This window comes from Acinetobacter sp. YH12039 (assembly GCF_013420015.1).
Taxonomy (GTDB): Bacteria; Pseudomonadota; Gammaproteobacteria; order Pseudomonadales; family Moraxellaceae; genus Acinetobacter; species Acinetobacter amyesii.
The window spans coordinates 1-57,671 of record NZ_VOZA01000018.1 but is presented as its reverse complement, the minus strand read 5'-3'; the positions used below and the strand labels follow the sequence as shown (position 1 = coordinate 57,671).

The following is a 57,671-nucleotide window of genomic DNA, read 5'->3' as shown; positions in this document are numbered from 1 at the left end:
TAAAATTTAGTATTTGTAAAAATAGGATTTAGGTTTTGCTGAAGTTCTTGATTAAAATATGTTTGAGCTTGCTGAATATTATTATTTGAATAAATTCCTGATAGTTGATTGAATCTTGATAAGTGGGTAAGCGAATTTGAGAATAATGTGATTACAGAACCGATATTGGACGGTTTAATTTGTTCAATCGTTGTTAAAAAATGATTGTAATCATCATGTTTGTTATATTTTTTGCTAACGATTAACCTATTTTTAAAAGTTATTAATTTTCTGAATTGTAGTGAGTTATAAAGTTGCTGACCTTGAGATGTTTTAAATAATTCACGTAAAAACCTACTTTTACCTGCGTTATTTTTACCAATAAAGAAATTAAGTCGTTTGATTTCTATAACTTCATCATAACCAGTTTCACTATCATTATCTGATGTGTAGTTTTCTAAATTTTCTGCCCAATAATATAATTTTTCTGTCATATAGCCCCCAAAATATAGAGCTAATTTAGCAATAAAACACTGCTTTTAAAAGATAATTTATAAATACATAAAGCAATTTAATCGTTATTGATTCAACGCTTATTTATCCAAATGCTCTCTCAAAATGCGTCGCAACTCTAAAATGGCATCTGGAGACTCATGGATGGAATGCCCACCATTGAACATTTTTTCAGACACAGCACCATCTAAATGAGAACTTGTATAGGGAACAATGCCATCCGACATTTTGCTCGGTTCAGTACTTTGCGTCTGATTTCCCATAATAGAATGATAAGGAATATCTTTATTTGGCATGATGTCAGCAGACAACAGCATAAAACGTGATTGTTGACTTAAATCTGCTGGCCCAGACTTAATCAGGCCCATCGTTGAATTTTTTGCATTCGGGATTTCAACATTGACATCATTTAAAAAACTTAAAGGCAATACCACGATTTTTTTCGCCAAATTGGTAAACCAGCGGTCTGCATAGTCAGTACCATGATGCGGTGCGGCAATGAAAATTGCACGACTAACTGGCTTCAAGGCTTTAAAGACAAAACGATCGCGGATAATTGGATGACGTTGTAACTGTGTATTTTGTTCATAGTTCATGAGTGGAATAGCTTGAGCGGAAATATCTGCATCACTAACCAATAAACGACTAATGATGCCGCCCATACTATGTCCGATAATGACAGCATCTTAAGCCGAAGGCGTATTGGGTTGAACAATTGCAAATGCCTGTTTGAGTAAAGCATTGATTTGAAAACGACTCTCAAATATTGGCATATTGGTTGAGTAAAACACTTGCCAAACTTGGTAATGATCACGTAGTTTTTGATCACCCATAATGTTATTGGTCAGGCCGATCCAAGTTTCAGGACTGCTGGCTAATCCGTGAACCATGACAATAATCTTTTTATTAGGTTGATACGGCTCTAACATAAACACATGTGGCATGCGCAAATGTTCTTCCTTATTCAATAGTGTCCAATAGCCAGATCGTCCTAATTTATTTTCGGCTAACCAAAGTCCATAAGGCACAGAATAATTGGCCGTTAGTGTGTAGGACTGGGATTCAATTTTTGCCTTTTTAAATTGATAGGGATTAAATAATTCAACCTTAAAGTGTGATTGCGGCGACAAAATTTCACTAATGCTGCTATTGGTCTTGGCAGGTTCGGCGATCGCACTGACAGATAAATACCGTGCCGTATGGATATTGGGGTTGGGTTTATTTGAATAATATTGTTCAGGATCTAATACAAAAGGCTGCGCAGCAGACAGATCCGTGGCTTTTTTGACTAAGACAAATTCAGAACCAATGCCTTCCTGACGGTTAATGGTTTTTAAGCCTGAAAAATTAAAATTATAGCTCGACAGTAATTTATCAATGTCCGCATTTTTGATTTCAGGATAATGCTCATAGTTAAAATGATAAAGCGATGAACCCAGCATTAAACTTTCAGGCATTTGCTGATAGTCAAAACGGGTAAATGATGAGGTGATTAAACGTGATAAAGCCACATTATAAAAGGTGCGGACTTGTCCCTGACGCAAATCAAATAAGCGTTCTTCTGGGGCTTGAGCGGATTTAAATAGATAGACATAGCTGTAGCGCAGACTGAAATCAAAGTCTGCAAGCTGTTGATCCATAAACATTTTTATTTTGCTTGAAGCTAATTTTCCGCTGTGTTGTTTTAAGCTTTTTTTGCATTGTGGATTTTGATCGGCGCTTAAAGCACGTGCCATGTACAGCTCACTTGCTGCTGCATAGACTTGAGCAATATCTAAAGTTTCATTATTACGCATTTTGTGAATACTGCTTTCAAGCGCATTTAAACAAGATTGGTCGCTTTCATTCACCATTAACAGGATTTGATGGCTAAATGTACTGAGCTTCTGATGGGTTAATATGCTATCTGTTTTATTATTTAGTGACGCACTGAGTTGATTTTCTTGTAATTTGACCAATTGGCATCCACTGAGCAAACTCAGGCTGATGATACACATAAAACGAGCGGGTAAATGCGTGAAAGGCATCATTGGAAAGGTCACAGGCATCTATTTTTTGTTATTTTAACCTTTATAAAATAGTAAAAATAGGGCAGGTGTTACAGCGCTCAATCCAAGAAAATTACTACGTATACATCCTTTCTATAAGCTAATGTACGAATGCTGTAATACAGAAAAGTTGATCTGAGGTTCAAACAATATCACGTATTAAATTTAATCTAATTGTGCTGCTGGTTTTTTAAGGTCATATTGAGCAATTTATGATGAATGAATCTAAGTTTATCCGATACCGGATTCGACAACGTAAATGGATAAGCATCATCTAAGCCCATGCTGCGGTTCAGTGCATTTAAATTAAAGGTCAAGGTCATCCAGTGTTGCAGCAATAGGTCAAAATCCTGAGCGCCAATCGGGTTCTCTTTCAGTTCTAAATTATTCAAATCTGACTTATTGGTTTTGACCACTAATCCTGCATAGTAGGCGGTTTCAAGAGTGTCCATCATGTGCAAATAATGCGCCCATGTTTCCGCCCAATCTTCCCAAGGATGCGTACTGGCATAGGAACTAACATAGTAATCCGCCCAATTTTGCGGAGCACCGTCATTATAATGACGTTTCAAAGCTTCACTATAATCTTGTCGTTCATCACCAAACAGTTCTCGAAATTCCTCAATCAGTTCAGGGTGTAAATGTTTGATCAAATCAAAATAATAATGACCGCTTTCATGTCTAAAATGACCTAGAAGTGTACGGTAGTTTTCACCCATTTTTATACGCGTTGTTTCGCGGTAAATCACATCTGCTTCACTGGCATTCAAGGTAATAACTCCATTGGCATGACCGGTCATAACAGGTGTATTTTCTGTTGGCATCAGAAAATCAAAACGAAGTCCAAAACGGTCATCTTGGCTGCGTTTAGGACGCGGCATGGTATTGAGCTGCTGCATTAAATACAAAAAACGCCGTTTAGCATGTTCCAATCGTGCCCAGTACACAATATGGTCTGGGTTATCTAAGTTGGGAATGGTGTGCGTGAGCAGGCAAGACTCACAATAAATTTCCTCACTGTCAGCAGGCACCATCCAGTTACATACCTGATGATGCTGATAATTATGACAAGGTTTAAAGCGCTTTCCCTTTATTTCAGGATTTAAGGCAAGCCATAACGTACTGCTGTGCTTTTCAAAACAGCCCATTTGCTTTTCAGAGGCAATATAACCTAGCGCAGTCTGACAATTGACACAGTGTGAATTGGCAAAAAAGATTTGGTTAGAACATACCGCGCAGCTGAAATACTTCATAGGCGTTGAGTGATAAATAGAATGATCAATCAGTATAAATGATGTTCAATGTTGATGAAATAAATTGAACTTAGAGTTTGTTGCTTGTCGGTCAATGCTCTTGCTTAAGAACAACGCCCTTAATAAATGGTCCTTCATCAAATGACACATCGCAGCAATAGTGCAAATAAGTCGCTATTAGTGCATTTATTGCACAAATGATGAACAGTAAAATCTAAAAGAAAGTTAAAAGTCCAAAAAATCGACCATTTTTCATGCTCCTCACTTGGCACAGTTTCTGCTTTTCTATCGATATTACGAAATAAATGTTTTGTATTACTTAAACAGGAGATGCATATGAACCGCCATCAATCTGCAACATTTCTGCATCAATTAAAGCATTTATTTATTGAACTACTGAGCGCCCGTGCGGGTTTCTATATTCAGCAAAAAAAATAAGGAAAAACAGTGCCTAAACAAAAGCTGGCGCGTATCAGTATTACAGTGCCTGAAAAAACAGTCGATGCTTTGGATCAAAAAATTGTCGATCAGCATTATGAAAGCCGTTCTCAGGCCATTGTCGACATGATCAATAAGCATCTGATTGCCGATCAGGAGCAGCGCAACGAAGTGATGGTTGGCACGTTTACCTTACTTTATGACGCAAGTAGTACGGCGCTACGTATTCAGCTTTTAGATTTACAGCAGCAGTTTTTAGAACAAGTGGTGAGCTCGCTGCATATTCAGCTTGATGACCACAAAATTTTAGAAGTCATGATTCTGCAAGGCGTTAGTTCAGAGCTAAAAGTCATCAGTCAGCATTTTTCAGCACTTAAAGGTGTGATTAAAGGACATTTGGAGTTGATGGACGCTGTAATGCCGCCAATTCCGCAAAATGCAAAGAATTAAGGAGTTTTAAAATGGGCCAATTATATCGATCGCAAGGTCAGTTTAAAGACCGAATCACAGACCAACAGCAAGCACATGCTAATGCAGGTAACCAAAGACCAAATCGTGCAAAGCACAATGCTCAATCTGTCAGCAATCCGAATACACCATCGTTTTTGTACACCAATACCAAATTTAACTGTAATGCCATTGGGGAAATCGCACTATGATCAAAAAAGCCTGCTTATCTGCATCCGTTTTGACCGCCATCTTACTAGGTGGTTGTGACAATACGGCCAAAACACCTGAACCAAATGCTCAGGCAGAAGGCACTGTCAATACAAAAGCCATCACAATTGGCTATAGCGACTGGCCTGGTTTTGTCGCATGGCAAGTTGCTATTGAAAAAGGCTGGTTGAAAGAAGCCGGTGTCAATGTAGATTTTAAATGGTTTGATTATTCAGCCTCACTATCTGCATTTGCAGCAAATCAGTTGGATGCTGTTTTGGTCACTAACGGCGATAACTTAGTTACGGGTTCTGGCGGTACGAAAGGCGTCATGATTATGGCGACGGACTATTCTGCGGGTAATGATGTCATCATTGCTAAAGATGGCATCAATAGTCTTGCCGATCTAAAAGGTAAAAGTGTCGCGACAGAAAAAGGCTTGGTTGATCATTTGCTTTTGGCTACAGCGTTGGATGATGCAAAAATTCAAGCCTCTGAAGTGAAGTTGGTCAACACCATGACCAATGAGCTACCACAAGTATTTGCGAGCCCAGATATTGCAGCGATTGCTGTGTGGCAGCCGGTCGCAAATCAAGCTTTGAAAGCGGTAGCAGGTTCTAAAATCATTTATACATCGAAAGATAAACCCGGTCTGATTTACGACACATTAACCGTCAACATGACGCATTTATCTGCCAACAAAGAAGAATGGAAAAAAATCATTCAAGTTTGGGATAAAACGGTTAAATACATCAATGACCCTGCAACGCATGCCGATGCAGTGAAAATCATGTCGACCCGTGTTGGCGTTGATCCTGCACAATATGAACAGTTTATTGGAGGGACACATTTACTGGATTTAGCTGCCAATAAACAAGTCTTTAAAAAAGGAACTGGTTTTGACTCGATTTATGGTTCTAGTTACCACGTGAATAAATTTAATGTTGGCAATGGCATTTATAAAACCGAAATGGATGTCGATGGATCAATCTATCCAACGTTGGTTGAAGAACTGAAATAAGTTGAAATATAGCTAAAAAAAGCCCTGAATGATGTAAAAATTTCAGGGCTTAACAACATCAAATTAATATCCATAAAAAAATAACGAAGGGCAGAACTCAAGCTTCTTCATCCATCGCATTGGAATAAAACTTCACACCCAATTTGATTCGGTCACGGCCTTGGCTCATACGCCAGCGGTTGGTATCGCGCAGTGAATACACACAGCCGCAGTATTCCTGCTGATAAAATTCTTCTTTTTTACTGATTTCCAGCATGCGTACAGCACCGCCATTTTTACGCCAGTTATAGTCCCAATAGGTTATTCCGTCATAATGTGAAGCCGAACGATGACCACAGTCATTAATCTGCTGCATATTTTTCCAGCGTGAAATACCCAGTGAACTGCTGATTAGGCTAAAGCCATGTTCTGCTGCATATAATGCCGTACGTTCAAAGCGCATATCAAAACACATGGTACAGCGGATACCTTTTTCAGGCTCATTTTCCATGCCTTTGGCGCGTTCAAACCAGTTGTCTGTGTCGTAATCACAGTCGATAAACGGAATATTGTGTTTTTCTGCAAAGCGGATATTTTCCTCTTTACGGATTTCATATTCTTTTACTGGATGAATATTGGGATTGTAAAAAAAGATCGAAAAATCAATACCAGATTCAATTAAAGTTTCCATGACTTCGCCAGAACAGGGCGCACAGCAAGAATGCAATAAAAGCTTGTCATGACCTGTTGGGAGCGTCAGTTTCTGACGGTCAAGTTTGTTAGACATAATCATAAGCTATAAGTATAAACTTTATATTTTAGCGATTCATGGACATATCAAAGCTCGAATATGCTGATTTTTTCTAAGTTGGAGCTGAGTCAGATTCAGTATAGCGACTTAAAATTGAAATCAATTTGAAGATGCATTTATTTTATTTAGTGTTCATCTGCTGATTCCATTCAATCTGAAAATCATGCGCCAATTGGTCTAATTGAGTTGCTTTAAGGTTTTTAATCAGCACTTCTTGCGCTTCAAAAAAGACATGATCAAGTGCCCGATTGACCACCAGTTCTACCAAGCAATCTGGCTGCATATTTTCATTGCCAATGGCGAAAATAGAAGGTTCACCGACAGCAAGGTAAATGTCATACAGCGAAATGTCATGCAGAGGTTTAATCAAACTCCAGCCGCCACCAGGGCCTTTCTCAGAATCAACAAATCCATGTTTTTTTAAGCCAGACATGGTTCTACGCACCACAACAGGATTTGTTTCCAGCATTTCGGCAATCTGATCTGAAGTGAAAGGCTTATTTTCACGTGCCATGTGCAGCAGGACATGCAGCATTCGTGAAAGTTTACTGTCTTTACGCATGAGGAAATAGATGATTAGGGTAATTAATAGATTGTAACATTAAAAGTTTCTTATAAGCATATTAAGTGATATAGTAACTTTTAAAGTTACATATAGGCATTATGAATATGAATATGAATATGAATATGAATTATGAAGTTGTGATTATTGGTGGTAGTTATGCAGGGCTTTCTGCAGCTTTACCTTTAGCACGTGCGCGCCGCCGTATTTTAATTATTGAGGCAGGGCAACGTCGTAATCGTTTTGCTGAACATTCACATAATTTTTTGACGCAAGATGGCCGATCACCAAGTGCTATTGCAGCAGAAGCTAAAGCACAATTAGAAAAGTATTCCACGATTTCATGGCTTGCTGAAACGGTTACAGATGTAAAAGCGCTTGATGGAAAATATTTAATTGTTGCAGGTAATCAGCACATTCAAGCTGAAAAAATGATTATTGCCACTGGCGTACGTGACGAATTGCCTAAAGTTGATGGTTTGGCCGAACGTTGGGGGAAATCTATTTATCACTGCCCATATTGTGATGGCTATGAACTGAATTTAGGTGAAATTGGTATGTTGGCTTCGGGTATGCATTCATTGCACATGGCGTTGATGTTGCCAGATTGGGGCAATACTACTTTATTTTTAAATGATGCAATTGCAGTAGATCAATTGGATAATGAGTTATTAGCGAAGCTTTCTAAACGTCAAATACAGATCGAAACGCGTAAAATTGACCATATTGAAGGTCATTGTGATGTTGTAATGGCAGATGGTGAACGAATTAAATTGAATGGCTTATTTGTTTCGACTGTTACTCGTCTGCAATCGAACTGGATTCATCATTTAGGTTTAGAGATAGACTGCAATGAATATGGCGAGGCCATTAAAACGTCAGCAGCAAAAGAAACAAATGTTAAAGGAATTTATGCTTGCGGTGATGTCACACGTTCAGGCGGTTCAGTTGCTTTATCCGTAGGTGATGGAGCAATGACAGGGATTGTCGTGCAGAAATCTTTTATTTTTTAAAGTATTGGCATAGCAATTTACAAATATAGGGCAAGTATCTAAATGATAAATTTGGGTACTTGGACCTAAATATAAGAAATGAAAATCCAGTTAATAATTTGATCTTTTCTCAGTTTAAGCTGAGTTTAATTCACTTAGAACGATAAATAATCATATTCTAAAAGCGGACATACTTATCGATGATTTTCATTTTATCCTAAAAAATCAGTAGAATATAGATATGAATACTTATTAAAAAATATCATAAAGCATTGTTTATATTTAATTTATTTTAAAATTATTTATATCCAGATTATTTTTAAAATGCTCTCATCGAGCCAAGTTGAAATATATTCATCCTATAAAATTACCAAAAATGAATTTCACTCACTTTGTATTGAGGTTAAATCATTTTTATTCATCTTAAGATTCACGTATAAATTACTCCATACAGAAATTTTGATTATTTTAATTTTAGGGTTGTGAATCTCCATGAGTAATAAATTTGCATGTTCAATCAAACGTATCCGCTTTGATGAAAACTATAAACCAGCTGACAATACACGTTTAACAACGAACTTTGCTAACTTGGCGCGCGGTGAGCACCGTGAAGAAAATCTACGTCGTACATTGGCAATGATCAATAACCGCTTCAATACTTTGGCCAGCTGTGATAACCCAAATGCGGATCGTTATTCACTTGAAATTGACATCATTTCCGCTGAACTCGATGTAGAGGGTAATGGTCAAACTTTCCCGTTTATTGAAACTTTAAAGAGCACCATCATCGACCATAAAACCAATGAACGCATTGAAGGCATGATCGGCAACAGTTTTTCATCGTATGTACGTGACTATGACTTCAGCGTAGTATTACCAGCACTCGGTTGCAAATTCAATGAAAAACCTGAAGATTTTGGCGATTTGCACGGCAAGCTTTATCAACACTTGATCAATTCAGAAGTATTCAAAGCTGAATTTAAAAAACAGCCTGTGATTTGCTTAAGTGTTTCAACGACAAAAACTTATTACCGTACTGCAAATGTACATCCGATCTTAGGTGTGGAATACACCAATGATGACCATTCACGTACCGATGACTATTTTGCAAAAATGGGCTTAAGTGTTCGTTACTTCAAACCTGAAAATGCGACTGCACCATTGGCATTCTATTCAGCAAATAACTTGCTTAGCGACTATACAGATTTCGAACTGATCAGCGCGATCAGCACCATGGAAAGCTTCCAAAAAATCTACCGTCCTGAAATTTACAATACCAATGCGACAGCAGGTTTAGTGTATCAACCAAGCTTAAGCTTTGGCGATTACTCATTAACCCGTATTGTGTACGACCGTGTTGAACGTGGCCAGTTGGCGGTTAAACAGGGCAAATGGACGGAAGAGAACTTTATCCAGCCATATAAAGACATTCTGAATGAGTGGGCGGCTAATTATAGTATTGAAAATGCAGACGCAGCTTAATTTTAAATCACGAGTGATTTAAAGCAGCTGTTTTAAAGAATATGTTTCATGCATCAGTTAATTTTTGATCAATATTTATTTCATAAAGAAATTTCCCTCTCCTTTTAAGGAGAGGGTTAGGGAGAGGATTTATATGAAAAGTGCCCTCATCCTCTTGCGGAGCATGCTCCTCATCCCATAGGGAGAAGGGACTTTCAATATGAATTTAATAATCAATTGATGACATTTTGTTTTTGCGAAATTTAGAATATAGAGATAGAAGATCGAATATGGCCATTTTACTCCCAACTTCAACTGCTGGCAGCTTACCTAAACCATCTTGGCTGGCTGAACCTGAAAAATTGTGGTCAGCATGGAAACTTGAAGGCGAAGAATTATTAGATGCAAAACGTGATGCGTTGAAATTATCTTTGCATGAACAAATCCATGCAGGCATTGATATTGTCAGTGATGGTGAACAAACCCGTCAGCATTTTGTGACCACATTTATTGAACATCTTGAAGGGGTAGATTTCGAAAAGCGTGAAACGATGCGTATTCGTAATCGTTATGATGCAAGTGTACCGTCTGTGGTGGGCGAAGTATCGCGTAAGAAAGCAGTGTTTGTTGATGATGCAAAATTCTTACGCAGCCAAACCAATCAGCCGATCAAATGGGCTTTGCCAGGCCCGATGACGATGATTGATACTTTGTATGATGGTCATTACAAGAGCCGTGAAAAATTGGCTTGGGAATTTGCTAAAATCCTGAATCAAGAAGCTTTAGAGCTTGAAGCGGCAGGCGTAGATATCATTCAATTTGATGAGCCTGCGTTTAACGTATTTTTTGATGAAGTCAATGACTGGGGTATTGCGACATTAGAGCGTGCGCTTGAAGGTTTGAAATGCGAAACAGCCGTTCATATTTGCTATGGTTATGGCATTAAAGCCAATACCGATTGGAAACAAAGCTTGGGTAATGAATGGCGCCAATACGAAGAATCATTCCCGAAACTGCAGCAATCTAAGCTCGATATCATCTCGCTTGAATGCCAAAACTCTCGTGTACCGATGGATTTAATCGAACTCATCCGCGGTAAAAAAGTGATGGTTGGCGCCATTGATGTAGCAACCAATCAGGTTGAAACAGCAGAAGAAGTAGCAAATACATTACGCAAAGCGCTTCAGTTTGTAGATGCCGACAAGCTATATCCTTCAACAAACTGCGGTATGGCGCCTTTACCTCGCCAAGTGGCGCAAGGCAAACTAAATGCGTTAAGCGCAGGCGCTGCCATTATTCGCCAAGAATTGACCGCATAAATTCGAGCTGACTCGGTTTCATGTAAGGGCAATAAGGAAATTAAATTTGCTATTGCCCAAACTGAGAAAGAGATAAGCCATATAGACCATTGAGATTGAAGAGATGATTGAAGCAACTGATTTTAGAAATGCAATGTCTTTATTGACGACTGCAGTCAACGTGATTACGACTGAGGGTGAAGCAGGCATGTATGGATTTACAGCATCAGCAGTATGCAGTGTGACAGATACACCGCCAACTTTGCTGGTTTGTATGAATCAATCCTCTCGTTCTCATGCGCATTTTCTTGAAAATAAAGTTCTGTCTGTCAATGTTTTGGGCGCACAGCATGAACACATTTCCAATGCATTTGCTTCAAGCAAATTAAACTCTGAAGAGCGTTTTAAATTGGGTTCTTGGACTGTATTAGAAACAGGTTCACCAATATTAAAAGATGCTTTAGTTAGTTTTGACTGTCAGATTGAACAGATTCAAGAAGTGGGTACGCACAGTGTGTTTATGTGCCGTGTGGTTGCAATCAAGCAAAGTCAGCAGGAGGAAAGTTTGGTGTATTTCAACCGTGCTTATCATGCTGTGGGTCAAGTGGAGTTGGCTTAAACCAGTCAACTTCTTCAATACATCTCTTTAAAAGTATCTATTTCGTGGAACTCATTACTTTCTTAATTATTGGCGCATTTGCTGGTTTTGCTGCAGGGCTGTTTGGCGTTGGCGGCGGTACCATCATTGTGCCATTGCTCTATATTGTTTTTAGCCAAATGGGCTATAGCCCCGATGTGATTATGCATTTGGCGCTCGGCACATCTTTGGCTACGATTGTTGTGACATCGATCAGCTCCTTGATGGCGCACAATAAAAATGGTGCTGTGATTTGGCCTGTATTTAAAAATTTAGCTCCGTCTATGGCGATTGGTTGTTTTGCAGGCGCGGGTATTGCAGGCTGGCTGTCAGGCTTACATCTGCAAATGATTGTCGGTGTGTTTTTACTTTGGGTGGCTTATACCATGTTTATGGGTGCAAAAAAGCCAGTCGATCCAAATAAAACACTACCATCTACAGCTAAACAAATTGCAGCAGGTTCGGGTATCGGCGTTGCATCGGCCATCTTCGGGATTGGCGGCGGCAGTATTACGGTACCGTATTTAACGGCAAATGGCGTGGTGATGCAAAAAGCGGTCGGGACGTCTGCGGCTTGCGGTTTACCCATTGCCATTGCTGGTGCATTAGGCTTTATGTTTTTTGGTATGCAACAGCAAGTTGAAATTCCAAATACCATTGGCTTTATTCATATCTATGCCTTTTTGGGCATTAGTGTGATGAGTTTCTTTACGGCTAAATATGGCGCGAAAACTGCGCATGCGCTTTCACCAGCAGTACTGAAAAAATGTTTTGCTGTGCTGTTATGTATTGTTGGATGCTTTTTTCTAGTGAAAGGCATTTTATAGAAGCCGACTGATCACAGTTAATTCATTCGAAACATATGCTCTAGTGTGCAACAGCAAGCTAGAGCATTTTTATCTATAGCAATTTAAGTCTTTAAAATTTCAGAGATATTATTTAAAAACTTCATTTTAAAACTGACATTTCAAAGCTCTGTGCTTTTAGAAAAAACATTAATAATCACAATACCCAATAAAATAAAGGCCAAACCAATCATGGCAGGCAGGTCTAAATTTTGTTTAAACACAATCCAGCCCACACAAGAAATCAGTACAATGCCTGCAGCAGACCACATGGCGTAGGCCAATCCCATTGGAATCGATTTAAAGGTCAAACCTAAAAAGAAGAGTGCAATGGCATAGCCCAATACGGTAAAAATAATCGGTACTAGTTCAGTAAAGCCATTGCTGGCTTTTAAGGCGGACGTGGCAATCACTTCAGCAATGATTGCGATGAGCAAATATATAAACGACATTGATTTCCTATAGACATTCTACGGCATGGTACAAGAGGTGCTGTTTTTCATTTTGCAACCAATCTGTACTTTCTGTCGTGGTATCAGTGCGACGCTGAAATGCATAATGTGGAACATAAATATCCACCTCGAACATCAGCTGTATTGCTTGACCATTAATAATGACGTTTTGCATTAAATGTGTTTCATCAATAACTTTGAAATGATCAAAGTTAAGTGGTTGATCTTGCTGAGATGAAGTCGTTGTATAGTGCTTATGCAGACCATCTACAGCGATGGATACTTCAAAGCTTTCAATCACCGTTTCATACATAGTAGGTGCAGATGATATATCGATGCTGGCAACAGTTTGCTGATCTGTAGGTAAACGACTCAGTGCAAAGGCCACATGCTTATCACAAATAATTAAACCGCCATCCATCTGCAATGGCTGATGGCTTTCTACATCTAAAGCTGACTTCAAGCGCAGGCCTAAAAATAACCCTTCATGCACTTGTTGACGCCAGTCTTCGACATACGCATTGCTTGGAGAGAATTCTAAAATACAGTTGCCAATCGCATGTAGTTTTGCAGGTTCTGGCCATTGCACATGATTTTGATAATTTGAGTGTGCTTTAACGTCCCAAGACAATAATTGTTGTTTAGCATCCCATAGGGTGTTACCAATCCAGCCTTGACGCTCATTCACTGGCGTATTTTCTTGGCTTTTTAAACGTAGATCGATGGTGAAACTACGTGACTGAAACCAATACACAATGGTCTTTTCATCCGTCAAACCATTTGAAAAACTAATGCTTTTACGGCGAAAAGCACCATATAAATAGTCTGGAATAGGACCTGAAACCTCTTGGCTGGCTGGAAGTTGTGCTAAAGCCTGAAATAGATTCATGCGCTTGCTCCTTGTGCTTCTGTATTTTCATCCATACCAAATGATGACAATGGCACAGCATTTCTAAGACTTAGCTCTCCTGAAGCGATACGTTTTTTGAGATAACTAAAGGTTTGCGCGGTTTGATTAAATAAATGTTCACCACCAATTAAGGGCTGATATTTAGGCGCTTCAGTTGAATGTACTGGCTCAATGATCGTGTCGTAATTGCAGGCGCAGAATAAGGGGAAAGAGTAGCGTTCTTCAGAGACTTTTTTAACACGGTGTTTGGTGGCCAAATATTTGCCATTCGACAAAATTTCCATCATGTCGCCAATATTCATCACCAAGGTATTTTCAATCAATGGAATATCCATCCATTCACCTTGTTTATTTAGTACCTGCAAACCTGGTGCAGTCGGTAAGAGCAGTGTAAAGCACTCATAATCTGTATGCGCGCCAATACCTTCGGCATCTTTCACTTCAGGGTTATACGGATAATGAATTAGACGCAGTTGGCTGGTCGGATGGGTAATTTTGCGCTCAAAAAAATGCTCATCTACATTCAAAGCTAAAGCAAAGGCCTGAAAAATCTGCTCACTAATACTGCGTAAATGGTGGTAATAATCACTGACTGTACTTTTAAATGTGGCATCATCTGGCCATAAAGTAGGGCCAATTAAAGGAAATGCCTTAGTTTCGCCGTGGTAATCATAATTGACGTCATAGGCTTCTTTTAAGTCATAGCTGTTGCCTGCAAATTGTTCTTCACCAATTGGCACATAGCCACTATGATTTTTCGACAGCCCAATATAGTGTTGCATTTTACTGGCGGTATCTTGTTGGAAATAGCGCTTTGCCACCTGAATCAATGATGTCGCAAAATCAAAATTGAACTGATCACCTTTTAAATATAGAAAACCAACATCTTTACAGGCTTGATCCAACGCGGTTGCCACCTCTAAGCGTTCTGACAGTACCGTGCTTTGCATTTTTGAAATATCTACAAGTGGCAAAACATAAGATTCATTCATCTTCAATTCCTATAAAGTTGGCCGTCCAACGCTGTAGTACATCATTTAGGCCGTCCTAAAGATGAAGAGGGATTAATCCAGTTATTTTTGCGTACTGACTTGAGTCATACGCGGAATTTTCGGTAGGTTTTCCATCGCTGGGTCGAGCTCGTCTTCCTGCGCATGTACCAAGAAATCCACCCGTTCGCGCAGTTGTTTAAATTCAGGACTCAGCATGAGTTCAGGATTACGAGGACGGGGTAAATCGACCTCAATAATTTCTTTAATTTCACCAGGATTGGCTTTGAGCGCCACAATACGATCCGCCAATAAAATGGCTTCATCCATGTCGTGGGTCACAAAAATGATGGTGATATCAATGTTTTGCCAAAGATCCATTAAATGTTTTTGCATTTTTTGACGGGTATGCGGGTCAAGCGCGCCAAACGGCTCATCCATCAATAATATTTTGGGTTCATTGACCAATGCGCGGGCAATAGCAACGCGCTGTTTCATTCCGCCAGACAGCTGATGCGGGTACTGATCTTGGTATTTTTCTAGACCAATAATATCAATCCATTCGCGGGCGCTGGATTCAGCCGAAGCATTGCTGGCACCTTTCATTAAAGGGCCAAACATTACATTTTCTTTGACCGTTTTCCATGGAAAAAGCGTGTAGCCTTGAAACACCATGCCACGCTCAGGGCTTGGGCCTTCAATGGCTTGTCCATCGACCAGCAATTCGCCGCTACTGTAAGGATCAAGCCCAGCCACAATTCGGCTAAAGGTCGATTTACCGCAACCCGATGGGCCAATCACGCAGATAAATTCACGTTTATGAATCTTTAAATCCAACTGATTTAAAATAGTGCGTTTAGTTTTGCCGTGCTTGAAACTTTGTGTAAGTTTTTTTGCTTCTAAAATGACAGGGCGTGCATAAATTGCATCGAAATAAGTGGTGGCATTAAACTCTGTGCTGTTCATTATTTTGCTCCTGCTTTCCATTTAAATAGACGTTGACCGAGTTTCATTAGCACCACATCGCACACCAAACCAATCACCCCAATGATGAGGATCGCGGCATAGACATTGTCAAAGTTTTGGTAACGCGCTTGTTGGGTGATAAACCAGGTAATCCCAGAGGTTGTGCCGATCAGTTCAGATACGATCAGATAGGTCCAAGCCCAGCCGAGTAATACACGCAAGTCGCGGTAAATATCAGGAAGCGCTGCTGGAATCACCACATGAAATAAGCTTTTCAATTTATTGGTGCCCAGCGTAAAACCTGCTTCGATCAGGCCACGGTCAACCATCCGTGTGGTATTGGCAATAATCAGAATTTGCTGAAACAGCGTACCAATCACGATAATGGCGATTTTAGGTGCATCATTAATACCTAAAATCGCAACGGCTAATGCACCAAAAGCAGGAGCGGGCAAGTAGCGGAAAAACTCAACAAAGGGTTCGGTCAGTTGTGATATTTTTTGAGAAAAACCGCAAAGAATACCCAGCGGAATACCGATGAGAGAGGCAATAAAAAATGCGCTGAACACAATTTTAATACTGTGCCATAAGCTTTGATGAAACCATGGGGCATCAGGCTGAGCTGGTGGAGTTATAAAAGCCGTAACTAATGCTTTTGCCACTTCATGCGGTGCAGGTAGATAGATTGGATTGACCAGTTTACCTTGCGGCGGTTCTGCGCCTGCATTGACCGCAGATTGCGCTTCAGCATAAAACACCGCTTTGTCTACACGGCTATCGACCTGAAAATAAGGCACACTGCCAGACTGAGTAATTTGCACCTGCGGATGCCATAAAAATGGCAAATAACTCACTGCACACCAAATGAGCACAGGGATTAAAAATGATCCTAAGCCAAGCAATAGCTTGCTTTTTGGACTGAGCTCTCTTGCGACATAACCCATACTGACCAAGCCCCAATATTACTTTTTTAATAAAACGTAATACTATTAAGCAATTTGAATGCCAAACACATGTATGGCGTGATTTATTGGACTTAAGCCAAGTTAGATAGGCTATAAACAGCAAAAAGCCTGCAAAAGAAGCAGGCAATATTAGTTTTTTTGATCGATACTGATGCCAAAATGTGCTTTTATGGCGCAACCAATTGCAAAAACAGTTTTTTCATTCCTTCACTCGCGCCTGCTTTAATCAATTGATACTGCTCAGGTACACGCTGATAATCTGCTTTCGGGTCGATATAAAATGCACGGCAATTGGCAGGGATTTTGTGAATCAATCCAGCCACAGGATAGACGGCCAGACTCGTGCCAATCACAATAAAAATATCTGCCGTTTGTACACTTAAACTGGCATCTTCATAGGCAGGAACTGCTTCGCCAAACCAGACTACATGTGGCCGTAAAGGATATCCTTCAGGGCATTTGTCGGTGTCTAAGTTTAAATCTGCACCTTCAATGGGAAACAATTCCTGCGTATATTGCGCCTGAGGGCCAGAGCTTTTTGCGTAACGAATATTGCCATGCAGATGCAGTACATTGTGACTGCCTGCACGTTCATGTAGATCATCAATATTTTGTGTGATGACTTGTACATCAAAAAAATCATCGAGTTCAGCAATCAATTTATGCGCTGCATTAGGATCTGCGGCTAAAATATGTTTACGGCGTTCATTATAAAAACGCTGTACTAAAGCTGGATCGCGTGCCCAAGCTTCAGGTGTGGCCACATCTTCAATACGATGCTGCTCCCAAAGACCATCACTGTCACGGAAGGTATTGATGCCGCTTTCTGCGCTCATGCCGGCACCTGAAAACACCACAATTTTTTGCATAGATATTTAGCCTTATATTTTAATTGATGAGTCCAATGCGTACGGTTGCATGTATTGAACGAATAATTCAGCGAATTTACTGTACTCAAAATATAGCGATTACTTCAACTTAGTTGATGCAATTCTTGTAGCACCCAATCGACAAATTTTTGTATTTGTGGTGAACTGTCTTGGCTCGAGTGGACTAAATAATATTTTCGGCTACCGTGCAATTTTTTATTTGATGCAATCACCAATTCTTTTTTTCTCAGTTCTGCTTCAATCAGCATTTGTGGAATGAGAGCCATACCCATGCCATGACTGGCTGCCACAGAAAGCATAGAAAATAGTTCATGTCGCTGACCATCAAATGGTTTGGAATGCTGAAGCTGATGGGCTTGAAACCATTCTTGCCAAATACTTGGACGGGTGGTTTGCTGTAATAAGGGCAATTGAAGTAACTCTTCATCGCTTAAATTAAAACTGTGATCATCGGTCATTTCCGCATCGGGAAAGTTGTTTTCAATCAATTTGGGGGAACAAACGGGAACCACTTCTTCATCCATTAAATAATGCGCTTGAATACCCGGCCAATGCTCAATTTGCTGTTGCGTTCCTGCAAAAATCGCCGCGTCAAAGACATTTTCATTAAACAAAAAAGGTTTGGTACTAGTTTCCAAATGCACGGTAATTTCAGGATGTTGCGCATTTAATTTATGTAATTTTGGCAACAGCCAACGTGTGGCAAAGGTTGGCACAACACCAAGCTTTAAAGTACCGCCCAATCCTTTGTGCGTCATGATATCTGAAGTGCTTTTTTCGATGCCTTGCAAAAATGGTTTAATACTTTTTGCATATTGCTTGCCAGCTTCTGTGAGGTCTACACCGTGACGTGTTCGGCTAAATAGCATGACCCCTAAATATTCTTCAAGCTGTTGAATTTGGCGCGACACGGCACTTTGCGTAATAAATAACTCTTGAGAAGCATGCGTATAACTTGCGTGTTTCGCAGCAGATTCAAAGCAGATTAAGCTTTGCAATGACGGAATATTGCGCCGCATAGATAAAGTCCTTTTTATCGATAGGTATCACAAAATGGCATATAAGAATGATTTTCATATACCACTATAGTCTATAAATAAAGCAATCCGCAGTTCAAATCAGTGGCTAAAGTGCTTAACACGCTGTGAGCCAAGCTTAGGTATGCGAAAGGCGCATATCTACATGCAAATTAATCGTTTGAATGAATCACTTTTCACACATAGCATCGAATAAAACAACGAAAACTTGAAAAAGCAGAGGATGCGATGAATCAAATGGTCAATGTAAAAAAAGCAAAAGTACAATTTAACTGGCAAGACCCGTTTCTTTTGGAACAGCAATTAACTGAAGAAGAACGCATGGTCCGTGATACTGCACATGCTTACTGCCAAGAGCGTTTACAGCCACGTGTACTCGAACAATTTCGACATGAAAAAACTGATGCATCAATTTTCCGAGAAATGGGTGAGCTTGGCTTACTTGGCCCAACGATTCCAGAGCAATACGGCGGCGCAGGTCTAAACTATGTTAGCTATGGATTAGTTGCACGTGAAATTGAATATGTAGATTCTGGCTACCGCTCTATGGCCAGCGTGCAAAGTTCTTTGGTGATGGTGCCAATTAATGAATTTGGCTCTGAAGAGCAAAAACAGAAATACCTGCCAAAGTTGGCAACAGGCGAGTACATTGGCTGTTTCGGCCTGACTGAGCCTGATCATGGCTCTGACCCGGGTAGCATGATTACTCGTGCAAAAAAAGTGGATGGTGGTTACCGTCTAACTGGCGCAAAAATGTGGATTACCAACAGCCCAATTGCCGATGTGTTTGTGGTTTGGGCGAAAGAAGTATCGCCTGAAGGTCATGTAGGAGACATTCGCGGATTTATTTTAGAAAAAGGCTGGGACGGTCTATCAGCGCCTGCGATTCACGGTAAAGTTGGCTTACGTGCATCAATTACCGGTGAAATTGTCATGGACAATGTCTTTGTTCCTGAAGAGAACGCTTTTCCAGAAGTACGTGGTTTAAAAGGCCCATTTACCTGTCTAAACAGTGCACGTTATGGTATCGCTTGGGGCGCAATGGGCGCAGCTGAGTTCTGCTGGCATACAGCGCACCAATACACCATGGACCGTAAACAGTTTGGCCGACCATTGGCAGCGAATCAGTTAATTCAAAAGAAATTGGCGGATATGCAAACTGAGATTGCCTTGGGGCTACAAGCTGCGCTTCGCTTTGGACGTATGAAAGATGAAGGTTTAGCTGCAGTAGAAGGCACATCACTCATTAAACGTAACAACTGTGGCAAGGCTTTAGATATTGCCCGTGTAGCGCGTGACATGATGGGCGGAAATGGTATTTCTGATGAGTTTGGTGTTGCCCGCCATTTGGTTAACCTCGAAGTCGTCAACACTTATGAAGGCACACATGATGTACATGCACTGATTCTAGGTCGTGCGCAAACAGGCATCGCGGCTTTTGGTAACTAATTGAATTATATATCGATAAGGTGCTCTGCATAGAGTGCCTTAGAGACTTTTTATGCAAAAATAAACTTAATCAATAAAGGATTCATCGTGAAACACTCTTGTAACTCTGTGCAATAGCCTGAGCAGTGATGAAATAAAAAGAATAAAAAAGGCAAATGTGCAGACATAGGAATGCCGATGACTCATTTGGGAAAATGAGGAACAAGGAAATGAATAACGAAATGCAAAACGGAGCAGGAACGCTCAAATTGCCTTCTAACGTGGGCACGATGCATCGGATTACCAGCAACACTTGGAAAATGGCCTTTATTTTTGCCTTTATTTCCTTGGTGATTGATGGTGTAGACATCATGTTGCTGTCATTCAGCCTGACCAGTTTAAAGGCTGAATTTGGTTTAAGTACATTTCAAGCTGGAATGCTCGGTAGTTCTTCTTTAGCAGGGATGGCGCTGGGTGGTATTTCGGGTGGATGGGCGTGCGATAAATTCGGCCGTGTGAAAACCATTGCTTGGTCGGTCGTATTTTTCTCGATCATGACCTGTATCTTAGGCTTTACCCAAAGCTATGAACAATTTTTAATTTTACGTTTTATTGGCGCTTTTGGACTGGGTTCTCTTTACATGGCGTGTAATACGCTCATGGCAGAATATGTGCCAACCAAATATCGAACAACGGTACTTGGGACTTTGCAAACCGGTCAAACCGTGGGTTATATCGTTGCAACGCTGCTGGCGGGTGCCATTATTCCAGATCACGGCTGGCGGATGCTATTTTATGTCACCATTATTCCTGCTGCTTTTGCCCTGATCTTTATGCGTTTTGTTCCTGAACCAAAATCTTGGCAGGAAGCAAAAATTGAGCAGCTAAAACGCCGTGAATTAAAACTTGAACCTGTACAGCAGCAAGCTGCAGTCAATCAAAATGCACCTTCTGAAAGTATTTATAAACGTATTTTTGGACACACTAATCATCGCAAAATGTTCTTCTTTTGGATGTCGACCGCTGCATTTCTACAATTCGGTTATTACGGTGTTAACAACTGGATGCCAACGTATCTAGAAACCGAACTCAGCATGAACTTTAAAGCCATGACAGGCTATATGGTAGGTGCATATACCGCCATGATTCTGGGCAAAATTTTAGCCGGCTATGCCGCTGACAAGTTCGGACGTCGTATAACCTTTGTGTTTGGTACGGTAGCCACGGCAGCATTTTTACCGATCATCATTTTCTATAACACACCAACCAACATTGCCTATTTACTCGTAACTTTCGGTTTCCTATACGGTATTCCATACGGTGTAAATGCAACTTATATGGCAGAAAGCTTCTCGACGGATGTACGCGGTACGGCTATTGGCGGTGCTTACAATATGGGACGTTTAGGCGCAGCCATTGCACCAGCAACCATTGGCATGATTGCTGCTGGCGGATCGTTCACCATGGCCTTTATTGTGATGGGTGCTGCTTACTTTATTGCAGGTGTTATTCCAGGCTTGTTCATTCGTGAACGTCAATATGACCCGCAGCAAGCATCACTTTCTTCAGATGCGGAAAAAGAAAAACTTGCAAGTTTAGATACACATGTCGCTGAAGCAGAGCAAAAAGCGTCTGCAAAAACTGCAACAGTTAAATAATTAAAAAGATCTGTGCCATAGCTCAATCCTATGGCACATCTGGAGTGAACTATGGGTGCATTAAAAGGAATTCGTGTATTGGACTTAAGCCGTGTTTTGGCAGGTCCTTGGTGCGGTCAAATATTGGCTGATTTAGGAGCAGAGGTAATCAAAATTGAGCGTCCTAAAGTCGGGGATGATACACGAATGTGGGGACCACCTTGGATGCCAAATCAGCAAGGTCAAGCGACGAAAGAATCAGGCTATTACCAATGTGCGAACCGTAATAAATATTCTGTAGCCATTGATATTGCTAGTGAAGAAGGACAAGTGCTAGTCCGTGAAATTGCCCAAACGGCAGATGTCGTGATTGAAAACTACAAAGCAGGTTCACTGGCCAAATATGGTTTGGACTATGCATCGCTCAGTGCGCTTAATCCAAATATCGTATATTGCTCAATTACAGGTTTTGGTCAGGATGGGCCACGCGCGGAAGAACCGGGCTATGACTTTATTATTCAAGGTATGTCAGGTTTGATGAGTATTACTGGTGAATCTGATGATGTAATCGGTGGAGGCGCACAAAAGGTGGGGGTCGCTGTGGTCGATATTCAGACCGGACTGTACTCAACGATTGCCATTCAGGCGGCATTGTTGGCGCGGCAGCATACAGGCCGTGGTCAATATATTGATATGTCCTTACTAGACGTACAGGTAGCGGCTCTGGCCAATCAAGGCATGAACTATTTGACCTCGGGTAAAGCACCCAAGCGTATGGGAAATAATCACCCGAATATTGTGCCGTATCAAACTTTTAAAGCCAAAGATAAGGAATTTATTATTGCCTGTGGTAATGACAAGCAATTTAAAGACTTGTGTATTGCGATTGGCTATAAAGAACTGCTAGATCAACCAAACTATTTACGTAATCAAGATCGGGTAAAGCACCGTGAAGAATTAATTCCATTATTGAGTGCCTATTTTCTCACTCAAGATGCTCAAGTTTGGGTCGATGCGATTCATGCGGTAAAAGTGCCTGTTGGTGTAATCAACTCTGTAGAAGACGCATTAAATGAACCACAAATTCAACATCGTCAAATGGTAGTGAATATTCCACATGCTTTAAATCATGATTTTAAAGTGATTGGATCACCGATGAAATTATCTGATACGCCTGTGGAATACCGTCATGCGCCGCCACAGTTAGGGCAGCACACGACAGAAATTTTGTCCCAATTTAGAACTGAAACTGAATTAAATGAATTGGCTGCACAAGGCATCATTGATCAACTCAATCATCCTGCAGCTTAAAATTTCATGGGATTATTCTTCAAACTATTCTTCAATATATGGGCTTAAACGCCTATGTGGAATGAGTGGAGTTAAAAGTTTAGACCGAAGGACTCCAATACTTCGGTCTTTTTCAATATCAATATTCATTTACGGAGTGCTTTTAATGTTAATTTTCTAGATAAAGTATAATTATTCATCAAAGCTTGGGCCTGCAATACGGTCTTTATTTTTTTGTATGAAAGAGATGTCCATACTTTTGCGCCTTGATATTTTTTCTTTAAGCTATAACTTTCAAATTCTGGATTATACACAAACCAATTTCCGCAATGCTGCACGCAATAAGCATTTATATGCCTATTTTTCAAGTCTACTAATTGCACAGAAAGATTTCGATACCATCTCCATTGACGAGAGTATAAGTCTTTATATCCTTAATACGCTGAGTTTTAACATCTGCATAAGAAATCGTAGAACTAAAGCCAATGATTAAACTAAAAAGTAATATTGATCCGTTTTTTATATAGATGAACCATTCTTCTAATTGTCCATTTATTTTAAGAACGGACATTAAATCAAAGCCTTCAAACGAAATAAAGCCCTGCACAATGGCAAGGCTCTATTTTAATAACATTACATTGAATTTGTTCAGCTGCATATTATTGCTGTATAAAATTCTGCAAAGCCTGATTAAATGCATCAGGCTGTTCAATGTTTGAAATATGCGATGCATTAATTTCAAATAATTGGCTATTTGCGATGCGTTCTTGCATGAATTGACCATCTACAACTGTAGTTACAGGGTCTTGTTGACCTGCAATAATCAATACCGGTATGCGAATAGACGAGATTTCATTGCGCAAATCCGCTTTAGCCAAAGCTTCACAACAACTTGCATAACCTTCTGGGCTGCCAGCTCCGAGGTCGTTACTCAAAGATTGTACAGTTGCTGTGTTACTTTGGATAAAGGGTTCTGTAAACCATCGTGATGCTGCCGTTTCTGCAATTGGTTCCAGACCTTGTTGACGGACTAATTGCGCACGTTCATTCCAAGCTGATTCTTGCCCAATTTTTGCAGCGGTATTGCATACAATGACATGGTTAAAGCGTTCAGGATGATGTTTTGCAAGCCATTGGCCTGTTAACCCACCCATCGATATTCCACAAAATGTGGCTTGTTGAATATTTAAATGATCCAATAAATGGATGACATCTGTACCCAATTGATCAATACTATATGGCCCTTGAGGAGCAGTAGATGCTCCATGACCACGTGTATCATAACAAATCACAAAATAATCCTGCTGCAGCGCCTCTATCTGAGGCTGCCACATGCTGAATTTTGTACCTAAAGAATTAGAAAAGACAATCGCAGGTCGTGTGTGGTCACCAAAAGTTGCGTAATTAATCGTTGCATCATTGGATATGAATGTAGGCATATTTTGAATCCTTAATTTTATAAATTCCCCTAAATCCCCCCTTTGATAAGGTGGACTTTTATTGAGGATTAAACACGTTCAATAATCAAAGCGATGCCTTGACCGACACCAATGCACATCGAACATAGGGCATATTGACCTGAAATTGCCTCAAGCTGATTTAATGCAGTCGTGACTAAACGTGCTCCAGAAGCACCTAAAGGATGCCCTAAAGCAATAGCGCCACCGTTTGGATTGACATGTTTAGCACCATCTTCTAAACCTAATTCACGAGTTACCGCTAAGGCTTGAGCCGCAAAAGCTTCATTCAGCTCGATCACATCCATTTGTTCAAGACTTAGACCTGTTTGTGCTAACAACTTTTTTATGGCAGGCGCAGGACCAAAACCCATGATTTTGGGCTCAACACCCACCACCGTTGCCGCAATAATTTTGGCACGTGGCTTTAACTTAAATTTATTGACAGCATCATTTGAAGCAATCAATAGTGCAGCTGCACCATCATTGATCCCTGAAGCATTGCCCGCAGTGACCGTCCCATCTGCTTTCACCACAGGTTTGAGTTTTGCTAAGCCTTCTGCTGTCGTCGATGCACGTGGATGCTCATCTGTATCGACTATTAGTGGGTCGCCTTTACGCTGTGGAATGACAACAGGGATGATTTCTTTCTCAAAAAAACCATTGGCTTGTGCAGCGGCTGTACGGCGCTGACTTTCTAAGGCAAAAGCATCTTGATCAGCACGGTTAATGTTGAATTGTTCTGCCACATTTTCAGCGGTTTGAGGCATAGTTTCCACGCCATACATTTGCTTGAGTATTGGATTGATAAAACGCCAACCCATGGTGGTGTCTTCAATCTTTTGGCTGCGTCCATAAGCACTTTCTGACTTACCCATTACAAAGGGCGCACGGGACATACTCTCTACACCGCCGGCAATAATTAAGTCTGCTTCATTTGCCTTAATTGCACGGGCTGCCATCGCAATCGCATCAAGCGATGAACCACAAAGTCGGTTTACAGTTGTAGCAGGAACTTGAAAAGGGACACCTGCAAGTAGCGACGACATTCGTGCAACATTACGGTTATCTTCACCGGCTTGGTTCGCGCAGCCATAAATCACGTCATCAACTGACTCCCAAGCAATACTTGGATTTCGCTGCATCAGTGCCTTGATAGGTAAGGCACCGAGGTCGTCGGTACGCACTGCTGCCAAACCGCCCGCATAGCGACCGAAAGGGGTGCGGATTGCATCAATAATATAGGCATTTTTCATTTTATAAATCCTAAAAACTCAGCTCCTCCCTTTTTAAAGGGAGGTTGGGAGGGATTTACAGGAAGTTAATTTTTGAATATTAATCCTCCCTAAATCCCTCCTTTAATCAAGGAGGGACTTTTTGCTTTATGCTGTCGTATCTATCAGCTTTGCACCGGTCATTGACTGTAATTCGTCAAAGCTCAGACCCTCAACTTTTTCAATCACTTTCATGCCTTCAACTGTTACATCAATGACGCACAAATCTGTGTAAATACGATCGACACATTGCAGGCCTGTCGCAGGGTATGACAATTCAGCAACAATTTTCGGTTCACCTTTTTTGGTCACATGGTCTGTAGTAATAAAGACTTTTTTCGCCCCAACAGCCAAATCCATTGCACCACCTACAGCAGGAATTGCATCTGGCGCACCAGTATGCCAATTTGCTAAGTCACCATTTCGGGCAACCTGAAAAGCGCCTAATACTGCAATATCTAAATGCCCGCCACGCATCATGGCAAAAGAGTCACCATGGTGAAAAAAGCAGCCGCCCGTTTGCATAGTGACAAACTCTTTTCCTGCATTAATTAACTCAGGGTCTTCTTCGCCTTTAGCTGGAGGAGGACCAAAAGCCAAAAGTCCATTTTCTGAATGTAGAAAAACATCTTTATCTGTTGGTAAATAATTTGAAATTTTAGTGGGCAAGCCAATGCCTAAATTGACATAAGCACCATCTGGAATATCTTGTGCAACACGTTCTGCAATTTGATCACGGGTTAATTTGGTATAGCTCATGGTTCTTTCCTCACGTGATTTATGCAGATTGCTCAAGCTGTGCAGGTTGAACAGCCACAACATGTTGTACAAAAATGCCAGGGGTAATAATGTGCTCTGGGTCTAATGCACCAAGTTCAACAACTTCAGAAACCTGAGCAATTGTCACATCTGCTGCCATAGCCATAATGGGGCCAAAGTTACGCGCTGATTTGTTGTAAACCAAGTTGCCCCAGCGGTCGCCCTGATGTGCTTTGATTAAAGCAAAATCAGCTTTAATTGGATTTTCGAGGACGAAATCTTTGCCTTCATAATTGAGTGTAGGTTTGCCTTCTGCCAACAACGTACCAAAACCTGTTGGTGTATAAATTGGACCCAAACCCATGCCTGCCGCCTGGATACGGCAAGCTAAATTACCTTGTGGTACAAGCTCAAGTTCTATTTTTCCTGCACGGTATAATTCATCGAACACCCAAGAGTCCGATTGGCGAGGGAAAGAACAGATCATTTTACGGACAGCACCAGCTTTGAGTAATTTAGCCAGTCCATAGTCACCATTACCTGCATTGTTATTGACGATGATTAGGTCTTTGATCCCAAGTTCTATCAGTCCATCAATCAGTTCAGCAGGCTGACCAGCCGTACCGAAGCCGCCGATCATAATGGTTGATCCATCCTTAATTTGAGACAGTGCTTCTGTTAAGGAAGCGGTACTTTTATCAATCATGCTACGATCCTTCATCAAGAACGATAAAACTATTTACCTGACTAACCACTTCAGCTATACAAGGCAGATAATCTTTTATTTCAAATGTTTACTAACTTAAAAAGCAGATAAATGGATTTCAATCATGTGTTACACAATTGGAATCCAATCACATCAGCTGTCATCACTACGAATAGAAGAGGGATGACGATTTAAAGCCATGACTTCAATATTCATATACGGGTAAAGGGGCAATCCTTGTAAAATGTTGTGTAGCTCTTCATTGCTTTCAACATCAAAAATACTGATATTTGAATATTGACCAGTAATGCGCCAGATATGACGCCATTTGCCTTGACGTTGTAGATCTTGTGAATAAGCCTTTTCTACAGCTTTAATTTCATTGGCTTTTTCGACTGGCATATCTAATGGAATATTGACATCCATGCGTACTTGGAAAAGCATTTCTCACTCCTAGCTAAATGTTATTTGCGACGTAAGTCATCAATTTTGTTTTCATCAATTTCAATCCCTAAACCCGCTGTGGTCGGAATCTTGAGTTCGAAATCTTGATATTGAAGTGGGGTTTTTAAAATTTCTTCAGTTAGCAGCAATGGACCAAAAAGCTCTGTGCCATAAGCTAAATTGTCAAATGTAGAAAATGCATGTGCCGATGCAATAGTGCCCACAGGGCCTTCAAGCATGGTTCCACCATATAAATCGATACCCGCAAGTTTGGCGATTTTAGAAACCTCACAGCCTTCGATTAAACCGCCAGACTGTGCAACTTTGACTGCAAAAACAGAGGCAGAATTGTGCCGCGCAAGTTGATATGCCGTTTGAGGCCCCATCAGTGATTCATCTGCCATAATCCCAATATCAAAACGACGAGTTAAACGGCGCATCGCGTCAATGTTATCGATTGCGCAAGGCTGCTCAATCAGGTCGACACCACCATCTTGTAACAATTGGATGCCTTTAATGGCATCTAATTCAGACCATGCACGGTTAACATCCACACGGATAGAAATGTCCGAACCTAACGCTTTTTTTATGGCTAAAACATGCTCAACGTCAGCTTCAACGGGACGTGAACCGATTTTAAGTTTGAAAATATTGTGTCGTTTTGCCGCAATCATTTTTTGTGCTTCGGCAATGTCTTTTTCCGTATTGCCAGATGCAAGTACCCAAAGAACAGGCAAGCTATCACGTAAGCGACCGCCCAATACTTCACTCAAAGGCTGATTTAAACGCTGCGCTAAAATATCGAGTAGCGCAGTTTGAATGGCACATTTAGCAAAGCGATTGCCGTTAATATTACGTTTAATGGCTTGCATGGTTTGAGCTACATTCAAACCAGTGAGGGTTTTCAGTAAAGGACTAAAATAAGTTTCAATATTGATTCGAATGCTTTCAGGGCTTTCTTCACCATAGCCTAGACCGCCAATCGTCGTCGCTTCCCCCCAACCGATATAACCATCTTCGGTGGTGATTTTAATCAAAACAAGGGTTTGCGTTTGCATGGTTGCAACAGCCATCTTGTGCGGACGGATTGTTGGGATTTCCACGAGCAGGGTTTCAATCGACTTATACATCTTGCGTATTTCTTATCTATCCAACTATTTATATACCCTAATTTAATGTAATATCTTTAACTAGAGCGATTTTGGTATTTTTAGATACTTAAAAGGTATATAAATGGAATTAAGGCACTTACGTTACTTTGTCACTGTGGTTGAAGAGCAAAGTATTACCAAGGCAGCAGAAAAATTATGTATTGCTCAGCCGCCTTTGAGTCGCCAAATTCAAAAACTTGAAGAAGAACTGGGGATTACCTTGTTTGAGCGTGGTTCTAGACCCATGAAAACCACAGAAGCAGGTATGTTCTTTTATGAGCATGCTGTACAGATATTGACGCATACCGCCCAGGCCACAACCATGGCACAGCGAATTAATGCCGTCGATAAAACTGTCCGCATTGGTTATGTCAGTTCGCTTTTATACGCATTATTGCCACAAATTATTTATTTATTTCGACAACGTAACCCAGATATTCATGTTGAACTCATAGAATGTGGTACACGCGATCAGATTGAAGCCTTAAAAACCGGTCGAATCGATATTGGTTTTGGACGACTGCGATTAACAGATCCGTCTATTAAACGTATTTTATTAAGAAAAGAAGCGCTACGTTTAGCTATACATAAAAATCATCATTTGGCTGAATTTAAAGACAAAGGCATTTATCTTTCTCAAATTTTAGATGAACCAATTTTTGCCTACCCTACGACACCTAAACCGAATTTTTCCACCCTCATCCAATCCATTTTTACCGAATTGGGACTTGTACCTAAACATTTAACCGAAGTGCGTGAAATTCATATGGCTTTGGGCTTGGTGGCGTCGGGAGAGGGCATTTCTCTGATCCCTGAAAGTGCCAGTGATATTGGCATGAAAAATTTGATGTATATCCCAATCTTAGATTTGGAAGCCTATAGTCCAATCTCTTTGTCGGTGCGCAATATGGATCATAGTAATTACATTCCAAAGATACTGGATTGCATTCGTGAAGTTTTTGTTGAAGAAAATATCGATCTGCGCGCCATCGATGCAGATGCATAACTAAGTCAAGGTTTCATGGTCGATGTAACACAAGATCCACTATTCAGATGATAGAGTCTTATGGAACATCAACAAATTTAGCCCAAAGCATCCTGATAAATACAAGATTGTGCTATTTCAAAAACCTTTTCATCTTCAATATTTAATTGATCGTATTGCTGCATTTTTTGAATCATCCATTCAAAGTCTGAAGTTTGTGGCGCTTGGGTCTTGCCAAAATTTTGAATGATGCTTTTGATCCGATGAAAAGCCTCGACGTGAATCTGCTCAGAACAATCAAAACGGATGATGTGATATTGTTTTAACAAAGAAAATATTTCTGAGAAATGTGTTTGTTGAAGTAGATCGTTTTGTGCTTTTTGGATGGCAAGATTGATCGCCTTTAAGGTATTGGGATGTTTTTCTGCCCAATCATGAGTAAAAGCCAAAACCTTATCTGGTATAGGCTCAATAATATCTTGGCTATTGACGATGATACGACTATAGCCTTGTATTTCAGATTGCGTATTCCACGGCTCTCCGACACAGAATCCATCAATTCGTTGCGTTGATATTGCTTCCACCATATAAGGCGGTGGTAGAGTTGAAAAAGTCTGCGTTTGAGCGAGTTCTGTGTCGGCAAGTGCCAACCATTCTCTTAAAATATAATGATGAATCGAATGCTGAAAAACATGCGCCAACTGAATCTTTTGATTCTGCTTTATCGCAGATACGATTTTCTCTGCTGAATTAATTGGTAGATCTAATGCATGGATCTTTAATTCATAGTAGAGCTTTTGACTCAGACTAATATAAGCGCAATTGGTACTGAGCGTTAGTGAGGTTTGTAAGGGGATGCCGAGATGGTCTTTGCCCGTCACAGACGCAGGCAGCATGGCCGATAAACAGTGTGCTGCATCTAAAAAACCAAAAGCTAGACGGTCACGTAAACTTGCCCAAGACGGTTCTTGAGTTAGTGTGACATTCAAGCCTTGTTCAGCAAAATACCCTTGATGTTCTGCCCAGAGCAAAGCAACACAGTCAAGTAAAGGAATATAGCCCAATTGAATATCAGTTTTTTCAAGCTTTTGCATGGTTTATTCCTTAAATTGAGACTGTAACAGCGCTTGCGCATCAAGCAGTCGGCGCGCCATTTCACCCATCGTCATACGGTGACTCATGGCATTTTTTCTCAGCAAATTAAATGCTTGATCTTCGGTTAAACCATGCATTTGTATTAAAAGCACTTTGGCTTTTTCAATATCTTTTCGATCGGCCAATTTGCACTTGGTTTCAGCCAAATCATTCAGCAGTTTTTTATGCTTTTTATATTGTTCAATCGAAATTTCTAAAATGCTATTCAAACGTGCAGGGTCAATACCATCGACAATATATGCCGTGACACCCGCATCAATCGCGCTTCGGATGATTTCAAGACTCGAATTTTTAGTGAACAGAACAGTCGGTAAGTCAAATTGGCTGACACAGCTTTCAATGACATCGCGATGTGGATGATCCATATCCAATAAAATCACATCTGCCTGAATATTTTGCAGATATGACATATTTAAATGATCAATCATGAAACTGGCGACCACATCAAAGTCATGTTGAATTAATGAGGCTTGAATAAATTCAGCGCGTTCTTGATCATCATCAATTAGGGCTATTTTTAGTTTTGGCATGCAAACGCTCAGACAGAGCCAAACAAATACGTATTGAGTTTTCTAAGCAATTTAAATGCCAAATTTTAAGACAATACAAAATATAAATCTGCTTCTAAATTTTAGCTTGGTTATATGCACATTTTAAAATTGAACCATTTCCGTGCACTGATCTTGTGCAGGGCTGAACCACGTTTGAACATTCAGCCGCATCTCTATAGGCATATTGACTATCTATTTACCTTAATTCGCTTATTTTCGGATAGATCGGCGCTCAATGCTTAAATATAGAGATGAAATTTACGATTGAAATAAAAACTTGGCACGTATCGTGCTTAATACTTATTGAGTCAAAGAAGACTCTAAAAATTTGTTAGACGGCCAACGACGTCCGTTCTGATCGACTCTGTTATGTGTTAGCGACATAACCGAGTAATTCATGCGTTCAGTTCAGTCAGGAGAAGGTAATGTCTTCAAATTTAAATGCCAAAAAAGCCACAAAAATAAGTCTATTTAATTTTTCTTCAGCAGCAATGCGGGCCTTCCACATGAGTTGGCTCGCATTCTTTGTTTGCTTCTTTGCATGGTTTGCCTGTGCACCGTTGATGCCAGTGATTGCTGGCGAATTTCACCTCACGAAAGATCAAATTGCCAATATTAATATTGCCGCTGTTGCGATCACGATTTTAGTCCGTCTGATCGTTGGTCCTTTATGTGATAAATATGGCCCGCGTAAAACCTATACAGCTTTATTAATCATCGGCAGTATTCCAGTCTTTGGTGTCGCTTCTGCGAGCAGCTATGAATCCTTTCTTTTCTTCCGCTTGCTGATCGGCGCGATTGGCGCAAGCTTCGTCATCACTCAATACCATACAAGCATTATGTTTGCGCCTAATGTTGTGGGTACAGCCAATGCTGCAACAGCAGGCTGGGGCAATGCAGGCGGCGGTGCAACTCAAGCCCTTATGCCTTTACTGCTTGGCGCACTCGTTATGTTTGGTGTAGAGCAAGCGATGGGCTGGCGTATTGCGCTGATTGTACCCGGTGTGATGATGCTGATTGTTGGTGCGCTTTACTGGAAGTTCACACAAGACTGTCCGCAAGGCAACTTTAAAGAACTTCGCGAACAAGGCATCAGTGTTGGCAGTGACAAAAAAGGCGGCTTGGCAATTCTAATGCATGCAGCACGCAATTACCGTGTATGGATTCTATTTGGCGCTTACGCAGCTTGTTTCGGTATTGAAATCTTTATTCACAACATTGTAGCAATGTACTACGTCGACCATTTCAGCTTTGGATTAAAAGAGGCGGGTATGGCAGCAGGTATCTTTGGTTTGCTTGCATTGTTTGCTCGTGCGCTTGGCGGCATTGTTTCGGACAAAGTAGCGACTAAAAAAGGCTTAGATGGCCGTACCAAAGTGTTATTTGCCATGATTCTGCTAGAAGGCTTATTCCTGATTGTCTTCTCACAAATGAATACTGCAGTGCTTGCAATCCTTGCAATGACAGTCTTTGCGCTCTTCACACATATGGCTTGCGGTGCTACCTATGCGCTGGTGCCATTCATTGACCGTGATGCTTTAGGCGGTGTTGCAGGCATTATCGGTGCAGGCGGTAACGTAGGTGCAGTGGCTGCAGGCTTCTTGCTTAAAGGCATGCTGGATATTCAAACCACGCTTATGGTGTTGGGCGGTCTAGTGGTTATCGCTGCAAGCTGTGTACTCATGATCCGCTTCTCTGTAGAGCATAAAGAAAAAGAACAGCGCCTATTTGAACAAGCTGTAAATGAACGAAATTTAGCTGAAGCTCAAAACTAATACTGAAAAGTTGCCTCTAAACATCGCGATTTAGGGGCAAACAAAAAAAATCTTGCGGAGAAAGAATATGAAAATCATCATGATTGGACATGGCATGGTTGGCCATAAATTTATCGAATCTGTACTGGAACACGCAGGTGATGATGTTGAATTAACCATTTTGGCTGAAGAGCCGCGTTTAGCCTATGACCGTGTGCATTTAACTGAATATTTCAGCGGTAAATCGGCTAAAGATTTAACCCTGTGCCGCAGCGACTTTGCCGATGCATACGGTATAGATTTACGCCTTAGCACCAAAGCGGTTGAAATTGATCAGCGCAATAAAACGGTCACAACCAATCACGGTGATATTCTTTCTTTTGACAAGCTAGTGCTCGCAACAGGTTCATACGCTTTTGTGCCACCAATTCCAGGCAATGAACGTGAAAACTGCTTTGTGTACCGTACCATTGAAGATTTGGATGCCATCCGTGCCGCAAGCTTGAATGCTAAAACAGGTGTGGTGATCGGCGGCGGTTTATTGGGTCTGGAAGCAGCAAAAGCGCTGCGTGATTTAAACTTAGAAACCCATGTTGTTGAATTTGCACCACGCTTAATGGCAGTTCAGATTGATGATCTAGGCGGTAAAGTTTTACGCTCAAAAATTGAAAATCTAGGTGTTAAAGTCCATACGCAAAAAGCAACATCTTGCATTGAAGACGGTGCAAATACGAAGCATGTAATGAAGTTTGGTGATGGTTCTGAACTGGAAACCGACATCATCTTATTCTCTGCAGGTATCCGCCCACGCGATGAATTAGCGCGCCAAAGCGGTTTAGCCATTGGTGAGCGTGGCGGAATTGCGATTAATGACTATTGCCAAACTTCAAACCCTGACATTTATGCCATTGGTGAATGTGCGCTTTGGCAAAATAAAATTTATGGCCTGGTTGCGCCGGGCTATGACATGGCGCGTATTGCAGCAAAGCATGTGATGGAACAAAACTGCACGCTTTTCGCTGGTGCAGATATGAGCACCAAGCTGAAACTGATGGGAGTTGATGTTGCATCTGTAGGCGATGCGCATGCAATGACACCAAATTCTTTAAGCTATTTCTATGCAGATGAAGCAGCTCAGGTTTATAAAAAAATTGTCGTGAATGCAGAGAAAACTAAGCTGCTAGGTGCAGTATTGGTGGGCTGTGCTAAAGAATACAATGACCTGCTGCAAATGATGCTGAATGGCTTAGAAGTTCCAGAAAGCCCAGAAAGCCTAATCATGCCTGGCTATGCACAATCTGCAGGTAAATCGGGCGGAAGCGGTGTCGATCTGTTGCCAGACAGCGCAACGATTTGTTCATGTAACAACGTCTCTAAAGCAGACATTTGTTCAGCCATTGCTGACGGATCGACTTCTTTAGGCGCATTGAAAAAATGCACCAAAGCTGCAACAGCTTGCGGCGGCTGTGCACCATTAGTCACTCAAGTCCTCAAATCTGAGCTTCAGCGTCAAGGTGTCACTGTAAATAACCATTTATGTGAACACTTTGCTTATTCACGCCAAGAGCTCTATCACTTGGTACGTGTGAACGAAATCAAAACCTTTGATGACCTGATTCAACAGCTTGGCCATGGTTTAGGCTGTGACATCTGTAAACCGACGGCAGCCAATATCCTAGCGTCATGCTGGAATGACTTTGTACTTAAACCAAGCCATGCAGGCTTGCAAGACAGTAATGACTACTACCTAGGCAACATACAAAAAGACGGCTCTTATTCAGTCGTGCCACGTATGGCAGGCGGTGAAGTTACTCCGGATGGATTAATTGCCGTAGGTCAAATTGCGAAAGAATATGGTCTATATACCAAACTGACAGGTGGTCAGCGTGTCGATATGTTTGGTGCACAAGTGCATCAGTTGCCTGAAATTTGGGAAAAATTGATTGCTGCAGGTTTTGAGTCTGGTCATGCATACGGTAAATCATTGCGTACAGTGAAATCATGTGTCGGCAGTACTTGGTGCCGCTATGGCGTAGACGACTCTGTGGGTTTGGCGATTTTCCTAGAAAACCGCTACAAAGGCCTGCGTTCACCGCATAAATTGAAAATGGCAGTATCAGGCTGTACCCGTGAATGTGCTGAAGCGCAAAGTAAAGATGTTGGCGTGATTGCGACTGAAAAAGGCTGGAACCTTTATGTATGCGGCAACGGCGGTATGAAGCCGCGTCACGCAGAGCTTTTGGCATCAGACTTAGATACGCAAACATTGATCAAATACATTGACCGTTTCTTTATGTTCTACATTCAAACAGCAGACCGTTTGCAGCGTACTTCTGTATGGCGCGACAACATGGAAGGCGGTTTAGATTACCTGAAAGATGTCGTTGTGAATGATTCGCTTGGCGTAGCTGCTGAACTTGAACGCCGTATGAGCCATGTTGTGGGTACATATCAAGATGAATGGCGTACTGCTGTAGAAGATCCTGAAGTACGTAAACGCTTTGTGACTTTCGTGAATGCAAAAGCAGAACAGCAAAATGATCCGCATATTCAGTTTGCATCCGTTCGCGGTCAAATCAGACCCAAAACAGAAGCTGAACGCGATACGACACGCATTCCAGTGGTTGAAGCTTAAGAGAATAACGAATTTAAAACTTCTTTTATTTGATTTACATCCTTATTCGGTTTCTCGCTAAGGCGAAAATGAAAAGATAGTGATCTAAAAGAAGTTTAAAAAGGATCAAGAATATGACAATTTTAAAAGAAATGAATGATTTAGACTGGTTTGATGTTTGTGCATTAGATGATATTACGCCAAATACAGGTGTGGGCGCACTGATTGAAAATCAGCAAATTGCGATATTCCGTGTCGGTGAAGAAAAGCGGGTTTATGCGCTCAGCAATCAAGACCCATTTAGCCAAGCCTATGTTATGTCCCGCGGTATTATTGGTGACTTGCAGGGTGAACGTGTTATTGCATCACCCATTTATAAACAGCATTTCAGCCTTGCTACTGGACGCTGCTTAGAAGATAAAGACCAAAAACTCTTGGTTTTTCCAAGCAAAATTGAAAATGGCCGTGTGCTGATTAGTCCAACTGCTCAAAAAACCTATATTACCAATAACGCGCCATCGTCTGAACTGATGAAACTAGTTTTGGTCGGCAATGGCTTAGCGGGTATGCGCTGCTTAGAAGATCTGCTGGATATGGCGCCAGAGCGTTATGAAATTACAGTCATAGGCGAAGAGCCTTGGGGCAATTACAACCGCATTATGCTTTCACCTGTGCTTTCAGGTGATAAAACCATTGAAGATATCATGCTGCATTCACATGCTTGGTATAAAGACAAAAATATCCGTTTTGTAGCAGGTGATGCGGCGGTACGCATAGACCGTCCGCGCAAGCAGGTATACACAGAAAAAGGCTTGGTCATCGATTATGACCGTCTGATTTTAGCGACAGGTTCTAAGCCATTTATTCCGCCTATACCGGGAACTGACTTAAAAGGTGTTCTCAGCTTCCGTGATATTTATGATGTAAACCGCATGCTGGATTACTGTAAATCTAAGCAAAATGCAGTGGTGATTGGCGGCGGTTTACTTGGCCTGGAGGCTGCGTACGGCCTGAAACAGCGTGGCATGAATGTCACAGTGCTGCATTTGATGGACCGCATTATGGACCGCCAGCTGGATGAAAAAGCCAGCTTAATGCTCAATCATGCGATTGAACAAAAAGGTATAAAAATCATGACTGCAGCCAATACCCAAGAGTTGATGGGTGAAGATGGCCATGTCAAGCAGCTGCGTTTGCAGGACGGTACTGTTTTAGATGCAGATCTTGTGGTTTTTGCGGTGGGTATTCGTCCGAATATTGAGCTTGCTCAAAGTGCAGGACTGCGCTGCGGCCGCGGTGTCATGGTGAATGACACCATGCAAACGTTTGATCCGAGTATTTATGCGGTGGGTGAATGTATTGAACACCGCAGCCAAACTTTCGGTTTAGTTGAACCGCTTTGGGGACAGGCATTCATTTGTGCATCGCATTTGGCCGAACATGGCAGCTTAACCTTTAAAGCGCCTACGGTTCCGACACAGTTAAAAGTCAGCGGCTGTGATGTTTTTTCTGCAGGCAATTTTGAACCGTTAGAAGATTTTGAAGATATTATTTTGAATGATGAAAAGCGTCAGATTTATAAACGCATTATTATTCAAAAAGATAGAGTGATTGGCGCTGTGCTGTTTGGCGATACTGAAGACGGTGCATGGTATGCAGAATTGATTTCAGATCAAACTCCAATTTCAAGCATCCGAAACAAATTGCTGTTTGGTAAGGATTTTGCATTAAAGAAAGCAGGGTGATTCATTATTAATCAAAGAATATAGTCACGACCGCGCAATTTCATTTTTAAGAAATTTGTATTTGCGTAGGTGTTGCCTCACTTTTGAAGGATCAAAAGTGACAAAAATCCTTTGTTGGGCGAAGGGTACATCCTATACCCCGCCCAACGGTGGCATCCATGCCACCACACGATAGTTAGTTTTAACTTAAATTTAAATAATTTAGTCATCTTTTGAAATTGGTCGTAACACTCAATTAATTGAGTTTGGAAAAAGGAGCCGGCAGAAGTGAATAGCATCCCGATCGTGGAACTGCATAGCTCCACAGAAAATAAAATTAAAACAACGCAAACCACCTGTCCATATTGTGGTGTCGGCTGCGGCGTGAGCGCAACAGTTGAACAGACTGCTTTAGGGCAAAAAGTCAGTGTGACTGGCGATACGAACCATCCATCAAACTATGGCAAGCTGTGCATTAAAGGCAGTAACTTAGCCGATACGATTGGATTAGAAACACGTGTCTTACAGCCGATGCTTGGGCGTCAAACATCACCATTTCATACTCGTCAGGCTACAGATTGGAACACAGCAACAGCACTGATTGCCGAAAAATTTCAGCAATGTATAGATCTTTACGGACGTGAAAGCATCGCTTTTTATGTGTCGGGCCAACTGCTGACGGAGGATTACTATGCCGTTAACAAATTTGTCAAAGGCTATTTAGGTACTGCAAATATTGACACCAATTCACGGCTTTGCATGTCATCGGCTGTGGCGGCACATAAGCGTGCATTTGGTGAAGACCTTGTACCAGCAAGCTATGAAGACTTTGAGCATACAGATATGGTGGTGCTGGTCGGATCCAATACAGCATGGTGCCATCCCGTGCTGTATCAGCGCATTATGAAAGCCAAAGAAGAACGTGATTTGTTCGTAGTGGTCATTGATCCGCGCTTTACCAGTACCTGTGAGGCTGCAGATTTGCATTTGCCAATTTTACCGGGGCAAGATGTCGCACTGTTCAATGGTTTGCTGCAGTATTTAGTACAAAATAATCATAGTGATGTAGATTTTATCACCAAACATACTCAAGGTTTGGCGCAAGCGCTGGAGCAAAGTAAAACAGAAGCTTCTATGACAGCAGTTGCTGAGCGTACAGGTATTTCTTTAGAAAAATTACAGCTATTTTTTGAAAAATTTGCGCAAACTGACAAAGTTATGTCGCTATTTTCGATGGGGGTTAATCAGTCTTCGCGTGGTGTAGACAAAGCCAACAGTATTATTAACTGCCATTTGCTGACTGGCAAAATCGGAAAATTAGGTGCAGCGCCTTTTTCTATGACAGGTCAGCCCAATGCAATGGGTGGCCGCGAGGTTGGCGGCTTAGCCAATATGCTGGCTGCGCACTTAGATGTCGATAACACAGCGCATCAGGCATTAGTACAAGCGTTTTGGCAAAGTCCATTTATTGCCAATAAAGCGGGATTAAAAGCGGTTGATCTGTTTCAGGCGGTTGAAAGCGGCAAAATAAAAGTCATCTGGATTATGGCTACTAATCCTGTAGTTAGCTTGCCAGATGCAGATCAAGTCAAACGTGCCTTAGAGCAATGCGAGTTTGTAGTGGTGTCGGATATTTGCAAAGACACAGACACAGCAATATATGCAGATGTGCTTTTACCTGCATTGGGCTGGGGTGAAAAAGACGGAACCGTTACCAATTCTGAACGCCGTATTTCACGTCAAACTGCTTTTTTAGATGCGCCGGGTGAAGCCAGAGCAGACTGGTGGTCTATTGCACAAGTTGCGAAAAAGATGGGTTATAGCGGTTTTGACTACAGCAGCAGCTATGACATATTTATTGAACATGCAAAATTATCTGCTTATCAAAATGCGCCTTTAGATCAACGTGATACCACTGAGTCTTTTCGCTACTTTAATTTGCAGGGTTTAAGTAAGTTATCTGCACAAGATTATGCTGAATTAAAGCCCGTGCAATGGCCAGTTTGGCAGTTAGATCAGAGCGCTGATGCTGTTAGCCGTTTGTTTGCCCAAGGCCAATTCAGCCATGCCGATGCCAAAGCTAAGTTTGTAGCAACAACCGCTATTGACCCTTTGAACAAGATTTGCGGCGAATATCCGCTGGTTTTAAATACTGGCCGTATCCGTGATCAATGGCACACCATGAGCCGTACGGGTTTATCTGCAAACTTGAGTACACATATCGCCGAACCATTTTGTGAAATACACCCGCAAGATGCACTGAAGTTTGGTGTTAAAGATGGTGAACTGATTGAGGTGAAATCTAACTGGGGCTTATGTATTTTACGTGCACAGGTCAGCAGTAAAATTCGACGCGGTCAAATTTTTGCGCCAATTCATTGGAATGACCAAGTCGCATCGGATGCGCGTATTGGCAAAGTGGTGAATCCTGTGGTCGATGCACTATCTGGTGAGCCTGAATTTAAACATACACCTGTATTTGTACAGCCGTTTTATACACAGTGGCAAGGTGTACTGTATGTACGTGACGGCTTTGAGCAAATGGTGCAAAACACCATTCAAAACACGGTGTGGTGGACCAAAATTAAAACAGCGAAAGCGACGCGTTTTGAGTTGGCCGATCGTAAAAAATTTAGAAACACGGTTCAGCAGCTGAAAACATTACTGCCATTTACCGATGAAAGCTTTGAATGGCTGAATTTGGAAGATCAAACTGCCGATTTGAGTCATACCGTGGTGCTGCAAGATGGGCATTTAATTGCCAGTCTATATATTGCGCAACGCTCTATGCTGCCAGACCGTGATTGGATTGCTGGCATGTTTAAGCGTGAACGGCTCAGCGCAATGCACCGCAAAGCGCTTCTGGCAGGTCAGCCGATGAACATGACCAACAGTGCAGGTCCGCTGGTGTGCAGCTGTTTCAAAGTTGGCAAAAATACCATTATCGAAACCATTAAAGAAAAGAATATTAGCCATGAAAAACAAGTCACAGCATGTTTAAAAGCCGGCGGCAATTGCGGTTCGTGCCTATCAGAAATTAGAGGCTTAATTAAAGCCTGTCAGACGGAGTATGCAGAATGATGAAAAAAATCACCAAATCAGTAAGCTATCCAGAAACAGACTTGGTTATTTTGGCGGGCGGTCAGGCCCGCAGAATGAACGGCATGAATAAAGTGCTGCAAAAATTTGATAATGAAATTCAGCTGATTAAGATCCATCAGCAGTTGAAATCACGGGCTGAAAATGTCTGGATCAACAGCCATCGCGATCATTCGATTTATAAACGGCTCATTCCCTCGATCCGCTTTTATCAAGATGATGAAGCCGGATTTTTAGGGCCATTGATGGGGATGAAAAGCGCGTGGTCACATGTTGAGTCTGATTATGTTTTGTTTGTCCCGTGCGATGTGACCTATATCCCGAAGAAAGTGCTTTCGAGATTGCATCAGGCCATGCAGCGGGATCCCTTGTGTGAAGTAGCTGTAGTGGAAATTAATGGCAAAGCGCTGTATCCATTTTGTTTGCTGAAACGAAGCAGTCTCACAATGCTGCAGGTGCATCTTGATCAAAAACAGCGCAGTTTAAAAGGCTGTTTTGCCAAAATGCACATGCAAGTCGCACGTTTTCAGAACCATGCACTCTTTTTTCACAGTATTAATTCTTTGGATGAGCTGCAGCAGCACCGTCAGCTGAATTTCCTCTAAAAGTTTTAATTTGCTATGCGCTTTTATGTGAATGGATGATGTTCAAGTGCAGTTTTGAGCCAATGAAGATGCATGGCGTCCCATTGATAGACTTTAACCGCGCTCATCAGCAATAAAGCAGCTTGATTATGTTATATATATCAGCATCTTAACGTCAATTTGTGTTTAATATTCTTGATTAAATAGGCATAAATAATTGATATTATTGATTAAAATATTAAAACAAAAGCATCTTAAAAAATATTCAAAAAAGCGCAAAGTTGGAACACTTATTGCAATTTTTACTGCAAGAAAAGAGGGCGCAAAATTTGTACTGAGCTAAGACAGGGCAAATGACAGCGCCATGGAAGATAAACATGAACAGCATGACACAATTACAGCCAGTGACCATTTTTAAGGATCAGTTTGGCCGTGAAAAACGCAAGTTGCGCATTTCAGTGACAGACCGCTGTAATTTTAAATGTGTCTATTGCATGCCTGAACATCCTGAATGGATGAAAAAGCACAATCTTCTCAGTTTTGAATCCCTTTACAATTTTTGTGAATTTATGGTGCTGCGCGGGATTGATCAGATCCGGATCACGGGCGGCGAACCGCTCATGCGTCAAGGCGTTGTGCATTTTATTGAACAGCTGCAACAGCTAAGAAAGCTAGGCCTTAAACGTATATCCATGACCACCAATGGACATTATCTGAAACAATATGCACAGGCCCTAAAACAAGCTGGCTTAGATGGCATAAATATCAGTTTAGACAGTTTGGATGAAGCGCAATTTTTTCAGCTGACGCAAAAACAATTACAGCCAGTATTAGAAGGGATTGAAGCGGCTAAGCAAGCGGGCTTTGACATTAAGATTAATACAGTTTTGATTAGAGGTCTGAATGATCAGCAAATCATTGCATTAACAAAATGGGCGCTGCAACAAGGTTTCGAACTGCGGTTTATCGAGTTTATGCCGCTGGATGGTGATCAAAACTGGTCTAAAGCTGCGGTCGTTACCGAACAAGACATACTGGATAAACTCAAGACTGTTTTTGACGTGCAAACATTGCACGGTCAAGGTGCGTCACCAGCCAGATCTTACTTAATCAACGGCTTTCCTATAGGTATTATTTCAACCATCAGCAATTCTTTTTGCGGCAGCTGCGACCGTCTAAGACTGAATGCGCAAGGCGAGTTTTTTAACTGTTTATTTGCAAAAAAAGGCTTAGACCTGAGCAAGGACATACGCTCACTTAAAAGCACACTGGCTGAAAATGAAAATCCGCTGGATACGTTGAACATGCAAAACAAACTTGGCAGTTATATTTGGCAGAAGGAGCAAGGCTTTCATGCCATAACAGCTCAATCCAGTCCATCTAGAAAAATCAGCATGCATATGATTGGAGGCTAATGATGAGTCAGATCACCATCAAAATAGAATCTTTTGGCGCTATTGAACGCCTGCTGCCAGCGAATTTAAGTCTGACTTGCTTGGCACAGCAATCAATTGCAGAGGTTTTACAGCAAGTTACAGATCAATTTCCGGAGTCATTCAGCATGCTTGAACGCTGCGCCTGTGCCATTGGGGAAGATATTGTACCAAGACAAACCGCATTGGTGCAGGACAGCACCGTTGTGCTGCTGTCACCTGTAGCGGGAGGCTGAATATGGAGCTCAAGCATATTTCACGCATACAAGATACAGTATTCAGCCAAGCTGATTTTGACAGCATTGAGGCATTTCCTGAATGCGGCGGTATAGGTGTATTTATTGGCGCGGTTCGTAATCACCATGAAGGCAAAGCGGTAAAAGCCCTGAAATATACAGCTTATGCGCCTGTGGCTGAGAAAATGATCCGACAAATTGAACAGGAAATTCAAGCCAAATACGACGTGTCATATGTACGGGTTGTGCATCGTATTGGCAGTTTAGATATTGGTGATACTGCAATTATTGCTATGGCTTATGCACCGCACCGCCGTGAAGCTTTTGCAGCCTGCGAAGAAGCGGTTGAACGTGTAAAGCATGAAGTGCCTGTTTGGAAAGAAGAGTTTTATATGGATGGCAGCAGTCAATATGTAGAGGGCTGCTGTATTCGTAAGGATCACGCGCCTGAAGTGGCAGATCACGAAACGAAGCATGCTCATGTTCATAGCGAGTCATGCGAACATTCACATCAAAATAGCCAGACCATGCATTTGAACGCCAATATTTACCAATGGCATTTATAAAACCCAAAATTCAATATTTTCAATATTACAGCTGAAAATGAACAAAATAAGGATAAAGCAATGAAAAATGTGGGCATGAAAGCGGAAAGTTACCGTACAGCCATTGCAACTGGAATACTGCATGCACCGCCACATTGCATTGAACTGCTGCGTAATGGCAATACAGAAAAAGGCGATGCGCTGAAAACTGCACGTATTGCGGGTATTTTAGGGGCTAAACGTACCGATGAACTGATTCCGCTCTGTCATCCGCTGCCAATCTACCGTGCAGATGTTGAATATGAATTGTTTGAGGCGCATGTTGAAATTAGCGCAGTGGTTGAAACCATTGGCCCAACGGGTGTGGAAATGGAAGCTTTAACTGCTGTCAGCCTTGCGGGTTTAACGCTGTATGACATGCTTAAACCGCACTGTGAACCAGAGAATTTGTGCCTAGATCAGGTAAAACTGCAAAAGAAAAAAGGCGGTAAATCACATTTTACTCGTGTGCTTAAAGAAAGCTTATCGGCATCAATTATTGTGCTTTCAGATACAGTTGCAGCTGGTAAAAAACCGGATACCGCTGGGCAAAATGTCCTCGAAATATTGGAAGAAGCAAACTTCAGCAATATCAGCTATCAAGTGATACCAGACAGTCCTGAACAACTGCTTGCCTTGATTGAGCAGCAAAAAAATCAATACCCGCTGATATTGACGGTTGGCGGTACGGGTTTAGGGCCAAAAGATTTAACTGTAGAAACGATACAGCCGCTGTTAAAACGTGAAATTCCGGGTTTGATGGAGGCTTCACGCAGTTTTGGTCAAAAACGCACGCCTTATGCTGCGCTTAGCCGTGGTGTTGCGGGCTATATAGATAACAGCCTTGTCATTACATTGCCGGGCAGCAGACAAGGCGCAAAAGAATCACTTATTGCCATTTTACCTGCCTTGGTACATCTATTTGATGTGCAGAAGAATATTCCGCATGCAGGAGGCTATCAATGAACCAAGCTGTATTGCATACAGGCTGCGGTGCTGAGGCTGGACTGATTTCAGTTGACGAGGCTCTTGCGCTGATTCAGACACATACGCAAAGTTTGGCGCATGAAACTTTGGAACTTCAACACGCTTTAGGCCGTTATTTGGCGGCAGATGTGCATTCACAAATTCAGCTGCCCTTATTTGCTCAAAGCGCTGTAGACGGCTATGCCATTTGCGCGGCGGGTGAAATTAAAGCAGGTACGCAATTTGAGCTCATTGGAGAAATCCGCGCAGGGCAAACGGCTGAAACTATTTTAAAAGCAGGCCAAGCTGTCCGTATATTTACTGGCGCGCCGATTCCTGAAGGCACGACTACAGTAGCACGGCAAGAAATTGTGAAAGCGGATGCACAGCAAATTGAATTGACTTCAGTTTTAAATAAGCATGCGGATATTCGTGATGCAGGTGAGGAATTCTCAGAGGGTCAAATATTGGCAAGAAAAGGCCAAAAACTTTCTGTGGGCGCAATTGCAGCACTGAGTATGGCAGGTATTTCTCATTGTGAGGTCTACGCTTACCCTAAAGTTGCGGTGGTCATTACAGGTGATGAAGTTGCACAAAATATAGAAGATTATCGTGCAGGTAAAATATTTGATGCCAATGCGCCGCTGATTTTAGTATGGTTTCAGTCGCAGCACGTCCAAGTTGAAGTGATTCATATTGCAGATAAAAAACAAGCGGTTTTAGATTTATTCAACCGCTTAAAAGACAGCTTTGATTTAATTTTAACGACTGGCGGCGTATCTGTCGGTGATTATGATTTTGTTCGGCCGGCAGCCTTGGACATCGGCTTTCAGCAAATTTTCTGGAAAGTGAAACAAAAACCCGGCAAACCGATGCTGTTTGCACAATATCGACGTCCTGACAGCAGTTCCTGTTATTTACTCGGACTGCCGGGCAACCCCGCTGCAGTCTATGTCGGCATGCAAATTTATACAGATAGATTATTGAAAGCCCTACAAGGTCAAACACCTGCGCTGGACTGGTTCAGCGCAGTCATGACACATGACCTAAAAGCAGATGCACGTGAGCGGTTTTTAAGAATGTCGGCGCACTTTGATAAGCAAGGCAAGCTTCAACTAACCAGCCTGTCTAAACAGCAGTCGCATATGTTGAGCAATTTAATGCAAGCTAATTGCATTGTTCGGATTCCTGCAGGGCAGTCTGTGCAAGCAGGACAAATTCTTCAAGGCGTATTTATTCAGCATTAGGAGTTTGCTATGCGATTCAAATTTATTTTAGCACTAGGAGTGAGCTTCATTGCTGGCGCATCTCAGGCGGAAACAGTCAAAATTTATGCTGCAGCCAGTTTAAGCAATGCTATCAGCGATATTGCAAAGCAATATCAGGCACAGAATCCAGACATCAAAATTGTACCGGTATTTGGCGCGTCATCTGCTTTAGCCAAACAGATTGAAGCCGGTGCGCCAAGTGATTTGTATTTTTCAGCAGATGTGGACTGGATGAATTATTTGGTGCAAAAACAGAAAATACCTGCAAAGCAAGTATTCAACATGCTAAGCAATGATTTGGTGCTGATTACGCCTAAAGCGGTGAATATGCAATTTAAAGCCGTGCCGCAGTTTAATTTTGCCAAGGCATTCAAAGGTCACTTATGTACAGGGCAAATGGAGTCTGTACCTGCTGGAAAATATGCCAAACAAAGCCTAACCAAGTTGGGCTGGCTATCAAGTTTGAATGGAAGGATTGTCGGGACAGATGATGTACGATCGGCTTTGGCTTTTGTTGAACGCGGTGAGTGCCAAGCGGGGATTGTTTACCGTACCGATGCGCTGATCAGTTCTAAAGTTAAAATAGCTGGGATTTTTCCAAATCATACTCATCAACCGATCATTTATCCATTGGCTTTAACACATCAAGGCGCAGCTAAACCTGAGGCCGTGAAGTTTTACCGTTATCTTAAAGACCATGCGCAAAGCAAAATGCTGTTTAAGTATTATGGCTTTGGTGTGAAGGGCTAAAGCATGCTAAGCCCTGAAGAGTGGAGCGCCTTGTATCTGTCGGCTAAGGTTGCCATTTGCGCCACTGTATTTTGCTTACCATTTGCTATAGGGCTGGCATGGGTTTTGGCGCGCTATGAGTTTCATTTAAAATTTTTGGTCGAAGCACTTTTACAAATGCCAATGGTGCTGCCGCCGGTGGTTCTAGGATATTTGCTATTGGTGCTGTTTGGTTCAAATGGCTGGATCGGCAAGATGCTAATTGAATGGGGAATTCAGCTGGTTTTTAATTGGAAAGGCGCCGTTTTAGCATCGATGATTGTGTCATTTCCGCTGATTGTGCAGCCGATCCGTTTGTCTTTTCAAATGATCAATCAACAGCTTGAGCAGGTTGCAGGCTCACTAGGCGCACATCCTTTACGGGTATTTGTCTCAATCAGCCTGCCGCTGGCTTTACCAGGGATTTTAATTGGCAGCATTTTAGGCTTTAGCCGAAGTCTAGGTGAGTTTGGCGCAACCATTACCTTTGTCGGCAATATTCCTGATGAAACCCGAACCATTCCTATCGCCATTTATTCGCTGATACAGCAGCCCAATGGCGAAGAATCCGCAATGCGTTTAGTGATCCTTTCACTGCTGGCGGCTTTTGGCGCATTGATTGCCAATTATTATATTTTACAGCACTATCAGCGAAAACTCGGAGCCGGCCATGCTTCAGTGTGATTTTCAGTTTCAATACACCGATTTTAAGTTGCAGGCTCGGCTGCAGATGCAGGATCAGCTGCTGGGCATTATGGGGCCATCAGGCAGCGGCAAGTCTACGCTGCTGAAAAATTTGGTTGGTTTGCTGCAGCCGCAGCAAGGTTATATTTCGCTGAATCAGCATGATGTGTTCGATACGGCGCAGAAGATTAACGTGCCGATGCATAAACGCCATATTGCGCTGATTTTTCAAAAAGCATGGCTTTTCCCGCATATGAATGTGCAGCAAAATCTGCAATATGCAGATAAGTTAAGCGCAAAGAAAAATGCGCAATTTCAATTTCATCAAGTTGTGGATTTGCTTGAGTTAAAGCCGCTGCTCAAACGGCGGGCACATGAACTTTCCGGAGGCGAGGCGCAGCGTGTTTCCATAGGCCGGGCATTGCTGTCACAGCCTGATCTGCTGCTGTTAGATGAACCGCTGACAGGACTTGACCGCAGGCTGAAAGATCAAATATTGCCATTTTTAAACACGGTGAAAGAACAGTCGGCGCTGCCGATGATATATGTCACGCATCATAGTGATGAGTTAGATTATTTAAAAGCCCATATTTTGCATCTAGAAAATGGTCAAATAAGTTTTTAAATAAATATAAATTATATAAGTAATAACAGTAAATTAGATGAAAAAATGGCATTAAGCTGCATCTTAAAGTTTTGATTAGAACTATGAAAAACTCATTTTCTAGATTAAATTGTTACAAAACAAGGGAGAACACAGCGTTTTCCCTTTTTTATTCCTAATGATCTTGGAAATAATGATTTGTACGACTGAACGTGCAGACAGGGAATCTAATCGATGCATGATGATAGCTTAGCCACACATAATTCAACTGCAAAACTGGGTGCAGGGCTATCTAATCGGCATATCACGATGATCAGTATCGGTGGTGTAATTGGTGCTGGACTGTTTGTTGGATCATCTGCTGCGATTGCAAAAGCAGGGCCTGCCGCCGTTCTTGCTTATATAATTACTAGTATATTGGTTTTTTTAGTCATGCGAATGTTGGGGGAGATGGCAGTCGCTCAACCTGACACAGGCTCATTTTCAACCTATGCAAGAAAAGCCATAGGGCCATGGGCTGGCTTTACTATCGGATGGTTATATTGGTGGTTTTGGGTTTTAGTTATTCCTATTGAAGCAATTGCCGGTGCAGAAATTTTGCATGCATGGTTTCCATCAATATCCAGCGCTGTCTTTGCAACTATTTTTATTATTCTCCTCAGTTTAGCCAACTTTTTTAGTACTCGAAGTTTTGGTGAGTTTGAATTTTGGTTTTCTCTGATAAAAGTCTTGGCTATTGTGATTTTTATCGCCATTGGACTCACCGCAATATTTGGATTTTGGCCCTTAGCACCTAATGTAAGTGGTGTAGAAAATCTGTTCAAAAATGATGGATTTATGCCAAATGGCCTGGGTGGTGTACTTTCAGCAATATTGATTTCAGCATTTTCATTCTTTGGTGTAGAAATACTATCGATCGCTGCAGCAGAATCAAAAGATCCTGAGCAAAAAATTAAACGCGCAACCAATTTAGTGTTGTATCGGGTCATCTTATTTTTTGTGGTTTCAATTTTTATAACGGTTGCACTGGTAGATTGGCGTTCACCGCAATTACAACAATTAGGCACCTTCCAATATGTCTTGGTCAGTTTAAATGTCCCTCAATCCAAATTGATTATTGATAGTGTGGTATTTATTGCAGTTGCAAGTTGTATGAATGCCGCACTTTATAGTTCTTCAAGGATGTTATTTTCATTGGGGACACGTAAAGAAGCACCTCAATGGGTCACATCTATTAATGCCTCTGGTGTACCTGCTATTGCTGTATTTGCATCGTCTGTAGTGGGCTTAATTTGCTGCGCAGTCAACTATTTATTTCCAGGCCAAGTATTTGGATTTTTACTGTCTACAACAGGTTCAATTGCCTTATTGGTTTATTTAGTGATTGCATTTTCACAGCTTAAATTGAGAACACAAATCGAAAAAAATGGAACTGAGGTTGCGTTTAAAATGTGGCTATTTCCATGGCTGACATGGGCAGTCATTTTGGTGATCTTAAGTGTGCTGATCTATATGTTTTTATCTCCAGCCTACAGTTATGAAACTTCATTATCTTTAGGTGTTACGACATTGGTGGTTCTCTGCGGCTTAGTTGTGACAAGAAAAGCTAAGTTGAAGAATGATTCCGAACTGAATTAAAAATAAAGGTTTCGCCGATAAAAATCGTAATCATGAACCAATGGATTGTCTTTAGCATGTGCCGTGTCAGGGGATTAAAGCGAATGCCTTACGTTATATCTCTATGGCAATCCATTTTTAAGACAAATTCAAAGATTCACTTGACCTTCGACCGACTCCAAGCTTTATAATCGTTAAAATTTTCTTGATTGATGCAATATGCGTTCTGCGACATGGATAACAGTCTTAGTTGGATTATTCATGTTCCAAAGCCTTTGGAACGTGGCAGCCGCTTTCTGTGTGCATGAAGAGCAAACTCAAGTTGTTCAAAGCTATCATTTTGGTCATCATCAAAATACCTTATGCGTCAGCAGTGAAACCAATCCACAGCATTCGTTGCATCAAGCATCTGAATCCAGTAGCAAACCAGTCAAAAATACCGCTAACGATCTGCAACTCGGTGAAGATCATCAAGACCATTTACCGTCTATGACGCATTTGATTGTACAAAACCAACAATCGATTCTTTTTATTGCACATCAGAGCTTTGAATATTCGCCAAAATTTGTTTGGAAGAATCTTTATCAAGCCCCTGATTTATTACTGCAAACACCTCCTCCTGTTTATGCCCCGCTAATGGCGGGGTAGCCTAAAACATTCCCGCCACTTTTTTTAATAAATGAGTGGGAAAAATCATGTCTTTATATTTTATGGCGTTTATACGTCTAGGCTTAGCTGTCGGTATTTCGACGGCCTTACAAAGTACTTTTGCGGAAAATGTCAGTAGTTTTGAATCTGCATTTGCCAAAGTACAAAACTACCAAGCCCAAACTGATATTTGGCAACAACAACAGCAAATCTCTGATTTTAATCTGCGTCAAAGCAAGCTATGGCAAAACCCAAGTCTATCGATTGAACAAAATGGTTTTGGTAAAAATCAAGATCAAGAGCTCAGTATCGCAATCAGCCAGCCACTGGATGTATTCGGTCAGCGTAAAATCAATCAAGCACTCGCGAGTACCTCAGCACAGCAAATACAGTTGCAACAGCAAATTTGGAATGCGCAAAGTCAGTTGATTGTGAAGTTTGCATGGTCACAGCTAGCCATCGCTCAAAATGAGCAATCGATTTACGCTACACAGCTCAAACTCAGTAAATCTAATTTGGACAGCGCGCAAAAACGCTATCAGGCAGGCAGTATTGCTTTGGTGGATGTAGAGCGTGCTCAAATTGAAGCTTTGGAAATACAGCGTCTATACCAACAGGCGCTTTTAAAACAGCAAACTGTGGTGCGTCAGCTTTCTAATTTATGGGGTGAAACTACGTCGCAAATTGCGTTGAATAACAGCGTTACGCCTTGGCCTGAACAGAGCCAAAGTTTAGTTGAGCGTAATTTATCGGAAGGTTGGCTACAAAAATTGTATGCCTTGAATGTTCAGCAGGCAAATCAGCAAATTGAACATTTAAAAGTACAGGCACGTCCAAACCCAACCCTAAATATGGGCATGTCACGTACCAAGTCTCCAACTGACGCCAATGATACGGCCTTGGTACTTGGTGTGGATATTCCGCTCAATATTTTTAACCGCCAGCAATATGCCATTCCAATGGCGCAAAAACAGCAAATTTTATTAAATCATCAGCAACAGCGCGAGTTAAAACAGCAAGTTTTGGACATTGCCAATAGCATTCACCAGCTTAAAGGTCTGCGTATGCAGTTTGATGCCACAGGCAATCAGATTGGTTTGGCTGAAAAGGTTCAAAACCGAACTTTGCAAGGTTTTCAGGCAGGTAAATTTGCTATTACAGACGTACAGCAAACCACAAAACAACTCCAAGACCTTCGACTTAGCCAAATGCAAATTTTGGCGCAGGCTTGGCAAAGCGCACTCAGTGCTGAAGCCTTAAGTATTGGAACCAGTTATGAAGAAATCAGCCGTTCAGATGCTTATAGCCAATTGAATAAAAAAGCCATTGAGGCATCCCAAAATCTCATCAACAGCGCATCAGCACAATAAGGCAGTTAATCACATGAAAATTAAACAAGATGGAAAAATTTCACAGCCTTTGATGATTGCAGTTTTGGTTGGCCTAACGCTGATGCTGTGTACTGCTATTTGGTTAAGTACAAATAAATCCGATGCGGATAAAACTGAGTCGGAAGGTGAAAATAGCGAAGCCAAAAAGAGTGATACTGAAGCAGAACATGCGGAAGAAGGTGAACTGCAACTCACCACTCAACAAATGGTGGAACAAGGAATTAAAATTGCGACTGTAGAAAATGGTCTGGTCGAAAATATTATTCAATTGCCGGGTAAATTAGCCGTCAATACTGATCAGCAGGCACATATTTCTCCAAATTTCAGTGGGCATGTCGAACAAGTCAGTGTGGCACTCGGTCAAACTGTACAAAAAGGGCAAACTTTAGCTGTACTTTCTGTACCTGAGTTGATTGATCAGCAAGCCAATTTTCGCATAGCAGAAGCCAATTTAGATTTAGCCCGTCAAGATTATCAGCGTGAGCAAAAGCTCTGGTCTCAAGGAATTTCTGCCAAACAAGATTATCAGCGTGCTGAAAATGCCTATCGTCAGGCTCAAATTAGCGTACAGTCAGCAAAATCGCGCTTGCAAGCTTTGGGCGCGAATAGGGGTCAAAATGGGCGATTTATTATTCGTGCGCCAATCGCTGGAGTGATTAGTCAAAAAGATATTGTGGTGGGTGAAAATGTGCAATTGGCAGACCAATTATTCACCATCGAACAGTTCAAAGATTTGTGGCTGGAATTTAACTTAGCTCATCAATATTCCTCACAATTACAAACGGGTCAAAATGTCTCTTTCAAAATCAATGGTTCAGATCAGCTCTATAGCGCAGAGGTACAAAGCCTGACATCACAGGCAGATGTACAAACCGGACGCTTGGTGGTACGCGCCAAATTAAAACAACAATCTGCTGAGCTTCGCCCAAATGTGATGGTCAATGTGCTATTGGCAGATTCGGGCACTAAGAATGCATTAAGGGTGCAAAAGTCCGCCGTGCAAAGCATAGAGGGTAAAGACAGTATTTTTATTGTTGAATCTGAACAAAAAGGCCAAGTGCATTTAAAAGCGCAAGCGCTAAAACTTGGACAAGCATCCAGTGATGGGCAATGGCTAGAAGTGATTTCGGGTCTTGAGGCTGGGCAAAAGTATATTTCCCAAGGCAGTTTTTTACTGAAATCTGAACTGGAAAAAGACGAGGCTGGCCATGAACACTAATTCAGAGAATCCGAACACAAATTTACCAAAGCCAGAAGGTCTATTCGAACGCATTATTCAGTTTTCAATTCAAAATGCAATTTGGGTGATGCTGTTTGTCTGTACATGGATTGCCGTCGGGATTTACAGTTATCAAAAACTGCCGATTGATGCTGTCCCTGATATTACCAATACCCAAGTGCAGATTAATACGCAGGCCAATGGCTTTACAGCGCTTGAAGTTGAACAGAGGATTACCTATCCCATTGAAAATGCGATGGCAGGTATTCCTGATTTGGAACTGACCCGTTCTATTTCCCGTTATGGACTATCACAAGTCACGATTGTCTTTAAAGATGGTACGGATATTTACTGGGCGCGTCAGCAAATTAATGAGCGGGTACAAGAAGTTCAGTCGACATTGCCTACTCAGGTTTCTCCGACGATGTCGCCAGTTTCGACAGGTTTGGGCGAGATTTATCAATGGGTGCTGAAAGCAGAACCCAATGCAAAAAAAGCAGATGGTACGGCATATAGCGCGATGGATTTGCGTGAAATTCAGGACTGGATTGTGCGTCCGCAATTACAGCGTGTACAAGGTGTTGCCGAGGTCAACAGTATTGGTGGTTTTAATAAAACCTACGTGGTTTCACCTGATTTAAACCGCATGCAACAGCTGAACCTGTCATTAGAACAATTACAGCAAGCGCTTACAGAAAATAATGAAAACCGTGGTGCAGGATTTATTGAGGAAAATGGTCAGCAGTTAACAGTTCGAGTGCCGGGAACCTTAAACACCATTTCAGATATTGAAAACACCATGATTGACAGCCCAAATGGCAGTCCAATTCGGGTGGGTGATATTGCGCAAGTCTCCATTGGGCATGATTTGCGCACAGGTGGTGCAACCTATAACGGAGAAGAAACGGTTTTAGGTATTGCCATGATGGCCATGGGACAAAATAGCCGAACTGTCTCGAAAGCTGTAGATGCCAAAATTAAAGACATTCAAGCCAGCTTACCCAAAGGGGTAAAAATTGAAACAGTGTATGACCGTACCACATTGGTGGAGAAAGCTATTAAAACCGTTCAAAAGAACTTGGTTGAAGGCGCAATTCTAGTCATCATCATTTTATTTATCTTTTTAGGTAATATCCGTGCCGCCTTAATTACTGCCTGCGTTATTCCACTTTCAATGCTATTTACCTTAACCGGCATGGCACAAAAGAATATCAGCGCGAACCTAATGAGCTTAGGCGCATTGGATTTCGGGATTATTGTTGATGGTGCAGTGGTGATTGTTGAAAACTGTATACGACATTTAGCCCATGCACAGCAAACGTTGAAACGCCCATTAACGCAAAATGAACGCTTTAAAGAAGTCTTTTTGGCTGCACGTCAGGCACGCCGTCCGCTGATATTTGGACAATTAATTATTTTAGTGGTGTATTTGCCAATTTTTGCTTTAAGCGGTGTAGAAGCAAAAATGTTCCATCCGATGGCATTAACTGTGGTATTGGCACTTGTGGCGGCGATCATTCTGTCTATTACATTTGTACCTGCTGCTGTAGCGCTTTGGGTAAAAGGTGAAATTAAAGAAACAGAAAGCCGTTGGATGACTTGGCTGAAAAAGCAGTATCTTCGAATATTAAATACAGCTTTTCATTACAAGGCTGTGGTGATGACTTTTGCACTGTGTTTACTGCTCATTACTGGGCTTTTAAGCACTAAAATTGGCAGTGAGTTTGCACCACAGCTGAGTGAAGGTGATTTTGCAGTTCAACTGATGCGCTCACCTAGCACTGGTTTAGAAGAATCATTAAGAATGCAGGAAAACGCTGAAAAACTGCTGTTGAAAAAATTTCCAGAGATTCACGCTGTATTTGCTCGTACAGGTACAGCAGAAGTGGCAACCGATGTAATGCCTCCGAACATTTCCGATGGTTATATTATGCTTAAACCACGAAATGAATGGCCGAACCCTAAAGAAAGTGTGGATGACCTGCGTGGCCGTATGGTGGCTTATGTGGCTACGATTCCAGGTAATAACAGTGAGTTTTCCCAACCTATTGAACTGCGCTTTAATGAGCTGATCTCAGGTGTGCGTAGTGATGTGGGCGTCAAAATATTTGGCGATGATATGCAAGTGCTCAATACAGAGGCCACTAAGATCGCCAAAATTATGCAGCAAGTTGCGGGGAGTAGCGCCGTAAAAGTTGAACAAACTTCAGGTTTACCTTTATTAAATATTGAAATAGATAAGGCTTTGGCTGCGCAATATGGTTTAAGCGTTAAATCTATACAGGATACTGTGGCAGCCAGTGTCGGTGGACAAAGTGTAGGGGAGATTTTAGAAGGTGATCGCCGTTTTGACTTTGTTATTCGTTTAAATGATCAAGACCGTAATGTAAGCACGATTTCACAACTACCGTTAAAGTTGCCAAATGGTGGCAGTATTGTACTCTCAAATGTTGCCACAGTGTCTAATGTAGATGGGATCAATCAAGTCAGCCGTGAAAATGGTAAACGCCGTATTGTAGTGACTGCCAATGTTGAAGGCCGTGATTTAGGTTCTTTTGTGGCGGATATGCAGACTCAGCTGAAACAATATGTATTACCAAGCGGTTATTGGATTGAATATGGCGGTCAATTTGAAAACCTTGCATCTGCCAAAGCAAGAATGCAAATTGTCATTCCTTTAGCACTACTGACCATCTTTATTTTATTAATGGCAGTATTTCATAATGTGAAAGAAAGTCTGCTGGTCTTTACTGGCGTACCCTTTGCCTTAACGGGCGGTGTATTGTTTCTTTGGTTAAGAGATATTCCGCTTTCGATGTCTGCAGGGATTGGATTTATTGCACTCTCAGGTGTTGCTGTGCTGAATGGCCTGGTCATGCTGACCTTCATTAAAGAACTGGGGGACAAGTATCCATTGCATGAAGCCGTATGGCAGGGCGCTGTACTTCGATTACGCCCAGTACTCATGACTGCCTGTGTTGCCTCTTTAGGTTTTGTACCAATGGCTTTGGCAACAGGTACAGGTGCGGAAGTGCAACGGCCTTTAGCCACGGTTGTGATCGGCGGTATTCTTTCTTCCACCTTGCTGACCTTGGTGCTATTGCCAGTGCTTTACCGCTGGCTTAATACAGCTCGATCTCAATAATCTAGACTAAGCAATTTTGATTAAAACGATATTGCATTAACCCATACGGTTCATTCATTAGACAGAATGGATCGTATGGACTTACGATTTATCAATATTTAAACACAGCTAAAATCAGCAAATCAGTATAAGCCGATATTCACCTACATTTTCTACAGGTGCGCGGTGTACACAAGGCAAAACTTGCTGTGTAGGATGATCCACCGCTAAACGCCAAAGATGACCATTGCCTAGATTTACAGGCACAGCATTTTCTTTGAGCTGATAATGTAAATCAAAAAAATATTCCGCTAAAAAATCATCAAATTCTGAGGTAGGGCCATCGTACAAATCTTTAAGTTGTTCTCGTATTTTAGGAATTAAGATTCTTTGTGTCACTTGATCATTTGGCACAATATCACTGGAAGCACCATAATATGTACATAAAAAGGTATCGGTAGCGATAGGTGATCGATCGACATGAAAGGAATAAACATCGGTTGAGATGAAATCGAATTCATCATCTCGTTCATAACATTTGAGCAAGTTCAACGAAGGTGATGCACCAAATTCTGTTAATTGTTGCAGATCATTTAAAATAACTTCTCTGGCTAAATGGCCTTGCGATGAAAGTGTTAACTTCATCAGATCATCTATAGAAATTTCGGTTATATTTTCAATCAGTTCGAGTTTTTCGACTATTTCTTTAAAGTCGCCTTGTATGCTGCGTTGCCAGCAAAGCGCATTCATTTGACCTTCGAAATGACTATGAATCAATTCAGAAAATGTAGTGACTACACCAATTTGAGGATGCTGGGAAAAAGTATTGCTCATAATAGGGATCAATTTAAATCTGAGGCGAAGATACTGCGTACAAGGAAGTGCTAGAAGGATTAAGCAGTTTTATTCTATCTTAAACCATAAACTGCTATACAAAATTATTCGAGCATAGGCATTCATCGTTACGCTTTCTGTTTGGCTTTTTGGCGTAAGACATACAAATATAAGCTTTCTACTTTTTCACGTGCCCAAGGTGTAGTACGTAAGAATCGTAGTGATGATTTAACGCTTGGATCTATGCAAAAACATCTAATTTCAATTTTGCGGCTTAAGCTTTCAAAACCACCGTAGTAATCCAATAATTCATCCAAGATGTCAGCAAGTTTTTTGCCGTGTAAAGGGTCATTGGAGGTGCTCATATTAGATCAATCATATTTTGGGAGACCATTATTATAACCTGAGCGAGTTGAAAAAATGAGAGGGTTTGAATTTAAACATCAGGAACGTCAGATTCGCCAATTGATAAGATTCTGATTTCGGCATAACGTATATTATGTTCATTAGCGTACTCGGCATCGTGAATGATAATTTTACAGATTCACGATGTCGAGCTGTGGCAACGGATGCGTTGTGTAGGCCACAGTCTTGGATATGCTATTTAACATAATATACATTATACGAACAAAAAGGTGTAAGCCCAAAGTAGAAATGTCCGGTTTCTCCAAAGTAAAAATGTCCGCTTTTAGAAGCTGCATTAGCACATGCTGCACGTGGCCAAACCAGCAACTCCAGGCTTCCTGAAGAAATCAGGCTCAAGTGCCTCAATCTTGTTGCTGAGCAATTCCACGGTTTTGGACCCACTTTAGCGCATGAAAAGCTCACCACTGTTCATGGATTTGATATTTCGGTGGAAACACTACGTTCTTGGATGATTGCAGCTAATTTATGGATTCCTCGCGCCAAGCGTCTGAAACGACCGTATCAGCCTCGTTATAACCGAGATTGCGTCGGTGAACTGATCCAGATTGATGGCT

The 57,671-nt window shown here is 41.5% G+C and carries 52 protein-coding genes and 2 pseudogenes (1 of these 54 running past the window's edge); 31 read left to right on the top strand and 23 right to left on the bottom strand.

Features of this window, described 5'->3' with window-relative positions; all coding sequences use genetic code 11:
- The 3 genes and pseudogenes from FTT98_RS09520 to FTT98_RS09510 all read right to left on the bottom strand — a co-directional run.
- Positions 1-473 carry the start of an AAA family ATPase gene (locus FTT98_RS09520; RefSeq protein ID WP_180177321.1) on the bottom strand. 1,147 nt of this gene lie to the left of the window's left edge, so 473 of the gene's 1,620 nt are visible here — the first part of the coding sequence; its start codon is at positions 471-473; its stop codon lies off the left edge, out of view.
- Positions 474-572: 99 nt separating this feature from the next.
- Positions 573-2,522: pseudogene (locus FTT98_RS09515) on the bottom strand (lipase family alpha/beta hydrolase).
- Between the two features lie 188 nt (positions 2,523-2,710).
- Positions 2,711-3,793 (bottom strand): putative zinc-binding metallopeptidase, encoded by a 1,083-nt coding sequence (locus tag FTT98_RS09510; RefSeq protein WP_180177320.1) that lies wholly within the window; start codon positions 3,791-3,793, stop codon positions 2,711-2,713.
- A gap of 447 nt (positions 3,794-4,240) precedes the next feature.
- Between FTT98_RS09510 and FTT98_RS09505 the strand changes: the two genes are divergently transcribed.
- Genes FTT98_RS09505 through FTT98_RS09495 form a run of 3 tightly spaced genes read left to right on the top strand, consistent with a single transcriptional unit; the run spans position 4,241 to position 5,909 of the window.
- Positions 4,241-4,681 carry a CopG family ribbon-helix-helix protein gene (locus tag FTT98_RS09505; protein ID WP_078190923.1) on the top strand — a complete coding sequence of 147 codons (441 nt, stop codon included), beginning with the start codon at positions 4,241-4,243 and terminating at the stop codon, positions 4,679-4,681.
- An 11-nt stretch (positions 4,682-4,692) separates the two neighbouring features.
- Complete coding sequence (locus tag FTT98_RS09500) at positions 4,693-4,890, top strand: hypothetical protein (RefSeq protein WP_168377511.1); 198 nt, start codon at positions 4,693-4,695, stop codon at positions 4,888-4,890.
- Positions 4,887-5,909: an ABC transporter substrate-binding protein gene (locus FTT98_RS09495; protein ID WP_180177319.1), complete on the top strand. Its 1,023-nt coding sequence runs from the start codon at positions 4,887-4,889 to the stop codon at positions 5,907-5,909. The genes FTT98_RS09500 and FTT98_RS09495 overlap by 4 nt, the downstream gene beginning before the upstream one ends.
- A gap of 97 nt (positions 5,910-6,006) precedes the next feature.
- On the opposite strand, the gene FTT98_RS09490 is transcribed toward FTT98_RS09495, so the two are convergent.
- On the bottom strand, positions 6,007-6,675 hold the full coding sequence (locus FTT98_RS09490; RefSeq protein ID WP_180064195.1) for an epoxyqueuosine reductase QueH: 669 nt from the start codon (positions 6,673-6,675) through the stop codon (positions 6,007-6,009).
- A gap of 145 nt (positions 6,676-6,820) precedes the next feature.
- Positions 6,821-7,261: an Rrf2 family transcriptional regulator gene (locus FTT98_RS09485; protein WP_180116982.1), complete on the bottom strand. Its 441-nt coding sequence runs from the start codon at positions 7,259-7,261 to the stop codon at positions 6,821-6,823.
- A 125-nt stretch (positions 7,262-7,386) separates the two neighbouring features.
- Here FTT98_RS09485 and FTT98_RS09480 point away from each other — a divergent pair, with 125 nt between their 5' ends.
- From FTT98_RS09480 to FTT98_RS09460, 5 genes are all read left to right on the top strand, one after another.
- The gene (locus FTT98_RS09480) at positions 7,387-8,274 is read left to right on the top strand and encodes an NAD(P)/FAD-dependent oxidoreductase (RefSeq protein ID WP_180177318.1); all 888 of its coding nucleotides are present in this window, start codon (positions 7,387-7,389) and stop codon (positions 8,272-8,274) included.
- Positions 8,275-8,745: 471 nt separating this feature from the next.
- Positions 8,746-9,735: a putative oxygenase MesX gene (locus FTT98_RS09475; protein ID WP_180177317.1), complete on the top strand. Its 990-nt coding sequence runs from the start codon at positions 8,746-8,748 to the stop codon at positions 9,733-9,735.
- A 269-nt stretch (positions 9,736-10,004) separates the two neighbouring features.
- Positions 10,005-11,033, top strand: a complete 1,029-nt coding sequence (locus FTT98_RS09470) for a methionine synthase (protein ID WP_180048945.1) — start codon at positions 10,005-10,007, stop codon at positions 11,031-11,033.
- A gap of 103 nt (positions 11,034-11,136) precedes the next feature.
- The gene (locus tag FTT98_RS09465) at positions 11,137-11,631 is read left to right on the top strand and encodes a flavin reductase (protein WP_180177316.1); all 495 of its coding nucleotides are present in this window, start codon (positions 11,137-11,139) and stop codon (positions 11,629-11,631) included.
- 44 nt (positions 11,632-11,675) lie between these two features.
- Positions 11,676-12,476 (top strand): sulfite exporter TauE/SafE family protein, encoded by an 801-nt coding sequence (locus FTT98_RS09460; RefSeq protein ID WP_180021809.1) that lies wholly within the window; start codon positions 11,676-11,678, stop codon positions 12,474-12,476.
- Between the two features lie 140 nt (positions 12,477-12,616).
- On the opposite strand, the gene FTT98_RS09455 is transcribed toward FTT98_RS09460, so the two are convergent.
- The 7 genes from FTT98_RS09455 to FTT98_RS09425 all read right to left on the bottom strand — a co-directional run bounded on the left by FTT98_RS09455 (position 12,617) and on the right by FTT98_RS09425 (position 18,685).
- Positions 12,617-12,946 (bottom strand): multidrug efflux SMR transporter, encoded by a 330-nt coding sequence (locus FTT98_RS09455; RefSeq protein ID WP_168377505.1) that lies wholly within the window; start codon positions 12,944-12,946, stop codon positions 12,617-12,619.
- A gap of 7 nt (positions 12,947-12,953) precedes the next feature.
- Positions 12,954-13,835 carry a hypothetical protein gene (locus tag FTT98_RS09450; RefSeq protein ID WP_180021811.1) on the bottom strand — a complete coding sequence of 294 codons (882 nt, stop codon included), beginning with the start codon at positions 13,833-13,835 and terminating at the stop codon, positions 12,954-12,956.
- Entirely contained in the window at positions 13,832-14,848 is a 1,017-nt protein-coding gene (locus tag FTT98_RS09445) for an isopenicillin N synthase family oxygenase (RefSeq protein WP_180054777.1), read from the bottom strand. The genes FTT98_RS09450 and FTT98_RS09445 overlap by 4 nt, the downstream gene beginning before the upstream one ends.
- An 81-nt stretch (positions 14,849-14,929) precedes the next feature.
- Positions 14,930-15,811 carry an ABC transporter ATP-binding protein gene (locus FTT98_RS09440; protein WP_180026987.1) on the bottom strand — a complete coding sequence of 294 codons (882 nt, stop codon included), beginning with the start codon at positions 15,809-15,811 and terminating at the stop codon, positions 14,930-14,932.
- A complete protein-coding gene (locus FTT98_RS09435) occupies positions 15,811-16,755 on the bottom strand; it encodes an ABC transporter permease (protein WP_180054773.1) in 945 nt (314 codons plus the stop codon). Before FTT98_RS09435 ends, FTT98_RS09440 begins: the two co-directional genes overlap by 1 nt.
- 188 nt (positions 16,756-16,943) lie before the next feature.
- Positions 16,944-17,645, bottom strand: a complete 702-nt coding sequence (locus FTT98_RS09430; protein WP_180054771.1) for an NAD-dependent deacylase — start codon at positions 17,643-17,645, stop codon at positions 16,944-16,946.
- Positions 17,646-17,749: 104 nt separating this feature from the next.
- The gene (locus FTT98_RS09425; protein WP_180054769.1) at positions 17,750-18,685 is read right to left on the bottom strand and encodes a LysR substrate-binding domain-containing protein; all 936 of its coding nucleotides are present in this window, start codon (positions 18,683-18,685) and stop codon (positions 17,750-17,752) included.
- Between the two features lie 246 nt (positions 18,686-18,931).
- On the opposite strand from FTT98_RS09425, the gene FTT98_RS09420 reads away from it, so the two are divergent.
- The 3 genes from FTT98_RS09420 (at position 18,932) to FTT98_RS09410 (ending at position 23,079) form a co-directional block, all read left to right on the top strand.
- Positions 18,932-20,152, top strand: a complete 1,221-nt coding sequence (locus FTT98_RS09420; RefSeq protein WP_180054767.1) for an acyl-CoA dehydrogenase — start codon at positions 18,932-18,934, stop codon at positions 20,150-20,152.
- A 209-nt stretch (positions 20,153-20,361) separates the two neighbouring features.
- Entirely contained in the window at positions 20,362-21,789 is a 1,428-nt protein-coding gene (locus FTT98_RS09415; protein ID WP_180054765.1) for an MFS transporter, read from the top strand.
- 51 nt (positions 21,790-21,840) lie between these two features.
- Entirely contained in the window at positions 21,841-23,079 is a 1,239-nt protein-coding gene (locus tag FTT98_RS09410; RefSeq protein ID WP_180177315.1) for a CaiB/BaiF CoA-transferase family protein, read from the top strand.
- Between the two features lie 125 nt (positions 23,080-23,204).
- Here the strand turns inward: FTT98_RS09410 and FTT98_RS18115 are convergent, their stop codons facing one another.
- The 7 genes from FTT98_RS18115 to FTT98_RS09375 form a co-directional block, all read right to left on the bottom strand.
- Positions 23,205-23,441: a hypothetical protein gene (locus FTT98_RS18115; RefSeq protein WP_257222993.1), complete on the bottom strand. Its 237-nt coding sequence runs from the start codon at positions 23,439-23,441 to the stop codon at positions 23,205-23,207.
- Between the two features lie 276 nt (positions 23,442-23,717).
- A complete protein-coding gene (pcaD, locus tag FTT98_RS09400) occupies positions 23,718-24,497 on the bottom strand; it encodes a 3-oxoadipate enol-lactonase (protein ID WP_180177314.1) in 780 nt (259 codons plus the stop codon).
- Between the two features lie 68 nt (positions 24,498-24,565).
- Positions 24,566-25,771 carry a 3-oxoadipyl-CoA thiolase gene (gene pcaF, locus FTT98_RS09395; RefSeq protein WP_180177313.1) on the bottom strand — a complete coding sequence of 402 codons (1,206 nt, stop codon included), beginning with the start codon at positions 25,769-25,771 and terminating at the stop codon, positions 24,566-24,568.
- A 126-nt stretch (positions 25,772-25,897) separates the two neighbouring features.
- Positions 25,898-26,548 carry a 3-oxoacid CoA-transferase subunit B gene (locus FTT98_RS09390; protein ID WP_180026995.1) on the bottom strand — a complete coding sequence of 217 codons (651 nt, stop codon included), beginning with the start codon at positions 26,546-26,548 and terminating at the stop codon, positions 25,898-25,900.
- Positions 26,549-26,567: 19 nt separating this feature from the next.
- Positions 26,568-27,254, bottom strand: a complete 687-nt coding sequence (locus tag FTT98_RS09385; protein ID WP_078193765.1) for a 3-oxoacid CoA-transferase subunit A — start codon at positions 27,252-27,254, stop codon at positions 26,568-26,570.
- Between the two features lie 153 nt (positions 27,255-27,407).
- Positions 27,408-27,698 (bottom strand): muconolactone Delta-isomerase, encoded by a 291-nt coding sequence (gene catC, locus FTT98_RS09380; protein ID WP_180009435.1) that lies wholly within the window; start codon positions 27,696-27,698, stop codon positions 27,408-27,410.
- Between the two features lie 20 nt (positions 27,699-27,718).
- On the bottom strand, positions 27,719-28,828 hold the full coding sequence (locus FTT98_RS09375) for a muconate/chloromuconate family cycloisomerase (RefSeq protein WP_180177312.1): 1,110 nt from the start codon (positions 28,826-28,828) through the stop codon (positions 27,719-27,721).
- 103 nt (positions 28,829-28,931) lie between these two features.
- Here FTT98_RS09375 and catM point away from each other — a divergent pair, with 103 nt between their 5' ends.
- Entirely contained in the window at positions 28,932-29,855 is a 924-nt protein-coding gene (gene catM, locus FTT98_RS09370; RefSeq protein ID WP_180177311.1) for a cis,cis-muconate-binding transcription regulator CatM, read from the top strand.
- A 77-nt stretch (positions 29,856-29,932) separates the two neighbouring features.
- Here catM and FTT98_RS09365 read toward each other — a convergent pair whose 3' ends face one another.
- Entirely contained in the window at positions 29,933-30,928 is a 996-nt protein-coding gene (locus FTT98_RS09365; protein ID WP_180106093.1) for an ABC transporter substrate-binding protein, read from the bottom strand.
- A gap of 3 nt (positions 30,929-30,931) precedes the next feature.
- Positions 30,932-31,519, bottom strand: a complete 588-nt coding sequence (locus FTT98_RS09360; RefSeq protein WP_078190882.1) for an ANTAR domain-containing response regulator — start codon at positions 31,517-31,519, stop codon at positions 30,932-30,934.
- A gap of 446 nt (positions 31,520-31,965) precedes the next feature.
- Between FTT98_RS09360 and FTT98_RS09355 the strand changes: the two genes are divergently transcribed.
- The 18 genes from FTT98_RS09355 (at position 31,966) to FTT98_RS09270 (ending at position 55,878) form a co-directional block, all read left to right on the top strand.
- A complete protein-coding gene (locus tag FTT98_RS09355; RefSeq protein ID WP_180009439.1) occupies positions 31,966-33,315 on the top strand; it encodes an MFS transporter in 1,350 nt (449 codons plus the stop codon).
- A 67-nt stretch (positions 33,316-33,382) separates the two neighbouring features.
- Positions 33,383-35,929 (top strand): nitrite reductase large subunit NirB, encoded by a 2,547-nt coding sequence (gene nirB, locus FTT98_RS09350; protein WP_218954610.1) that lies wholly within the window; start codon positions 33,383-33,385, stop codon positions 35,927-35,929.
- A 113-nt stretch (positions 35,930-36,042) separates the two neighbouring features.
- A complete protein-coding gene (gene nirD / locus FTT98_RS09345) occupies positions 36,043-37,653 on the top strand; it encodes a nitrite reductase small subunit NirD (protein ID WP_180054751.1) in 1,611 nt (536 codons plus the stop codon).
- A gap of 267 nt (positions 37,654-37,920) precedes the next feature.
- A complete protein-coding gene (locus tag FTT98_RS09340) occupies positions 37,921-40,713 on the top strand; it encodes a nitrate reductase (RefSeq protein WP_180177310.1) in 2,793 nt (930 codons plus the stop codon).
- Positions 40,713-41,336 (top strand): molybdenum cofactor guanylyltransferase, encoded by a 624-nt coding sequence (locus FTT98_RS09335; protein WP_373685134.1) that lies wholly within the window; start codon positions 40,713-40,715, stop codon positions 41,334-41,336. The genes FTT98_RS09340 and FTT98_RS09335 overlap by 1 nt, the downstream gene beginning before the upstream one ends.
- A 356-nt stretch (positions 41,337-41,692) precedes the next feature.
- Positions 41,693-42,730 carry a GTP 3',8-cyclase MoaA gene (moaA, locus tag FTT98_RS09330; protein ID WP_180177308.1) on the top strand — a complete coding sequence of 346 codons (1,038 nt, stop codon included), beginning with the start codon at positions 41,693-41,695 and terminating at the stop codon, positions 42,728-42,730.
- Positions 42,731-42,732: 2 nt separating this feature from the next.
- On the top strand, positions 42,733-42,984 hold the full coding sequence (locus tag FTT98_RS09325) for a MoaD/ThiS family protein (RefSeq protein WP_180021849.1): 252 nt from the start codon (positions 42,733-42,735) through the stop codon (positions 42,982-42,984).
- Between the two features lie 2 nt (positions 42,985-42,986).
- Complete coding sequence (locus FTT98_RS09320; RefSeq protein WP_180004420.1) at positions 42,987-43,550, top strand: molybdenum cofactor biosynthesis protein MoaE; 564 nt, start codon at positions 42,987-42,989, stop codon at positions 43,548-43,550.
- Between the two features lie 60 nt (positions 43,551-43,610).
- A complete protein-coding gene (moaCB, locus tag FTT98_RS09315) occupies positions 43,611-44,534 on the top strand; it encodes a bifunctional molybdenum cofactor biosynthesis protein MoaC/MoaB (protein WP_180054741.1) in 924 nt (307 codons plus the stop codon).
- Complete coding sequence (locus FTT98_RS09310; protein ID WP_180177307.1) at positions 44,531-45,781, top strand: molybdopterin molybdotransferase MoeA; 1,251 nt, start codon at positions 44,531-44,533, stop codon at positions 45,779-45,781. The genes moaCB and FTT98_RS09310 overlap by 4 nt, the downstream gene beginning before the upstream one ends.
- 9 nt (positions 45,782-45,790) lie before the next feature.
- Positions 45,791-46,552 (top strand): molybdate ABC transporter substrate-binding protein, encoded by a 762-nt coding sequence (gene modA, locus FTT98_RS09305; RefSeq protein WP_180177306.1) that lies wholly within the window; start codon positions 45,791-45,793, stop codon positions 46,550-46,552.
- Between the two features lie 3 nt (positions 46,553-46,555).
- Positions 46,556-47,254 (top strand): molybdate ABC transporter permease subunit, encoded by a 699-nt coding sequence (modB, locus tag FTT98_RS09300; RefSeq protein ID WP_180177305.1) that lies wholly within the window; start codon positions 46,556-46,558, stop codon positions 47,252-47,254.
- A complete protein-coding gene (locus tag FTT98_RS09295) occupies positions 47,241-47,879 on the top strand; it encodes an ATP-binding cassette domain-containing protein (protein WP_180173893.1) in 639 nt (212 codons plus the stop codon). Before modB ends, FTT98_RS09295 begins: the two co-directional genes overlap by 14 nt.
- 213 nt (positions 47,880-48,092) lie before the next feature.
- The gene (locus FTT98_RS09290) at positions 48,093-49,496 is read left to right on the top strand and encodes an amino acid permease (protein ID WP_180173892.1); all 1,404 of its coding nucleotides are present in this window, start codon (positions 48,093-48,095) and stop codon (positions 49,494-49,496) included.
- A gap of 198 nt (positions 49,497-49,694) precedes the next feature.
- Positions 49,695-50,123 (top strand): cation efflux protein, CzcI-like, encoded by a 429-nt coding sequence (locus FTT98_RS09285; protein WP_218945786.1) that lies wholly within the window; start codon positions 49,695-49,697, stop codon positions 50,121-50,123.
- Positions 50,124-50,170: 47 nt separating this feature from the next.
- A complete protein-coding gene (locus FTT98_RS09280; RefSeq protein WP_180173891.1) occupies positions 50,171-51,493 on the top strand; it encodes a TolC family protein in 1,323 nt (440 codons plus the stop codon).
- 13 nt (positions 51,494-51,506) lie between these two features.
- Positions 51,507-52,733 carry an efflux RND transporter periplasmic adaptor subunit gene (locus tag FTT98_RS09275; RefSeq protein ID WP_180173890.1) on the top strand — a complete coding sequence of 409 codons (1,227 nt, stop codon included), beginning with the start codon at positions 51,507-51,509 and terminating at the stop codon, positions 52,731-52,733.
- Entirely contained in the window at positions 52,723-55,878 is a 3,156-nt protein-coding gene (locus FTT98_RS09270) for an efflux RND transporter permease subunit (protein ID WP_180173889.1), read from the top strand. The genes FTT98_RS09275 and FTT98_RS09270 overlap by 11 nt, the downstream gene beginning before the upstream one ends.
- A gap of 114 nt (positions 55,879-55,992) precedes the next feature.
- Here FTT98_RS09270 and FTT98_RS09265 read toward each other — a convergent pair whose 3' ends face one another.
- Positions 55,993-56,691 carry a DUF1826 domain-containing protein gene (locus tag FTT98_RS09265; RefSeq protein WP_180004439.1) on the bottom strand — a complete coding sequence of 233 codons (699 nt, stop codon included), beginning with the start codon at positions 56,689-56,691 and terminating at the stop codon, positions 55,993-55,995.
- A gap of 128 nt (positions 56,692-56,819) precedes the next feature.
- Entirely contained in the window at positions 56,820-57,056 is a 237-nt protein-coding gene (locus FTT98_RS09260) for a VF530 family DNA-binding protein (protein WP_180004441.1), read from the bottom strand.
- 329 nt (positions 57,057-57,385) lie between these two features.
- Here FTT98_RS09260 and FTT98_RS09255 point away from each other — a divergent pair.
- Positions 57,386-57,671 (top strand): annotated as a pseudogene (locus FTT98_RS09255) (ISNCY family transposase); the annotation flags it as partial.

Bases quoted from the DNA above. Each gene is read 5' to 3' on its own strand.
- FTT98_RS09510 (WP_180177320.1), bottom strand. From the start codon at position 3,793: ATGAAGTATTTCAGCTGCGCGGTATGTTCTAACCAAATCTTTTTTGCC.
- FTT98_RS09500 (WP_168377511.1), top strand. From the start codon at position 4,693: ATGGGCCAATTATATCGATCGCAAGGTCAGTTTAAAGACCGAATCACA.
- FTT98_RS09495 (WP_180177319.1), top strand. From the start codon at position 4,887: ATGATCAAAAAAGCCTGCTTATCTGCATCCGTTTTGACCGCCATCTTA.
- FTT98_RS09490 (WP_180064195.1), bottom strand. From the start codon at position 6,675: ATGTCTAACAAACTTGACCGTCAGAAACTGACGCTCCCAACAGGTCAT.
- FTT98_RS09485 (WP_180116982.1), bottom strand. From the start codon at position 7,261: ATGCGTAAAGACAGTAAACTTTCACGAATGCTGCATGTCCTGCTGCAC.
- FTT98_RS09480 (WP_180177318.1), top strand. From the start codon at position 7,387: ATGAATTATGAAGTTGTGATTATTGGTGGTAGTTATGCAGGGCTTTCT.
- FTT98_RS09475 (WP_180177317.1), top strand. From the start codon at position 8,746: ATGAGTAATAAATTTGCATGTTCAATCAAACGTATCCGCTTTGATGAA.
- FTT98_RS09470 (WP_180048945.1), top strand. From the start codon at position 10,005: ATGGCCATTTTACTCCCAACTTCAACTGCTGGCAGCTTACCTAAACCA.
- FTT98_RS09465 (WP_180177316.1), top strand. From the start codon at position 11,137: ATGATTGAAGCAACTGATTTTAGAAATGCAATGTCTTTATTGACGACT.
- FTT98_RS09455 (WP_168377505.1), bottom strand. From the start codon at position 12,946: ATGTCGTTTATATATTTGCTCATCGCAATCATTGCTGAAGTGATTGCC.
- FTT98_RS09450 (WP_180021811.1), bottom strand. From the start codon at position 13,835: ATGAATCTATTTCAGGCTTTAGCACAACTTCCAGCCAGCCAAGAGGTT.
- FTT98_RS09445 (WP_180054777.1), bottom strand. From the start codon at position 14,848: ATGAATGAATCTTATGTTTTGCCACTTGTAGATATTTCAAAAATGCAA.
- FTT98_RS09440 (WP_180026987.1), bottom strand. From the start codon at position 15,811: ATGAACAGCACAGAGTTTAATGCCACCACTTATTTCGATGCAATTTAT.
- FTT98_RS09435 (WP_180054773.1), bottom strand. From the start codon at position 16,755: ATGGGTTATGTCGCAAGAGAGCTCAGTCCAAAAAGCAAGCTATTGCTT.
- FTT98_RS09430 (WP_180054771.1), bottom strand. From the start codon at position 17,645: ATGCAAAAAATTGTGGTGTTTTCAGGTGCCGGCATGAGCGCAGAAAGC.
- FTT98_RS09425 (WP_180054769.1), bottom strand. From the start codon at position 18,685: ATGCGGCGCAATATTCCGTCATTGCAAAGCTTAATCTGCTTTGAATCT.
- FTT98_RS09420 (WP_180054767.1), top strand. From the start codon at position 18,932: ATGAATCAAATGGTCAATGTAAAAAAAGCAAAAGTACAATTTAACTGG.
- FTT98_RS09415 (WP_180054765.1), top strand. From the start codon at position 20,362: ATGAATAACGAAATGCAAAACGGAGCAGGAACGCTCAAATTGCCTTCT.
- FTT98_RS09410 (WP_180177315.1), top strand. From the start codon at position 21,841: ATGGGTGCATTAAAAGGAATTCGTGTATTGGACTTAAGCCGTGTTTTG.
- pcaD (WP_180177314.1), bottom strand. From the start codon at position 24,497: ATGCCTACATTCATATCCAATGATGCAACGATTAATTACGCAACTTTT.
- pcaF (WP_180177313.1), bottom strand. From the start codon at position 25,771: ATGAAAAATGCCTATATTATTGATGCAATCCGCACCCCTTTCGGTCGC.
- FTT98_RS09390 (WP_180026995.1), bottom strand. From the start codon at position 26,548: ATGAGCTATACCAAATTAACCCGTGATCAAATTGCAGAACGTGTTGCA.
- FTT98_RS09385 (WP_078193765.1), bottom strand. From the start codon at position 27,254: ATGATTGATAAAAGTACCGCTTCCTTAACAGAAGCACTGTCTCAAATT.
- catC (WP_180009435.1), bottom strand. From the start codon at position 27,698: ATGCTTTTCCAAGTACGCATGGATGTCAATATTCCATTAGATATGCCA.
- FTT98_RS09375 (WP_180177312.1), bottom strand. From the start codon at position 28,828: ATGTATAAGTCGATTGAAACCCTGCTCGTGGAAATCCCAACAATCCGT.
- catM (WP_180177311.1), top strand. From the start codon at position 28,932: ATGGAATTAAGGCACTTACGTTACTTTGTCACTGTGGTTGAAGAGCAA.
- FTT98_RS09365 (WP_180106093.1), bottom strand. From the start codon at position 30,928: ATGCAAAAGCTTGAAAAAACTGATATTCAATTGGGCTATATTCCTTTA.
- FTT98_RS09360 (WP_078190882.1), bottom strand. From the start codon at position 31,519: ATGCCAAAACTAAAAATAGCCCTAATTGATGATGATCAAGAACGCGCT.
- FTT98_RS09355 (WP_180009439.1), top strand. From the start codon at position 31,966: ATGTCTTCAAATTTAAATGCCAAAAAAGCCACAAAAATAAGTCTATTT.
- nirB (WP_218954610.1), top strand. From the start codon at position 33,383: ATGAAAATCATCATGATTGGACATGGCATGGTTGGCCATAAATTTATC.
- nirD (WP_180054751.1), top strand. From the start codon at position 36,043: ATGACAATTTTAAAAGAAATGAATGATTTAGACTGGTTTGATGTTTGT.
- FTT98_RS09335 (WP_373685134.1), top strand. From the start codon at position 40,713: ATGAAAAAAATCACCAAATCAGTAAGCTATCCAGAAACAGACTTGGTT.
- moaA (WP_180177308.1), top strand. From the start codon at position 41,693: ATGAACAGCATGACACAATTACAGCCAGTGACCATTTTTAAGGATCAG.
- FTT98_RS09325 (WP_180021849.1), top strand. From the start codon at position 42,733: ATGAGTCAGATCACCATCAAAATAGAATCTTTTGGCGCTATTGAACGC.
- FTT98_RS09320 (WP_180004420.1), top strand. From the start codon at position 42,987: ATGGAGCTCAAGCATATTTCACGCATACAAGATACAGTATTCAGCCAA.
- moaCB (WP_180054741.1), top strand. From the start codon at position 43,611: ATGAAAAATGTGGGCATGAAAGCGGAAAGTTACCGTACAGCCATTGCA.
- FTT98_RS09310 (WP_180177307.1), top strand. From the start codon at position 44,531: ATGAACCAAGCTGTATTGCATACAGGCTGCGGTGCTGAGGCTGGACTG.
- modA (WP_180177306.1), top strand. From the start codon at position 45,791: ATGCGATTCAAATTTATTTTAGCACTAGGAGTGAGCTTCATTGCTGGC.
- modB (WP_180177305.1), top strand. From the start codon at position 46,556: ATGCTAAGCCCTGAAGAGTGGAGCGCCTTGTATCTGTCGGCTAAGGTT.
- FTT98_RS09295 (WP_180173893.1), top strand. From the start codon at position 47,241: ATGCTTCAGTGTGATTTTCAGTTTCAATACACCGATTTTAAGTTGCAG.
- FTT98_RS09290 (WP_180173892.1), top strand. From the start codon at position 48,093: ATGCATGATGATAGCTTAGCCACACATAATTCAACTGCAAAACTGGGT.
- FTT98_RS09285 (WP_218945786.1), top strand. From the start codon at position 49,695: ATGCGTTCTGCGACATGGATAACAGTCTTAGTTGGATTATTCATGTTC.
- FTT98_RS09280 (WP_180173891.1), top strand. From the start codon at position 50,171: ATGTCTTTATATTTTATGGCGTTTATACGTCTAGGCTTAGCTGTCGGT.
- FTT98_RS09275 (WP_180173890.1), top strand. From the start codon at position 51,507: ATGAAAATTAAACAAGATGGAAAAATTTCACAGCCTTTGATGATTGCA.
- FTT98_RS09270 (WP_180173889.1), top strand. From the start codon at position 52,723: ATGAACACTAATTCAGAGAATCCGAACACAAATTTACCAAAGCCAGAA.
- FTT98_RS09265 (WP_180004439.1), bottom strand. From the start codon at position 56,691: ATGAGCAATACTTTTTCCCAGCATCCTCAAATTGGTGTAGTCACTACA.
- FTT98_RS09260 (WP_180004441.1), bottom strand. From the start codon at position 57,056: ATGAGCACCTCCAATGACCCTTTACACGGCAAAAAACTTGCTGACATC.